Here is a 57,671-nt window from a genome sequence, read left to right on the forward strand (position 1 = left end):
TATGTCTGTCAATGGAATGCCAACAGAACGCCTCCAATCAAATTAGAGCGGGTGTAAATTCTATATTTTTTTTCTACGCGTAGGGTTAAAGCCATTTGTGGTAATCAAATGATCATATCTTTTAGCACCCTCTATGAAATATGTGTAATTTTCGAGTTGAAGTCTTCAGACTTCGATCAAACACTTATAAACTAAATTCAAAAGTTAAATGCGCAGCAAAAAAAACAATGTACTGTATGCACTGTTGCTACTAATTGTGTTTTCGTCCTGTAAAGAGGAAAAGGCAGTAATTACCGAAAAAAAACCGAATATCATCTACATTATGGCAGATGACCATACCACTCAAGGTTTTGGTATCTATGGGAGCCGCTTGGCTAAGTTAAACCCTACGCCAACTCTGGATAAAATTGCCAATGAAGGAATGATTTTTGACAATTGCTTTGTTAGTAATTCTATCTGTACGCCCAGTCGCGCCGCTATTATCACCGGACAAAATTCTCAATTGAACGGGGTTCTGGATTTAGATGGTCGTATAGAGCCGGCACGCCAGTTTTTACCAATAGAAATGAAAAAGTTGGGGTACCAGACCGCTGTAGTGGGTAAATGGCACTTAAAAGAAGAGCCTGCGGCTTTTGATTATTATAAAGTTTTACCGGGGCAAGGAAAATATTTTGATCCTGAATTTAGGGTTCGTGGTGATCAGCCATGGCCTAAGAATACGGTTCAGACCAAAGGTCATTCATCAGATATGGTTACCGATATTTCTTTAGATTGGTTAAAGAACGAAAGAGATCCTAACAAACCTTTCTTCCTAGTGCATCAATTTAAGGCTCCGCATGACGATTTTGAAAACGCACCGCGTTATGAAGAGTATTTGGCCGGTACGTTTATTCCTGAGCCGGAGAGCCTTTACGAAAGAGGAAACAACGGTTCTGTTGCCACAAGAGGAAAGAATGATTCTTTAACCAGAATTATTGGTTCGTCCGTGTCACATAGAAACTTGATTCGTAATCAGGCTATGAATATTTATGTGGATAGCTCAATTCACCGTTCATACCGCGATGCGGATAAAATTAGGCCTGAAGAGTATGTAAAGTGGGAAATGGATGATGAAGAAAGAAAATACACGAGTAAAGTATACCAAGACTACGTAAAGAAATATTTACGGTGTGTAAAAGGAGTAGATGATAATGTAAAACGCTTAATGGACTATTTAGAGGCCGAAGGTCTAATGGATAATACTATTATTGTTTACACTGGTGACCAAGGATTTATGTTGGGAGAACATGATTTTATTGATAAAAGATGGATGTACGAGGAGTCTATGCGTATGCCGTTCTTTGTGCGTTACCCAGAAAAAATTAAAGCGGGAACCCGTACCGATGCAATCATCAATAATACGGATTTTGCTCCAACGCTAATTGAATTGGCCGGAGGAAGCACTCCTGATTATATGCAAGGGAAAAGTTTTAAAACCATCTTAGAAACAGGAGAAGAACCGGAAGATTGGCAAAAATCTACCTATTACAGGTATTGGATGCACATGGCGCACCGTCATCAAAATCCGGCACATTTTGGAGTACGCACTAAAGATTATAAATTAATATTTTTCTATGGAAAATATTATGTAGATACCACAGACCCTAATGCGGAATGGGATAAGGAAAACTGGGGCAATGATTTTGATACCGATACCCCTGCGGGTTGGGAATTTTATGACTTAAAGAAAGATCCCAAAGAAATGAACAACGCCTATGCAGATCCAGCATATGCGGAGACCATTGCAAATTTAAAGAAAGAATTACTCAGACTTCGTGAGGACTTGAACGAAACGGATGAGAAATATCCTCATATTCAAAAAGTTATTGACGCCCACTGGAACGATTAAATAGGGCTTTTTTTAATCCCTAAAATAGAGAAAAAATCAGCTGCTATCCAATTTATAAGGATAGCAGCTTTTTTTATTGAATAATGTTTTTGAGAGGAGCAATTCGGTTAAAAATTTTTGGGACAGTTGAACTAGTTCAACTTTTTTGTAACAGAGGTTTTTGATTTTTGTAAGTATTAATCTTTAACTACTAAATCATGTTTTACAAATCGATTAAAATTTATGCGACACTCTTCTTTTTAATGGTATCCGTAGTTCAACTAAAAGCACAAAACCCGTATGATGTTAGCACAGAACAGGCTTTAAATTCTTTACAAGCTGCTAAGAAAAAAGCGGAAGAAATGAATGTTTTGGTCAATATAGCGGTGGTAGATGCAGGTGCCAATCTAAAGTCTTTCGTAAGAATGGATAATTCCTACTTAGGCAGTATAGATGTCGCCATAAAAAAAGCCAAAACCGCTCGCTATTTTGATATTGATACGGGCAAGTTGGGCGAATTAACCCAGCCGGGAGGCATCATTTATAACATTGAACTTAGTAATAATGGCCTTATTACCTTTCCCGGAGGTGTACCCATTAAAAATAAAGACGGTAAAATAATTGGCGCCATTGGTGTAAGTGGCGGCACCATAGAAGAAGATAGAATTATTGCTAACGCAGGCGCAGATTTCCTTTTAACTGAAAACTAAAATACTGATGAGAACTATTACTAATATTTTTTTACAAGCTATTGCAATCTTAGGCTGTGGCATAATTACGGCCCAAGATTTAAGCGACCCTATGTTGTATCGTAAAGATTTTAAAGATATTTCTGGAAAAAATACGGTTTCTATTACCAGTTATGAGAAGAAAGGAAAGCATTATGTGTATGCTGGAGGCGCTGGTAATGTAGATGTCTATCAAATTGATGCAGATGGCATACTTACGCCTGTGAGCAATCACGAATTGTATAAGCAAAAAGGGCCGGCCAGGGGCATGGTTGCTGACAATATTGGTGGAAACGATTTTCTTTTTGTAGCCAACAAATTTGGTAACGTAGTAGAAACCTTTAAAATTTTAGAAAGCGGTTCTTTGAAACGTGCCGCTATGATAGAAGATACTGAAGATACGCATCTTGCGGTTGGTATAACCCTACAGGTGGTTCACATGAAGAATGCATCTTTTTTGTTCGCAGGTGGTTTAGAAAGAGAAACCCCGGGGTTAAGTTCTTTTAAAATAAATATCGACGGAAGTTTAACCCATGTTCAATCGATGAAAGATACGGATGAGTTACACACCGATGGAATTATTGGTATGTTCGTTCATAAAATAAAAGGGAAAACCTATCTGTATAGCAGCGGATTTCAGGACAATGGTGTAAGTAGTTTTAGAGTTTATGAGGATGGTACATTTAGAAATGTGAACAATATCCATGACAATACAACAGACCGCTACCTGACAGGAGCGTATCCAGTGACTGGTGCAACACTTGGAGGCAATCATTATGTGGTAGTGGGCCATAGACATCATAAATATTATGATTATGCCCCTAAATTCATTAAAAACAAAGATTTTACATACCACGGAGATGGGGTAAGTGTGTTCAAGGTGAATAGAAAAGGCGCTTTGGTTCCGCATTTCGTTTTAAAGGATGATGAGTTAACCAAACTACGAGGACAAACCCGTATTGAAGTAGTTTCTGTGGAGGAAGACCATGCCATTTTTGCAGTAGGTACTCGGGATGATGCAAGTATTCAGCTAGTAAAATTAGATGTAGAAGGTACATTAACGCCCTTAAATTATTTAGAAACGGGTTTTCCTATCTATTACGGTTTAAGAAGTTTAACTATCGAAGGCAACCCCTTATTGGTAGCGGGCTCTATGAGTTTTGATCTTAATAAAGTAGCAAGTTATCAAGTAGCGCCTAAAATTGATAGAGAAGGCAAGCAATTGCGCCATATTGTAAATTTAAAATATAAAGAAGAGGCTACCCCAAAACAGGTAGAAGAGGCCGTACAGACTTTTTTAGATTTAGAGAAAACCATTCCTGAAATTGTTTCTATTGAATGGGGAGAGAATGATAGCACGGAAGGTCATAGTGATGGATTTACCCATACTTTTATTCTTACGTTTAATGATGAGCATGGACGAGAAAAATACCTGTTCCATAAAACCCATTTAGACTTGGTTAAAAAGATAGGTCCTATAATCGGTGGCGTTTTAGTGATGGATTACTGGACAGCGAAACAATAAAAAAGGTTTAAATTTTAGATTGATGGAAAACTTAAATACAAAAACAGCCCTTGTTACAGGAGGTAGCAGGGGATTAGGAAAAGCCACCGCTTTGGCATTAGCGAAGGAAGGGGTAGCCGTTGCCATAACCGGAAGAAATGAAGCAACACTAAAAATAACCGTAAAAGAAATAGAAGCACTAGGGGTAAAAGCTACCTATGCTGTTTTTGATGTAGGGAATTACGAGGCTGTAAAACGAGGCATAAAAACTATCATGGACGTTAAGGAACACATAGATATTCTCATAAACAATGCAGGTATAGCAGGTGTTGGTTCTTTTTTAGACATGCCAGTGAGCGACTGGGAACAAATGATACAAACCAATCTAATGGGTATGTATTATGTTACTAAAGAAGTTTTACCCCAAATGGTAGCACGTTGTGAAGGAGATATTGTCAATATTTCTTCTACCGCCGGTCTTAATGGTAATCCAAATGTTTCGGCATATTCGGCATCAAAATTTGCAGTCATCGGTATGTCTGAATCCTTGATGAAAGAAGTGAGAAAGCACAATGTACGTGTAATCACCATGACACCAAGTACTATTGAATCAGATATGACCATTGATCTCGGATTTGCACAAAAAGGGAGCGAAGAGAATATCTTACAACCTCAAGATTTTGCGGAACTCATTGTATCGGGTTTAAAATTACCACGTAGGGCGATGTTAAAATCTGCCGCATTGTGGTCTACAAATCCTTAAAAAGTAAAAAGCTACTCAAAGAGTAGCTTTTTTTTAATTGACTATAATTGAAAAATCTTTTCTAAGGCTATCCATTTCTCACCGTTTTTGGCCCAAGGAAGCTCTTGCTGGTATTTCCACATAAGTTGTTCCCATTCCTGTACTGCAGGGTTGTTAGCGTCCATCTCAGCTTTCTTTTCAGGGTCAAAAGTTTCATTAACTTCCATAATCATGAACATGCGGTTTCCTGTCAAGAAAATTTGCATATCCACGATACCGGCATCTTTTATACTTTTGGTTATAGCGGGCCTAGCATTACCTTCTGCATGATACTCTTTGTATTCCGCAATAAGCTTTGGGTCATCCTTAAGGTCACATGAATAGCAATATCTGGTAGTTTTCATTATGCTGCAATTTTAGTTTTGGTTACTTTATAGGCGTACATACCGTAGAAAGCTACAAATAGAAGACATATCATTGGTAACAGGAAAGAAAAATGAATTTCGGTAATGTTTCCGGCTATTTTATCACCAAAAACTTCCTGTCCATTTACAGTATCACCAAAGTCCATTATACTGGCTTGTAGCTTTGGTAAAAAGGCACCTCCTACAATAGCCATAATAAGTCCGGATGAGGCCAATTTGGCTTCCTCGCCCATATCTTTAAGGGCAAGTCCATATATTGTTGGGAACATAATAGACATGAATACAGAAACGAAAACCAAGAATACCAAACTAATGATACCGGTAGACATGATAATACCGCCACACATAAGGGCAGCCGCAATACCAAAATAAGCCAACATTTTTGCCGGGTTTATTTTTTTCATCAAAGCAGTTCCTATAAAACGGGTGGTTACAAAAGATACCATTGCGGTTATGTTCCACCAAGTGGCATCAACTCCTAAACTCTGCGATTCGTTAAGATACTCTACCAATTGAAAAATGGCTGTCCAGCACATAATCTGTGCTCCTACGTAAAACATCTGTGCAATGACCCCCAATAGAAAGGTCTTACTTTTAAAAATTCTGTCTAAAGATTCTTTAATGGATAAATGGTCTCCCATGACCATGGCCGGAATTTTAGTTTTCCAAATGACAAGAAAAACCAAGGCTACAAAGATACCAACCGCTATGTACGGGCCGCTAATTACATTAAGATCAAAGGCCTTTATTTCAGCAGCCTTTTCCGTACCTAAAGCCACAATTTCAGAACTGTCTGCATAATCTGCGGAAAGGATTCTATCCAAAACAACAAATTTAGCAATCAGCATACCCGTAAGTGAACCGATTGGGTTAAAAGACTGCGCCAGGTTTAATCGTTGGGTGGCAGTTTCTTTGTCTCCCATGGAAAGAATAAGTGGATTTGAAGTGGTTTCCAAAAAGCCTAATCCGCAAGTGATGACAAACAATGAAATTAGAAAATACGTGTACGAACCATTTTCTGCTGCAGGATAGAAAAGGATAGCTCCAAGCGCATAAAGGGCCAGACCAAGTAATAATCCAGATTTATAACTAAACTTACGGATAAACAATGCGGCAGGAATTGCCATAACACCATACCCAAAGTAAAATGCGAATTGTACGTTGTAAGCTTCTTCGTTTGAAAGAATCATAACCTTTTTAAAGGCCGCTACCATGGGGTTTGTCAAATCGTTGGCAAAGCCCCATAGTGCAAAAATTGAGGTTGCAGCAATAAAGGGAACGAGCAAATTCTTAGGAACTACGGGTGTTTTGGTGTTCTTTGTCATTGGTATATTTTTAAGTTGGTTGCGTTTAATCTTCGGTAAGTAGTGAACGGTCTAAATGCACATAGCCACCATCTACAAAAATAAACTGACCGGTAGTGTGAGATGACCTGTTTGAGATAGTGAACAAGCAAGTATCCGCTATTTCGTTGGTACTCGTCATTCTATTTTCTAAAGGAATTTTCTTTACAATAGACTGAAGTTTTTCTTCTCCATTAGGCAGCGTGCGAATCCAAGTATCATACGACGGAGTCCAACTTTCGGCTATTATAATGGCGTTGGAACGAATATCATGTTTTATTAAATCAACCGCCCATTCACGGGTTAGACCAAGAACTCCACCTTTGGAAGCGGCATAACCAGAAGTCCTACCTTGACCGGTAAGGGCTACTTTAGAGCCAATGTTCAGTATGTTTCCTTTAGACGCTATTAAGGAAGGCAACGCGTGCTTAACGATAAGAAAATAGCTTACCATATTCAGTTTTAACGAATCCATAAACTCTTCGTATGTGGCATCAAGCCCAACACCGTCATTTACACCAACGTTATTAATGACAACATCTATACGGCCATACTTTTTTACAATGGTAGAAACGGCGTTTTCAATCTGGACGGGATCGGTTACATCAGTTTGACAGAAAATGGCATCTATTCCTTTCTCTTGAATTTTCTCAACATATCCAAAACCTCGGGCATTACGGTCAATTACGGCCGGTATGGCTCCTTCTTCGGCTAAACGCTGCAATATGGTTTCGCCAATACTGCCTTCTTTTCCGGCAGCTCCGCTAATTACAACTACCTTATCCTTTAAATTTAAATCCATTGTTTTGTTGTTTTATAAATTGCTCAGAGTATAATTTGAGATGTTTCAGTAGTTGAAAACTATCTCATTTTGCCCTGCATAATTTGTTTATAGATTATAGAATGCCTGAGCATTTCCCCCCATGATCATCTCTTGGTCTTGGCTGCTAAGCGTTGCAATAAAATGGGTTACAATGCTTTTTACTTGACCGTAATTTCCAGCTACGAGGCAAACGGGCCAATCAGACCCGAACATGATGCGTTCACTGCCAAAAGACTCTAGAACAAGGTGCATATACGGTTGTAGTTGTTCTGAAGTCCATAATTTATAATCTGCTTCGGTAATCATCCCGGAGAGTTTACAGTACACGTTTTCCTGTTTTCCTATTTCTTTCATTAAAGTGGCCCATCCGTCGTAAAAACCATCTTTAATGTAGGGTTTGGCTATATGGTCAATAACAAATCTTTGATTAGGAAATTTTTTTACAAACTCTAGAACAGAGCCTAGCTGATGTGGGAAAACCAAAATATCATACGTATGGTCATATTTTTCAAGTTTGGAAATTCCTCTTAAAAAATCTGGTCGTAACAAGAAGTTATGATCGGCTTCACCTTGTACTACGTGTCTCCACCCTTTAAGATTTTTATCAGTACTATATTTTTCCAATACGGAATCAATAGTTTCGGATCTTAAATCTGCCCAACCAACAACACCTTTAATGAAATTATTCTGCTTGGCCAGATCCAATAAAAAATCGGTTTCTTCCAGAGTTTGGTCCGCTTGCACCGCTACACAACCATCAATTGAATTCTCTTCGTATACCTTCTTGAGGTCATTGGGAAGAAAATCTTTCCGAATAGCTGCCATGTTATCATCTATCCAAGAATGTTTAACCGGCTCATAGTGCCAAAAATGTTGGTGACTATCTATTGTCATTTTTCTTTTTTTAGAACTTCAATTATAGTTTATTCAGACAAGCAGCAACTCCTTCTGTTTCAATACACTCAATATTTGTGGAAACGCTATTTTCTAGTCCGTTAATCTGCGTTAGGTCTTCTCCCCAAATGGAGGCGTTCTTAAGTACATTGTTCGTAAATGTGCTCAAGCTAGAGGTACCATCATCTACTTTTTGCCATTCGGAAGCAAAAAATTGAAGCACTTGTTTGTCATCGTTCAGGGCAATAGACTTTCCATTGAATTCCCCTTTATAAAACCGAAGCATAGCCGAAAGACCAAATGCAATACGTTTGGGTAATTTGCCTTGCGCATTGTTGTAGTCTTTTAGGGTAGGTAATAGGCGCGCTACAAACTTAGAAGTACTGTTTAAGGATATACTAATGAGCTGATGCTTTAAAAGTGGGTTTCTAAAACGATCAAGTACGTCCGCTACAAATTTGTTTTTTACGTCATCTGGAAAATCCAGTGTTTTTGCAGCTTCCTCTAAAAGAAGACTTTCTACAAAATGGCTTACCTCTTTATTTTCCATGGCTTCTTTTACAAAACGGATGCCCGCCAAATAGCCTACAGGAACCATAGATGTGTGTGCCCCGTTTAAAATGCGCACTTTCATCTCACGGTAGGGGGCAAGGTCGTTTACAAACTCCACATTAAGATCGGTTTTAGCGAACGGAAGTTCTTTTTGAACGGTTTCGTTAGCTTGAATTACCCAGCTATGGTAATACTCGCCTGCAACTAAAAGTTCATCTTTATAACCTAGTTTTTGTTCAATTTCATTTGCCCTGTCAGATGGATATCCCGAAACAATACGGTCTACTAGTGTGCTACAAAAATGATTGGCCGTCAGGATCCAGTTTTTAAAACCTTCTTCTAGCTCCCAATGGTCTGCGTATTGCAAAACCGTCTGTTGAAGAGCGGCGCCATTTTCCTCTATAAGCTCACAAGGAAGCAGAATACATCCTTTGGAAATATCTGCTTTAAAGTGTTTGTAACGGTGGTAAAGCCATATCGTTAGTTTAGCGGGAAACTCCTTTGGCGGCTCCCCATTAAACTTATCCTCGGCATTAAATTTAATACCTGCTTCCGTAGTGTTGGAGACAATAAAACGTAAGTCTTCGGTTTCGGCCAATTTAAGATAGGTAGCCCATTCATTATAAGAATGAATCACTTGCTGAACCTCTGTAACCAATGTTTTTTCGGCAACGAGTTCTCCGTTTTTTATTCCGTCAAGAACAACGGTAAACAGACCGTCTTGTTTTTTTAGTTCGGCATAATCTCCACCAGCTGTTGGTTTTATTATAGCAATGTCACCGTTAAAATCAGTTTCTTGGTTAAGTACGTGTACCATCCAATCTACAAAGGCACGTAAAAAGTTTCCGCCGCCAAACTGCATTACCTTTAATGGGCGTTGCACTCTGTTTGGTACGGTTGTATGATTTAAAATCTGCATTAAATAGCTGTTTGTTTAGTTAAAATTTAGTTGAGATATTTAAAGTGATATACCTCTTTTCCAAGGGATAAAGTCTTCCTGGCCCAAACGTACGGCCGCAGGAACAACTTCTCCGCTGGCTACTTTAATAATGTATTCCAATAACTCTTCGCCTTTGGTCTCAATAGTATCCTCTCCCGTAATTACCGTTCCGGTATTAAAATCTATGATATCTTTCATGCGGCTACTAAGCGTATTGTTGCTAGATAGTTTAATGACCGGTGCAATAGGGTTTCCGGTAGGAGTTCCTAAACCTGTTGTAAAACAGATTACGTTACATCCCGATCCGGCAAGACCGGTAGTACTCTCTACATCATTTCCGGGAGTACATAAAAGGTTCAGTCCTTTTTTTCTAACCGGCTCCGTATAATCCAGTACATCGGTTACGGGGCTTGTGCCCCCTTTTTTGGCAGCACCGGCAGATTTCATCGCATCGGTAATAAGTCCGTCTTTTATATTTCCAGGTGATGGATTATTCTCAAATCCAGACCCAACAGAAACTGCCTTGTCTGAATAGGCACGCATTAGTTTAGCAAATTTGGTTGCATTTTCTTCGGTTTCACAACGGTTGATGAGTTCTTGCTCAACACCGTTAAGTTCAGGAAATTCCGAAAGCACCGTAGTGGCACCCAGCGCCACTAATAAATCCGATGCATAGCCCAATGATGGATTTGCGGATATTCCCGAGAAACCATCTGAACCACCACATTCCAAACCTAGAACAAGTTTGGTAAGTGGTGCCGGTTTTCTTTCTATTTTATTGGCTTCAATGAGCCCCACAAAGGTCTTTTTAACTGCCTCTTCAATAAACTGACGTTCTCCGGAACTTTTTTGTTGTTCAAGTATGTAAAGTGGCTTGTTAAAATTAGGGTCAAGCTTGGCTATAGCCGCTTCCAATAATTTGAACTGTGCATTTTGGCAACCCAAACTAAGAATAGTAGCACCTGCCGTATTTGGATGGGTAATGTACCCTGCCAAAAGATTACAAAGGGTTTCCGAATCTTGGCGAATACCACCGCAACCGCCGTCATGGTTCAGGAACTTAATACCGTCCACATTCGGGAAAGTGCGGTTTTGTTTGATTTCTTCGGGGGTTTTAATAATATCCGAAGATAAAAGTTCATCATCGGAAGCACCATTTTTATACTGATTGACAAGTACTTCCGTATCTACTACAAAATCCGTTGTGGTATGGTAGCCCAAGGATTTTAAAAGAGCGGATTTCATTACGTCTACGTTTCTGTTCTCACAGAAAACCAAAGGAATTACCAACCAATGATTGGCCGTGCCAACTTTACCATCCGTTCTATGGTATCCATTAAAAGTTACGTCTTTCCATTTAGTTACGTCAGGTGCGGTCCAGCTCAACTTCTCTTGACCAACAGCATACTCGGAAGATGCATGTACTACATTTTCGGTAGTAATGGTCTCTCCCTTGGCAATTAGTTTAGTGGCCTTGCCCACTAATGAACCGTACATAATAATAGGGTCCCCAACATTTAGCTGGGTAGTAGTGAATTTATGTTTTGCCTTTACGTTCAGGATTACCTGAAAGCTGTCATTGTTATGAACAATATCAGAACCTTTAGGAATATCGGTAAGGGCTGCCAGAACGTTATCTTCTGGATGAATTTGCAAAAATTGCTTGGACATAGTGTTCTTTACTTTTGTCTGTGCTTAATGGTTTGGTTGATGAACGTCTATTCAAAATCAACAGTAGCCTTGATAACTCCGTTAGCTGGGTCTAACCAGCCATCAAAGTTGGTAATCATTTCTGTATAAGGAACATTATGGGTAATGAAGGAGTCTATTGGAAACTCGCCTTTTTCCAAAACGGAAATAACATGTTCAAAATCTTCCAAAGTAGCATTTCTACTACACATAATAGTTGTTTCCTTGGCATGGATCTTAGGGTGCGTAAATACCAGTTCTCCTTTAGAAAGGCCAACTAAAACGTATCTTCCACCATGTGACATATAATCCGGGCCTGCTTCAAGAGCTCCTTTATGACCTGTTGCATCAAAAACCGCAGTAGCTAAATCACCATTAGTAATTTCAGAAACTCGGTCTACAGCATCTTTTCCTCCTAGAACAACATAGTCAACACCAATATCGTTTTTAGCATAGTCCAAACGTTGTTGGTTCATGTCTATGGCAATTACCTTTGCCCCGGCAATTTGTGCCAATTTCATGATACCTATACCAATAGGGCCACAACCTACTACCACAATGGTTTCACCAGGTTGAACATTGGCACGACGTATAGCGTGCGCTCCAATAGCCAACGGTTCAACTACGGCCATTTGGTCATCTGTTAATTGTTGCGCGGGAATAAGCAAGTTGGTAGGAACCGTAATTTTTTCTTGCATGCCACCATCTGTATGAACCCCTAGTACCTTAATGTTGGTACAACAATTGGTTTTGCCGTTTCTACAGGCAATACATGTACCACAGCTTACATAAGGCATAACCACAACATTGTCTCCCGCTTTAATACCTTGAGGATTCTCATCTATTTCCACTACTTGCGTGGCTAGTTCATGACCAAGGATTCTTGGATAGGTAAAAAAGGCTTGATTACCAGCATAGGCATGTAAGTCCGTTCCGCAGATACCCACTTTTTTAACTTTTAATATAGCTTCACCGGCTTTTCTTGTTGGTTCATCTTTCTCTTTAAGAATGAACTCTCCCGGCTTCTCGCATACAATATATTTCATGTGTTTAATTTGTTTTTGGTCACATTTATATGAAAACAAGTTATTTCTCTTAATACTATCCAGTTTTTGAAATCTACACCTATTGCAATTGGTGTACTACTGAAAAAGAGCGCACCGTTATGGTGCGCTCCTAAATTAAAAAAAACTAACTCAACTAACTTCTTTATTAAGGTGCTATAACGATATTTCAAGCACGTGTGCAAAATCTCCGGATTTACTTCCAAGATTGGAAATTGAAAGCGCATCGTCTTTCACATCAAAGGAAATTTTAGCATCACTACCCAGTAATTTTACACTTTTGATATTTAGGTCTTTACCATATTCACTGGCTTTACCTAAAGACTTAATATCTACTTTATTTCCTTCTGGCCATTCCATCATGATGGCATACAACTTATCGCCTTTTTTGGTGAAACGAATATCTTGGCCTGTAAAGTCTTTGTTCTGACCTTCGCTATGGTGACCTTTTTTAACTTCGGTAGGACCTTCGCCAAATGTGCTCCAGTACTCCGTATCATAAATAGCTTCGCCATTAACTTTTAACCAATCGCCTATTTGAAACAATATTTCTTTTTGGTCCTCTGGGATGGTACCATCCGCTTTTGGTCCTACATTAAGTAATAGGTTTCCGTTTTTAGAAACAATATCAACTAAATCGTCAACAAGACTATTTGCTGTGCGCGACTCCCAATTGGTTACGTAGCACCAAGAATTCTTTCCAATGGACGTATCTGTCTGCCAAGGTAATTTTCTAATACCAGGAAGCTTACCACGTTCCAAATCATAGATTACGGTACCTTCAGGAAAGGCTTCATGGTCAAAGTTCTTGTCATTGATAACTACTTCTTTACCCCATTCAATACCTTTATTGTAGTAATAAGCGGCAATTTTAGGACGGTATTCTTTGTAATCTGGGATATCCAAATAGAAATCGAACCAAAGAATGTCCGGTTGATAATTATCGATTAGATCCACGGTTCTGTCCCACCACATTTTTTTGAATTCCTCAGATACAGGCTCGGTAAGGTCTTTTCCTTTTGGAGAGTATAAGTCTGCGTATTGTGGGTCTGTCGTGTCAAACTTGTCCTTTTTATTGTAGAAAGACCAGTTAAAGGCATAGTGCGAAGACGCTCCCATAATCATACCTTGCTCGCGACCTTCTTTAAAAAGTTCACCTAACACATCACGTTTTGGGCCCATGTCTACTGAATTCCATCGGGTTGTGTTGGATTTGTACATGGCAAAACCATCATGATGGTCCGCTACAGGAATCACATATTTAGCACCGGATTTTTTAAAAATATCTATCCACTCCTTAGCATCGAATTTTTCGGCTTTGAACATGGGTATAAAATCCTTATAACCAAATTCCTTTTGGTCACCATATGTTTTTTTATGGTGAAGGTATGTTGCGTTAGGTCCTTTTTTACCAAGGTTTAGCTGGGCACTGAATGTGGCCGTGTCCATATACATTTGGCGTGGGTACCATTCCGATCCGTAAGCAGGTACGGCATAAGCCCCCCAGTGAATGAATATTCCAAATTTACTATCATTGAACCATTCCGGGTCTTTATAGTTTTTCTTAATGGATTCCCAGTTGGCTTCGTATACAGCCGCAGTTTCTTGGGTTGCTGGTTCTTCTTTCTTCTTCTCCGTTTTTGAGCCACATGAAGCAAGAACAGCTCCGGTCAATATAAGTGTGAATACTTTATTCATTAAAAATAATTTATAAGGTTGGTTAGTGATGTGCGACACAGGCGCTTTTAATGAGTTGCTAAATTGCAATTTAATAGCGCAAACGAAAGAACGAATTGTTCAAATAAGTATAACAAATGGTTAAATATTTGATTTGTAGTGTTTTTGATGAGTTGTTAAAGTGCAGTAATTTAGGGCTTTGCGTATTTTCTTTGGTAAGACAGTGGTGAAGAACACATGAATTTTTTGAATTGCCGGTGGAAAAAAGGCAGGCTCTCATAACCACATGCAAAGGCTATTTGGGAGACGGAATCATGAGTGTCCAAGAGCATTCTAGCAGAAATATTAATGCGGTATTCGTTTAAGAAAGTAAAGAAGGGGCGTCCCATCATTTTAGTAAAGAATCTGGAAAAAGACTGTTCGGACATGTTCACTAGATCGGCCAGTTCTTTCAAGTAAATTTTGCGGCTGTAGTTTGCACTAACAAAATCGTGAACTTGTGCCATACGATTACCATATTCAGAAGGGAGGTCTTCTGTAAAACTGGCACTGGATAACGTCTTGTAACCACAACTGGATAGCTTTACTAGAATTGTGAGCAGTTCTATATATAGGTCATGCGCTTCTAGTTCCGGGCATTTTTTTAAACGGGATAGGAGTGGGGCTGTATCCTTAGTATTGAACAATAGGCCTTTGGAGGAAGTCCTTAACATTTGGAATAGCGAGGCCAATTCCGGAACTTTAGGAAATACACCTAAATTCCATTGGATGACTATAGATTTGGACAACCCTTTTTGTTCTGTGTTGTTCTTCCAGCAATGGGGAAGATTGGACCGCAATAAAACCAATTCACCGGGCTCATAGGGTCCAACGTAATCGCCCACAAACTTTGTACCTACGCTTTCTTCTATATAGGTAAGCTCGTGTTGAGGGTGAAAATGCCAAGGCGTATCAAAATCTTTTTTAGAATGATAAAAACTGGTAATGGTACGCTTATCATCTAAATGTATGGGCTCTAAAATAGGTTCCATATCGCTAAGGATAAATAGGGTTCTGGGATTTGGTGATGTTGTTTATTTTGTTTCAAATTACGTAAAATTTAATGGATTGATACAGAATAAGGTACTTATTTGCTAAAAAAGGCAATTATTAGTCTTAAAGAAATAATCAAATTTGTAGCTCCACAAAATGTCGATACTTAAATTAATGTCGTTGATATGAAGAAAAGTGAATTTCCCGACCCATTTGAAAACGAAAGAGAATCAAAGGGTTATGGAGAGATGGATGATCAAAATGACCCGGTAACCATGCTTTTACGTCATAAGGATGTTCGTAAAACTGCACATAACTATAAAACATTTCAATCCGGTGCCGTGCCTGGGCGGATCGTTGTGCCTTCGGAAGTCAATATTCGTGAAACCCGCCAAATACCTTTTGAGGTAGATCCACCGGTTCATGGTATTTACAGAGCTTTGGTAGAACCTTGGTTTAAAAGGCCTTTACAACCGGAATATCAAGAGAGGTTAGCGGAACAAATTAAAAGTTTAGTAGATGACGTGCTCCAAGACGATTCAGTTGAAGTGGTAACCGAGTTTGCGTTAAAACTACAGTCACGGGCACTAACCTTACTTTTAAATACACCTTATTCTGAGTCTGAAACTTGGATTTCTTGGGGAACCCATGTCTTTAGGAGTGAAGGCGAGGCATTAGATGGCGATAAAGCAAATATTCTGTATGATTATATAGATGCCGAAATAGAACGTGCCAGTAAGAACCCTACGGGAGATATGTATTCCATACTTCTTGATTCTGAGTTTGAAGGTCGTAAGTTGACTAAAGAAGAAGTAAAGGGCGTAATGGTGTTAACTTTTGCGGGCGGTAGGGACACGGTTATAAATGCCGTTACCAACGCCATTGCTTATTTGGCCGAACATCCGGAGTCTTTAAAGCGTTTACGTAATGAGCCGGAAATTACAGGAAAGACCGTTGAGGAAATGATTCGTTATTTTTCTCCACTTACCCATATGGGGCGTGTAGTTACGGAAGACACTTTTGTGTGCGAACATGCGGCAAAAGCAGACACCAGGGTGTCATTATGTTGGGCCTCTGCCAACAGGGATGCTAATGTGTTCGAGAATCCTAATGAAATTGTAATGGACCGTAAAATCAATCCGCATGTAGGCTTCGGTTTTAGTCACCATAACTGTTTAGGGGCAACACATGCCCGTCAGATAATGAAAACTTTGCTTATGACATTAGCGGAAAAAGTGGCTTCCTTCGAAATATTTGATTGCAAGGAGAATATAGAAGACTTGCATCACTTTAAGCGTAAAGTAGGTTTCCACAGTATTCATGTGAAATTCAACCCATTAACAAAATAACAACCATGGCAAAAATCACATTTATAACCAGTGACGAAGAAACAATAACCTTAGAAGGAACCTCCGGTTCAGTAATGGCCTTGGCCGTTGAGAATGGAGTGCCGGGAATTGATGGCGATTGTGGAGGAGTTTGTTCTTGTGCTACCTGTCATGTGCATGTAGCTCCAGATGATATGGATAAAACAGGGAGCGCGAGCGAAATTGAGACCGATATGCTTGAGCTTGATGATAATGCAGATGAATATAGCCGTCTTTGTTGCCAAATAGATATTACAGATGCTATTGATGGTGTCGTGTTGAAAGTGGCCAAATAAATTGTAATGTCTGAAAATACAACTCATACTCAAAATTGTGTGGTAATTGGTGCGAGTCACGCTGGAGTGAACTTTGCTTTCGTTCTGCGGCGGGAAGGTTGGCAGGGGTCTATAACCTTAATAGATATAGACCCAACGTTGCCCTACCATAGGCCGCCATTATCAAAAGCATATTTAACCAGTGAGGACGGTATTGAGAAAAACCTCCTTAAGTCCAAAGAAAGTTATAAAAAAGAGAATATTGAACTTAGGCTTGGGGTTTGGGTGGATGCCATAGATCGCAAAAACAAAACTGTTAATCTAGCCGATGGCAGTGCATTACCCTATGATAAATTAGTGTTAGCTACGGGAGCGCGGCCCATTATGCCGCCGATACCGGGGTTAAATACTGCTCAGAACCTCTTTCCGCTTAGGTCAGCGGCCGATGTGGCCAATATTAGGAATACAGTAGTTGCGAATAAGGCACTTAAAGTGGTTATTATTGGTGGTGGGTATATAGGACTTGAGACAGCTGCATCGCTCAAAAATTTGGGTGCAGATGTTACGGTTTTGGAACGGGAGTCACGAATTCTCGCCCGAGTTACCGCTCCTCAAATGTCCGCTTTTTTCCAGAAACTTCACTCGGATAATGATGTTGCGGTGCTGACAGAAAAGAATGTAATTTCCATAGAAAACAATCAGAATCAAAACACGGTGGTCTGTTCGGATGGGACTAGTTATGAGGCAGATATGATTGTAGTAGGTGTTGGTATTCACATAAACAAGGAATTGGCCGAAAAGGCTGGTTTGACTATTGAGAACGGTATTCGCGTAAATGAAAGGACTCAGACCAATGATGCATCTATTTATGCTATAGGTGATTGTACGTTTCACCATAATTTACACTACAACAGATATATCCGGTTGGAGTCTGTGCAAAATGCTGTGGACCAAGCTAAAATTGCTGCGGCTGCCATTGCCGGTAAAGAATGTTGTTATAATGCTATACCTTGGTTTTGGTCCGATCAATATGATGTAAAACTACAAATGGTAGGTCTTTCCGAAGGTTATAATCAGGTAGTTGTACGTGAGGAAGTAGATAAGAAAAACTGTTTTTCCGTATGGTATTTTAAAGGGGATACACTTTTGTCCGTAGATGCGGTAAACAATGCAAAAGCCTATGTGTACGGTACAAAGTTCATAAAAGGCGGAGAGAAAATCGATAAAGAAAAATTAAGCGATCCAAAGGCGGAGTTTAAACCGGCCAACCTTATAGCTCAATAACAATATATTAAAGTATACTACATGTCTATTCAATCAAAAAGTGCAGTTGCCAAAGGAGACGGTACCTTTGTTATTGCCAACGTAACCCTTGCCGAACCAAAGGCAGACGAGCTGCTTATAAAAATAAAGGCCGCCGGTCTTTGTCATACGGACTATGATTCCCTTACGTGGGGAAAGCCAATTGTAATGGGCCATGAGGGTGCAGGAATTATAGAAAAAATAGGCTCAGGAATAAAAGGTTTAAAAGTAGGGGACCAAGTTCTTTTGAACTGGGCCACACCTTGTTGGAGCTGCTTTCAATGTCAAGAGGGCAATCAGCATATATGTGAAAACAATTCTCCGGTAGTGGCCGGTGGAAACGGTCATACTCCTGGTCATGCCCATTTAGACGGTAGCCAATGGGAGGGAAAACCTATTGAACGGTCATTTAATTTGGGTACTCTTAGTGAGTATGCTTTGGTCAAGGAATCTGCTGTGGTAAAAATAGAAGAGGAAAATTTGAATTTCTCTGCGGCAAGTATTATCAGTTGTGGCGTAATGACCGGCTACGGTTCGGTAGTAAACTCCGCAAATTTAGCAGCAGGAAGCTCAGCCGTAATATTAGGTTGTGGTGGAGTTGGGCTTAATGTAATCAATGCCTGTGAAATCTCAGGAGCTGGTAGAATTATAGCGGTAGATATCAACCCCAATAAACTAGAGCTTGCCAAACAGTTTGGTGCTACGGATGTTATTTTGGCGGATAAAGAAGATATAGGTTTGGCCAATGTTGCAGAGCAAGTAAAAACCATGCTTGGTGGTCGTGGGGCCGATTATGCTTTTGAGTGTACTGCTATTCCAGCTTTGGGAGCGGCACCCTTGGCAATGGTACGTAATGCCGGAACGGCCGTTCAGGTTAGTGGTATAGAAGAAGATATCACCATTGATATGCGTCTTTTTGAATGGGATAAAATATACATCAATCCGCTTTATGGAAAATGTAGACCTCAAATAGACTTTCCAAAATTAGTTCGACTTTATAAGAAGGGCGACTTGAAATTGGATGAAATGATTACGAAAGAATATAAACTAGATGATTTGCAACAAGCCCTAGACGATATGTTGGCGGGTAAAAATGCAAAAGGAGTAATAGTTTTCGATTAGAAAAACATGTTTAGAACCACCGAAATTTCAGATGCTGCTTACGAGAGTGGAAACCTTAGGTTTATAACCGTTAAGACTAATAAATTAAAGGGAAGAGGGGATATTTGTGTGTTTGTGCCACCAATGGCGGACCTAGAAAATCTACCACTTGTAATTTTGTTACACGGAGTTTATGGCAGTGCTTGGGTATGGTCTCAAAAGGCGGGAGTACATATTTCAGCCCTTGAGATGATGCAAAAAGGAGAGATTCCGCCTATGGTGATAGCTATGCCCTCAGACGGACTTTGGGGAGATGGTTCCGGTTATCTTCCGCATAATCAAAAAGATTTTGAAAGTTGGATTGTAGATGATGTGCCTAACGCTGTTATCGAGAATATTCCATCCGTTAGTAAAAAATCGGAATTGTTCATTTCCGGGCTTTCCATGGGAGGCTTTGGAGCCTTGCGTTTAGGGGTAAAATACGCCAATAGATTTAAGGCCATTTCAGGGCATTCGTCCATTACGGATGCTGAGCAAATGAACCTTTTTGTAGAAGAGCCGTTGGAGAATTACTATCAAGAAAATACCAAGGAAAACTCTGTGTGGGGACAGATAGACCAGAACCGTGATAGGCTGCCAAAATTACGATTTGATTGTGGCACCGAAGACCAACTTATAGGGTTCAATCGCGAGTTGCACCAGCAATTGAAAGAGAACCATATACCCCACGTCTACGAAGAATTTGAAGGAGCCCATGAATGGGTGTATTGGAGTGAACATGTTAGGGATACGTTACGTTTTTTTGCATTACACTGTAAATAGTGAATAAAGAACGATTTAAAGGATTTATATAAATAATTGATTTATAATTTAAAAACCACGGGTAATGCAAATAGTAAAAGATTTGGCTAATCGTCACGAATTGATTTCAGACCTTTTTAAGCAACCAAGAACGCCCGAGGAATGGGAACAGTATAGGCTTAGTGATGAACAAGTAGCACATTTTCACGAGTATGGCTATGTTTCGGGAATAAAATTGTTAGATGATACCCAGATTGAGGTGTTGAGAAAGGAACTGGAGGAAATCCGTGACCCCAAACACCCTGCACACGGACTTTTTTATGAGTTTCACGGAAACCAATCTACGGATCCCAATACGGTGCTTTTTCATTCTTTAGGACACTGGCGAATTACAGAAGGTTTTCATGATTTGTTATGGAACCCAGCTTTTACGATGGCCGCAAGTCAATTACTTGGTAATAGTAATGTCAGGTTTTGGCATGATCAGTTGTTCTGTAAACCATCAAACCATGGTGGCGTAGTAGCGTGGCACCAAGATTATTCTTTTTGGGTCAGAACCGTGCCTATGCAACATTTAACATGTTGGACAGGCCTTGATGATGCCACCACCGAAAACGGCTGTCTTTACTATGTGCCCAAAAGTCATAAATGGGGACTTTTGCAAAAGCCGGAACTTGCAGGAAAAATGGAAGGTCTTATGGAATTTATGACCGATGAGCAAAAAGCAAATTTTAACCCTGTGCCCATTGAGCTCAAAAAAGGATATGCTTCTTTCCATCACCCTTTAATGATTCATGGTTCCTACGAGAACAAGTCCAATTTTAGCAGAAGAGCTTTTGTTTTGAATGTGTTCGCAGATGGCACCGTTAGTGATACCGATGGGGAAATGCTCAGGGGGACACCCATTAAGGTGCCTAAAGGAGAAAAAATGGATGGAAAATTCTTCCCTCTTCTTTTCGATAAAAAATAGAGTTCTGATAAAACTGCCCCTATTAATGGGGCAGTTTTATTTTATGAATTGTTACTTCGGGTCTAAATTACTTTTTCCACTATAGTGAAATTGTAGATGTCAAAAATTGACAATACTATTATTTAGTATCTTTCCTCTTGTAAAAGATTTCACCATAAAATTTTCAGAAAGATATGAAGCATTTTCTCTGCTCTGTTCTCGCAGTAACCGGTATGGTTCTGACAAGTTGCAAGAACAATGAAAGGAAAGTTGAAGAAACAGCCATTAAGCCCAATGTGTTGTTCATTTTAGCAGATGATTACGGGTATCATGACTTGAGTGTTTCAGGTAGTAAATTCTACGAAACTCCCAACATTGATAGAATTGCCAACGAGGGGATGAATTTTACCAATGGCTATGCAACTAGTAGGGTTTGTAGCCCGTCTAGAGCCAGTATTATGCTGGGGACTTTTACCGCCAGACATGGTATTACCGATTGGATTGGAGCTAAAACAGGAACGGATTGGCGCAAGGCCGGTCGCTTTAATAAATTGCTTCCTCCTGAATACGAGCATAATCTGCCGGCGGAGGCTATAACTTTACCCGAAGCTATGAAAGCAGCTGGGTACAAGACTTTCTTTGCTGGAAAATGGCATTTAGGAGAAAAGGGGTCGTGGCCGGAAGACCATGGTTTTGATATCAATAGAGGCGGATGGGATGTAGGTAGTCCCAATGGAGGTTATTTTGCACCTTTTATCAACCCAAATTTGGAGCATCATAAAGATGGCGAGAACTTAACCATGCGTTTAGCGGAGGAAACCGTAAACTTTTTTAAAGAGAACAACCCAACCAAAACAGGTCAGCCAGTTTTTGCCTATCTCTCTTTTTATGCCGTTCATGGGCCCATACAGACCACCAAAGAGAAATGGGCAAAGTATCAGAAAAAAGCAGTGGAAAACGGTATAGCCGATACAGGATACAAAATGGCAAAATTCCTTCCAATACGCCAAGTACAGGATAATCCTATTTATGCAGGCTTGGTAGAGACTATGGACGATGCTGTGGGGAGAGTTCTACAAACGTTGGATTCTTTAGGGTTAGATAAAAATACAATGGTAGTCTTTACTTCTGATAACGGAGGGGTTTCCGCTGGAGATGCGTTTTCAACATCAAACCTACCGCTAAGAGGAGGAAAGGGCTATCAGTTTGAAGGAGGTATTCGTGAGCCGTATTTCATTAAAGCTCCATGGTTATTGAAAAGTGGCGCATCTTCTTCCGAACCTGTTACCGGAGCAGATTTTTACCCCACCATTTTGGATATTGCCGGAGTTGATTTAAAACCGAAACAACATATAGATGGAAAAAGTTTATTACCAATTCTTAAAGGTGAGAACATAGGGGAGCGGCCTTTATTCTGGCATTACCCACATTACGGTAATCAGGGAGGAGAACCGTCTTCGGTGATAAGAAAAGGCGATTGGAAGTTGATTCACTATTATGAAGATGATAGAGAAGAGCTTTACAATTTAAAGGATGATATAGAAGAGTTGACTGATGTTGTTAAAGACCGTCCGGATTTACAAAAACAGTTAAGCGAAGAAATGTTTGCCTATTTAGACGAAGTTGGAGCTCGTTATCCATCAAAAGACCCTGAGTATAGTATGGAAAAGGAAAATGCCAATCTCAAGAAAATAGTAGACAAAAAATTGCCATCACTAGAACAACAAAGACTGGAATTTCTCTCTCCGGATTTTGACCCAAAAAATGATTGGTGGGGCAGCAAAGTTACCAATGACTAAAATGAAACCGGTCTAAGGTTTAAACAATTTAAAATAAGCGATTTAGGAAAAGGAGGCGATTTTCGCCTCCTTTTTTTGTTCTATTGACAAGGATATGGTTCGTTAACATAATATTTGCATATAGTAAATACCAAAATTAGCACAACATATGTTCAAAAGGTAAAATAGTGCTACGATAGGTTAATCATCAGCTATAATCTAGTATTGTCTAGTATTAAGTTTAATTGTAATTAGTTTTCAATTTTTTTGTTGTGATAAATTCTATGTTTTTTTTCGAATGTAGGCAACGATGAATGAATGATTTTTTTAAAGTAAGATGTAGTAATTTGTTTGTAAAATATTGTTTATCAGATTTTTATGTTGGAATCATTTTGAATTGTTGTAGTGGTTCAAAATTAAAAAGAAGGATTTATATTGATTTGATTTTGCTATTGGAAAATCATAAATTATTACATCTGTCTAGTTTTTGTCTAGGATGATAATGACGAATGAATACTCAATATTCATAATTTCACCTATGTGTTGTTGCGGTATTCTTAGTTTTGAAGGCAAAAAAATGCTAACTTTCTTTTAAGGAATATTTAAGAAATTAAACAACGGCAAGCATGCTAAATAACCAAATTCTATTAACTCAAACTATTTAAACAAAAGAACGATTATGAAAAAACACTTAAAATTATTATTACGAAAAAGTTGTCTTTTGGCACTCTTTCTAATAACTGTAAGCATGCAAGGGCTGTATGCGCAGCAGAATGTAACAGGTAATATAACAGATGAGAACGGCACCCCTGTTCCCGGGGCAAATATTTTGGTAAAAGGAACCACAAATGGGACACAATCAGATTTTGACGGAAATTTTGCCATAGAAGCATCTGCTACCGACGTCTTGGTAATATCTTATATAGGTTACGCAACAAAGAGTATTGCCGTTGGTGATCAAACATCTATGAATGTTCAGTTAGCGGAAGATGCCAGTAAACTAGAAGAGGTTATTGTAATAGGTTACGGAACAACAAAGAAAAAGGATGTTACCGGTGCAGTTGCCCGTGTGACATCAGAGTCGTTTGAAAATCAACCTCTGACCAGAGTAGATGAAGCCTTACAGGGTAGGGCGGCAGGTGTAACGGTTGCTAAAGCAAATGGTGCCCCTGGTGCAGGAATTAAAGTGCGTATTAGAGGGGTGAATTCTATTACAGGAAACAACGACCCATTAGTAGTTATTGATGGGGTTTTAGGAGGGGATTTAAGTACACTGAACCCTAATGATATAGCTTCTATGGATGTATTAAAAGATGCTTCTGCAACTGCTATTTATGGTGTGAGAGGTTCTAATGGTGTAATTCTTGTAACTACAAAAAGAGGATCAGGTAGAGGGAAACTAAATGTGGATTTCTTTACAACGGTTTCACAGGTGCCGGATAACTTACCAACTTTAGCTGACGATGTAGCTCAATTTGCCAGAATAGAAAATTTGCGAAAATTGAATATTGGTCAGAACCCTACATTTACCGACGCTGAAATTTCAAATTTATCTAATGGCGGAGGTACAAAATACCAGGACGAAGTTTTGAGAACTGGTTTTAGCCAAAATTTACAAATCTCCGCAAACGGCGCAGATTCAGAAGGTAAGCTTCGTTATTTCTTATCAGGAAATTATAGGAATGAAGAAGGAATTGTAATTAATACCGGATATCAACAATTATCGGTAAGGTCAAATTTAGAGGCTCAAGTCAATGATAGGTTAAAAGTTGGTTTTAATATTTTTGGTATTAGGGGTGAGACAAAAAATAACTTTGAGAGATTCGGCAATGGTCAAGGAAGTATAATTGCAAAAGCATTAACATGGGATCCAACTACACCAATTTATGATGCTAACGGAAATTATAATAGACGTTCCATAAGGGGGATCGGTTCATTAAATTTAAACCCCGTTCTAACATTGAATGAAACTGATGTTGCTGATATAAATGAGCGTTTAAGCGGTACGCTAAATGTAAATTATAAATTTAATGAGAATTTTAGTTATACTATGGTGGCCGGTACACAAGTTAACAACTTAAATGTAGAACGGTATACTGTAGAAAATAGTAATGACACTCCTGCGGCAAACTTTAGTACAAATAAGTTTACATCATTTCAATTGAGTAATATATTTACTTGGCAGAAGGTATTTAGTGATATTCATGATATTAAACTGACAGGGGTTCAAGAATACTCTAATAACAAGACATCTTTTAATAGCTATAATGCGGATAATCTTTTATTGCCAAATGGATTTTACTTTGCGGAAACAGGAGAAGGTTTTTCAATAAACAACAATTTTTCGGAAAGGGAATTATCCTCTTTCATGCTAAGGGCTGAATATGTCTTGAATGATAATTTATCGATTACCGCTACAGGGCGTTACGATGGTACATCGGTTTTTAGAACTGGTAATAAATGGGGTTTCTTTCCTTCTGTAGCTGCAGGATATAGCATTATTAACCCATCGCAAAGTACTGGTTTTATTAGTAATTTAAAATTAAGGGCCGGTTGGGGTCAGGTAGGGAACCAAGGTATTGATACCTATGGGACTTTTGCCAATTTAGCTGGCAACATTTATGCCTTTGATGGCGGAGCTCCAAATCCGGGAACGTTCATTACTAGTTTTGCAAATGAAGAACTTACTTGGGAAACAACAACACAAACCAACGTAGGAATTGACCTTGGGTTTGATAACGGTAGAGGTAATTTGAGTATAGATGGTTTCAAAAAACTTACTTCCGATTTGCTACTTGAGGTTCCTGTTTCCGGAACTAATGGTGGCGGAACAGTCTTTCAAAATGTTGGAGAAGTTGAAAATTATGGTATTGATATTTCCTTGGGCTACGATATTATTCAAACTGATGATTTTGTTTGGAATGCGAATTTGGCAGGTTCATATGTTCAGAACGAAGTAACCCAGTTGTTCAATGATCTAGAACAAATACAAGGTTTAGTACAAGTTCCTGGCGGGCAGGCTAGAGTTGCCAATATTATAGAATTGGGAGAGCCATTAGGGCAGTTTCAAGGGGCTACCTTTCTAGGTACTTGGAAGAGTTCAGAAGCTACTGATGCAGCAGCATTTGGAAAAGTACCAGGCGATGCTAAATACTTAAGGGATGAAGATGGAGAAATTGTCTTTGGAGCCATAGGAAATGGTACACCTAATCTAACTTGGGGTTTCAATAACACTATTACGTACAAAAACTTTGACCTGAACATTTTCCTCAATGGTGTTCACGGCTTTGACGTTTATAATTTAATGCAAGCGCAGATTACCGGTGGAGCTGGAGATTCAAGAAGTTTTTTAGCATCGGAACAAGTAAACCAATGGACAGCTAGTAACGAAACAGATGTTCCTGCCACTGTGCAATTATTCAATTCTTCTAAATATGTTGAGAAAGGAGATTTCATAAGGTTAAGTAACCTTACCATTGGGTATACTTTAAGAAATGTATCTTGGTTGGGAGATACTTCAATTAAGATATATGGTGGTGGACAGAACTTATTTCTTATTACCGACTATAGCGGATATGATCCGGAGTTATCATCTAGAAGAACGGCAGAAGGAAACGCAGATGTGGCTCCTGGTATAAACGTTGGGGCTTATCCTAACCCTAGAACATACACCTTAGGGGTAAAAGTTGGATTCTAATAAATAGCTAATAGAAAAATACATCATAAATATGAAAACAATAAAAATATATAAGTCAATAAAAGAGCTATTGAGCCTCTTAGGTCTGTTGGCCGTAGTACTTGGGCTCAGTAGCTGTGAGCAGTTTGATCTTGAAGAAAACCCTGCAGCTTCGCAGTTACAGGTGGTTACCTATAGTTCTATGCCACAGCTAGAATTGGGGGTTACCGGTATATATGGTAAGTTGAACAAGGCGGCATGGATGTCAACTTTTTATGTGAACGGTTGGTCAGGAGATGATATCACTACCCACGTGGCCAGTAACAAGGCAGATTTTAGAGAGTATGATCAACGTTTTGTAACTCCTGAAAACTCAAGAACCTTAACAAACTGGGAAGGTGTTTATGAAATGATACGTGCTGCAAATACAGTTTTTCAAAGTATAGAAGGGGTTACCTTATCTGACCCGGACCCTAATAAACAAGAGAGGTTAATAGGGGAAACTTATTTTCTGAGGGCCATCATGTTCAATCATTTAATGCGTATTCATGGAAGAATTCCTTTGGTTCTAGAGGTTGATCCGTTCCAACAGCCTCCATTAGCTTCTCAGCTTGAGGTATTTGAACAAATAGAAAGCGACCTTTTGGAAGCGGAGGCAAGATTACCTGAAAGTACAAATGTAGGTTCAACTAGACCTAGCAGTGGAACGGCAAGAGCATTTTTGGCAAGATTATATATGGACTGGGCAGGTTTTCCATTAAAGGATCAAAGTAAATATGCAATGGCCGCTTCAAGTGCAAAAATGGTTATGGATAATGCATCGGCACATAATTTTGGATTAGAACCAGATTTGGCTAAACTATGGTCATTGGCTGGCAGATTTACCAAAGAAGGAGTCTTCACTATTGCATATAGCAATGCTGCTGGAAATTTAACGAACCGTAAAATGGGCAAATTAGGCCTTCCTTCTGATCCAGGTCTTAATGGTTGGCAAGAAACATTTGCTGAAATTCGATTTTTTGAGGATATGCCAGAGGGAGCAAGAAAAGAGGCTACCTATTATGCAGAATTACCTGTTGGTGATGATGGAGCTATTAATTTAGAGGCTCCTACGAAAATGCTGCGTTGGGAAGAATTTAAAGATCAACAAAACCCTATTTTAAGAAAAATTGTTGGAGACTTGGCAGATGGAGATTGGGCTCAATTCCAAACCCTTAGAAGTGATTTGTATATGAGATATGCAGAGGTTCTATTGATATATGCTGAAGCTTCAGGTGAAGCTGGTACAGCTGGAGCTGATGCTTGGGAGGCATTGAATATGGTGCATAGAAGAGCAGAAGGTTTAGATATCAATGCTATGTCTCCAAGTGATTTAACGGCGAGCGATGGTACCATTCAAGATTTGGCCTTCACTGAAAGAAAATGGGAATTTGCCGGAGAATTTATTCGTTGGAATGACTTGGTACGTAAGGAAAAGGTTCAAGAAGCTCTTGGAAATAGAAACCCACAAGTTTCTATTGGTACTGAATTTGATGCCGATGGAAATGGTTCGCCAAAACCATTGACCACTGCGCAAAACCCAATATTAGGGTCATTGGGAACAGATAACTATTATGCGCCAATTCCGCTGCAAGAAATAGAACAAAATCCTAATCTTGCTAATTAAGATAAAGTTTGTTGAGTTAGTTTGAGTAAAACGGTAAGATTTTTTAAATCTTACCGTTTTTTCTTTTTATTGGAAATTCAAGCGTTATTTTAGAGCAACCTTTTGTAACAACAAACAAGAATTTTTAAAAATCAAAGACTTTAAATGAACGTAATAACTAATTGGATTGTTAATATCATTTTTGGAATCTTAACTTTTTGTTTTCTAGTGAGCTGTACCGAGAAGGATAGGCACGAAGAAGGGGAGAAATTGGCTAAGGTGCATTGTGCATCATGTCATATGTACCCGGCTCCTTTAATCTTGCCTCGGCGAATTTGGGGGGAAATGATATTACCTAATATGGGCTTAAAAATGGGTATGTCCCACGGTCCAATTTATAGTTATGAGAATTCGGGAACTCAAATCAATTTGGACCCTATGCTTACTCAAGAAGAATGGGATAAAATAGTTCATTACTATTTAAATAAATCGAGTAATGATTATTCGCAACGTTCGGTTAAAAATCTAGAAATAAGCAGCTTGTTCAAAACGCATCTGTTTTCTTATGATTCTCTATCTGTTATTTCCATGACTTTTTATGACAGTAAAAAACAAAAAGTTTTTTTGGGGAATGCTAGTTCTTCTGAGTTACTTACGGCAGATAACGAAGGCCGAATCCTTAACACTGAGAAATTGGAAAGTCCGCCGGTTAAGATAGCCTTTAAGGATTCTCTGGATTATATTTTAACCATTGGAAGCATGAACCCGTCCGATGTGGCAAACGGCAAATTAAAAATTGGCAGTAAAAGTATAGATAGTTTAAGGAGACCTGTAGATTTTTTAATTCATGATGTTAATTCTGACGGATATGATGATGTATTTATATGTAATTATGGCAACAATATTGGTGATTTTTCTCTATTCGAGAATTTAAAAAATGGAACTTACAGCAAAAAGATAATTCATCCTTTGTCCGGAGCAATAAAGGTGCAAATGGCTAATATGGACGACGATGATGAAGATGAAATTGTGGTTTTGTTTGCTCAAGAACATGAATATATCATGATTTGGGATTACGAGAATAATATCTTTAGTGGTCAAAAAGTGGTTCAATTTCAACCAGCCTTTGGCTCTGTAGATTTTCAATTAAGAGATATGAATGGTGATGGGCTAAAGGATATTATTATAGGTAATGGTGACAATTCAGACCTATCTACGGTTCTTAAAAATTTTCATGGAGTACGGGTTCTATTGAATAAAGGCAATAAAAGGTTTACTGAAGATTATTTCCATCCTATTCACGGAGTAAGTAAAGTAGTGGTAGAAGATTTTGATTTAGATGGATATAACGATATTGTTGCAATTTCAAATTTTGGCAATTTTACAGATTCAAATTTTAAAAGTGTTCAACTTTTATTAAATGAAGGAGAATTAAAATTCACACCAAAATCTATTGATGGTCTACCAGATTTTAGATGGCAAACAATAGATGTAAAAGACTATGATACTGATGGTGATTTAGACCTTTTTTTAGGAGCGTTTAATTTGGATATTGGGCCAAAGGAGTCAAGTATTTCTAGTAATCAAAATATTTCCTGGGTAAGATTAGAAAACACTTTGCATTGAGTTTAATGCAAATCCTCATTAGACCGATCAGGAACATTTATAATACTAGGTTTGCGCATTAATGCGATGATGTCTTTAAGCTCCCTTTCGCTAAGTTTAGAAACTTCTTTCTTGTAATAAAAATTGGCAACCTCATTTATTCCATGGATGTAGAGGTCAAATTTATAATTTTCAAGAACCCAATTCAAGCATTCTTTTTGAGTTGTCTCTTCTTCTAATTTCCAAGCTAGAACGTAAGCCTTTTTGTTTGACAATCTTGTAGTATCTTCTTCCTGTCGGCTGTATTCCGAAATCATAGCGGCCAAAAGGCTTGGGCTTTTGATAAAGTCTTTTGAAAAAAAACCTTTCCCTAATTGTTGATTTAAGCTAGAAGTTAAAATTTGGGGGTGTTCTTGTTCGTACAATTCATAAAATTGGTCCGGTAACTCTTTTGCGAACTTTACTTTGGTAACAAATTCTGTCAATTCTTTTTCACTAATAAAATTATCCCAAGTGCTCCTCAAATAATAATAGTAACCAATAAAAATCACGAGAAAAATGACCAATACAAAAAAAGCAGATTTCAGTATTTTTTTCTTTGAAGTCATGATATTTATTCTTTAGCTCGGATGGTTTTATGCAGAAAACGAATCTAATTAATTATCAATTTATCACCAAATTATAGACCGGTCAAATAGAGGTTGCTTTAATCTATAAAAATGGCTATAGAATAAGGCTTTTAGCATTAAACTTTGTATTTTGTGGGGAACAAACCAGCAAATTTTTTAAATTATTTTTTATGGTTCTCTCCAAAATAAATTACGGGCTAAAAAGTTCAGTTTTTTATATTTTTTCAAGCTTGGTTTCTCTAGCTTTTTTCTCGTGTGGAAACACGAAAGACGATAAAGAAAAGGTAAGTGAAAAAACTCTAAAAGAGTATTTGTTCGCTTCAATATCTTCGGAACAAACAGGCATTGATTTTGTAAACCATTTGGAGGAATCATTAGAGTCCAATTACTATAAATACATGTACACCTATATTGGAGGAGGTGTTGCTGTGGGGGATATTAATAATGATGGTTATGATGATATTTATTTTACCTCAAATTCATCTGATGATAAATTATATCTTAATACGGGAAATCTCAAGTTCAAAGACATTACGGAAGTAGCAGGTATTGAGCAAAAACCTGGTTTTAATACTGGTGTGACCATGGTTGACATTAACGGAGACGGACTTTTAGATATCTACGTATCTAGAGGCGGATGGAAGGATGAAGAGGGTAAATTCAAAAATCTACTTTATATTAATAATGGACTTTCTGGGGAAACAGGTGTTTCTTTCACGGAGCGTGCCGAAGAAATGGGGCTGGCCGATGCCAACAGAACCATTCAGGCTACTTTCTTTGATTTTGATAAGGATAATGATTTGGACGTTTATATTTCGAACACTCCGGATATAACCAGTAGAACGGAAATAATAGATTTAAATAAAGTTCAAAATGATCCTAAAAGTTTAGACTTAAAGGGAAGTGATAGGCTCTATCAGAATGATGGAACGGGACATTTTACGGATATCTCCAAGAAAGCCGGTCTGCTTTATGATATAGGTTTTGGCTTGAATCCTCAAGTGGGCGATTTAAATAATGATGGTTGGGACGATATTTATATCAGCAATGATTTTAATGTGCCTGATTTGGCTTACGTCAATAATGGGGATGGGACTTTTACTGAGTCTAGGGATAAATTGTTTAAGCATATGTCCTTTAATAGCATGGGTAGTGATATGGCAGATATTGATAATGATGGGCTTCTGGATTTAATGACCTTGGATATGAACCCGCAAGATTATGTGCGGTCTAAAACTACCATGGCCATGACATCTGTGGCGGATTTTGAAAACATGGTAGAAAATGGGTATCACCACCAATACATGCATAATATGTTACAGGTCAACAACGGTAATGGTGCTTTTAGTGAGATTGGAAATATGGCCGGTATAGCCAATACAGACTGGAGTTGGGCACTTTTGTCTGCTGATTTTGACTTGGATGGTTTTAATGATGTTTTCATTACTAACGGTGTGTTTAGAGATGTTATTGACCGAGATAAAAACAATGAAATTTTAGAAATTTTACGAACCAACAAAAGAAAACCTACGGATGAGGATTTTCTAAAATTTGCACAGATGCTACCACAACAAAAACTAAGGAATTTTTTCTTTAGGAATAATGGGGATTTAACTTTTGAGGACACAAGTGAATCTTGGGTAGATAGTGCGCCCTCATTTTCTAATGGAGCTGCATATGCAGATTTTGATAATGATGGAGATCTGGATATAGTTGTAAATAACATAAACGATAAAGCTACTTTTTTAGAAAATAGAGCCGTTGATAATCAGCGTAAGCACTATTTGGAGTTAGACCTGATTGCTGCCGGAAATAATACTTTTGGAGTTGGCGCTACCGTAAACTTATACTTTGATGATGGTACAAAGCAAACACGCCAAGTTACGCCAACAAGAGGTTTTTTGTCCTCTGTTCCAAGCTCCCTTTACTTCGGTCTCGGGAAACATTTATCCGTAAAACGGCTGGAGGTTATTTGGCCTGACGGAAAAATTCAGGAATTGAAAAATGTTGATGCCAATCAATCCTTGCAGTTGAATTATCGCTTAGCGGAAACTAAAGTAAATGAGAAAAGTACGGGAGATTTACTTTTTACCAAAGTCACTTTTGATTACCATCATTCAGATCCGTACTTCAATGACTTTGACTTGCAGGTTCTTCTACCCCATAAATTATCACAACTGGGTCCCGCTTTGGCAAAAGGAGATGTTAATGGAGATGAGCAAGAAGATATATTCATTGGCGGGGGAAGAGAGCAAACAGGGCGGCTACTGGTAAATACATCGGGTTCATTTAAGAATATAGCTTCCCAAGCTCTTATAGGTGATAAGGGGTATGAAGATATTGGCGCCGCTTTGTTTGATGCAGACGGAGATGGGGATAATGATCTTTATGTAGCTAGCGGTAGTTATGAGTTTAAAGAAAACCCAAGGATGTTGGTAGATAGGTTGTATTTGAATGATGGTAAGGGAAATTTCAGGAAAGCTGAAAATGCAATTCCTGAAGTTGGTATCTCCGGTTCTGTAGTAGTGCCATCTGATTATGATAATGATGGCGATATTGATTTATTTATAGGCGGAAGACTTATTACGGGCAAATATCCGCATCCTGCAAGCAGCTTACTTTTGATTAATGATGGAGGTAAATTTACGATACAAAATGATAGGTTGGCCCCTGAATTACTAGGGTTAGGTTTAGTGACTGACGCTAAATGGATTGACATAAACAATGATCAACAAGTAGATTTGGTAATAAGCGGAGAGTGGATGGGAATTCAGGTTTTTCTAAATAAGAACAATAAACTTAAGCGTAGTGACGCATACCCAGAATTGGCAAATGCAGTAGGTTGGTGGAACGAGCTCTTAGTTGAAGATATAGATGGGGATGGTGATAAAGATATTGTTGCAGGCAATTTAGGCCTCAATTCAAAATTTCACGCTTCTTATGAGAAACCGTTTGAAATCTACACATCAGATTTTGATATGAATGGATCTGAAGATGTTATTCTTGCCAAGGAATATCATGGCAAACAGGTTCCGGTTAGGGGTAAGGGGTGTATGACTCAGCAGTTACCGCATTTAGCGCAAACCATACCAACTTATACTGATTTTGCTAGTAAGGATTTAAAGGGAATAATGGGCGAAGGCCTGCAGACCGCACTCCACTATAAGGCTACAGAGTTTAGGTCGGGAATATTTAAGAACGATGGTGATAGGTTCAGTTTTGAGCCATTTGAAAATAGATTGCAAATAGCGCCTATTAACAGTATTTTATTTGAAGATTTTGACGGTGATGGTCTTAAGGATTTAGTATTGGCCGGTAATAATTATCAGTCCGAAGTAGAAACTACACGATCCGATGCAGGGGTAGGAAGTTTCTTGAAAGGTAATGGTAAGGGAAAATTCCGCTATACTAATAGCTTACAGTCTGGCTTTTTTGCCGATAAAGATGTTAGGAATATAACGAGTTTGAGTACAAAAAAAGACAGATATCTACTAGTAATCAATAATAATGACCTTCACGATTTGTTTAGGGTAAATACCGTGACCAATTAAAAGTATGCGGCTGTTTACAATAATTATACGGTTTTTCTCATTTTTCTTTTTGGGTTTTTTGGCAACGGAAAACATGGTTGCACAAGATGATTTTCAGAAAGAAAATGATTCTTTGGTAGAAGTATTTTTTAGCGAAACCAAAAAACTAAGACGTGATAACCCGGATAGTGCTTTGGTACTTCTACAAGATAAGCATGAGGAATTTTTAAAAAAAGGAGATACGGTAAATGCCGTAAAAGCCTTGCTCGAAATGCCTTTTATTTATGGGCAGCACGTAGATTACACCAAATCTTATGATACGCTTTGGTTTGCATTATTCTTAGCGGATAAATCTAAAAATGATGAACTAAAGGCTTCTGTTTATAATTGGCTGGGAAGGCTATACAGTTTTTTTAAGCGGAAAGATCAAGCCTTGGAATATTTACAGACATCGCTAAATATTAATCGAAAACTAGTAGAAAAGGGACGGCTACAAGAGGCGGATTTGGTAATGAACTACTATCTGTTGAGTGCAACACATCGTGTATTGGGCCAGACGGAAATGGCAAAGGTTTATTTAGATAGCTGTTTCAGTCACTATGCCCCTGTAAGAGGTCAGTTACCTATGGCTTACCTTAATTTTGAAAAAGCCTTTCAGCTTTCAGAGAGTAACAAAAATGAAGAGGCTCTAGAAATATTAGAAGAAGTAGAGCCTTGGTTTATAGAAAATAGGCCTTCCTATTTGGTTTTGGTATATTCTGATATGGGCGATGTTTATGCGAATCTATCCAACTTCGGACAAGGAAAATTGTATTATAAAAAAGCTTTGGAAGTGTCCAGTAAATATAACAGTCACGTTGATTTTTCTTCTTTGGTACATGAAAAGTTAGCTACTCTGTTTGAAGAAAACGGAGAGTTTGAAAAAGCATTTAAAAATCAAAAAAAGGCTAAAGAAATAGATGCTCAGTTTTTTGATAGCAGAACGGCAATAAATCAAAGTTTGTTGGAAATCAAGGATGAATTTAGGGTTGAAAAAGAAAAGCAGGAACGCTTAGTTCAAAAGGAACGTTTAGAAAAATTAGAGCAAGCAGATGAAATCTACATGTTGCAACGAATAATTTTAATGGGTTCTTTGGTTTTCTTGATTATTATAGGGATTATATTTTTTAAATATCAAAAATCCAGACATCTGGCAGAAAAGCAACTTATTAGGAAAAACAAGCAGCTGGAAATTAAAAAAGGTAAAGAGCTTCTAGCCTTAAAGAACAAAGAATTGGCAGTTACTGCTTTGCAAATGGTTGAGAAAGATGAATTCTTAAAAGAAATCGCAGAGCGTCTAAAAGAAGCGGAAGGGAGCGTAGATAAGCCAGAAATTAAACAAGTTTTAAAATCTATTTCTCACAATAAAAATGATAATTGGGAAGAATTTAGATTGAGATTTACTGCGGTAAACCAAGATTTTTATACTAAAATAACAACACTTTACCCCAAATTAAGTCAGGCAGACCAAAAAATATGTGCTTTGATTAAACTCAATTTTTCCAGTAAGGAAATGGCTAGGCTTTTAGGTATTTCTGTAGAATCGGTGCACACCACTAGGTATAGGTTACGAAAGAAAATGAAACTCGATAGGTCGGTCAATTTAGAGGAATATATATCGTCTATATAGGTAGGTTATAATGAAAATGCTTTTCATGTTAGGGAGATTTTTTATCAAAATACCAAGAAGAGTGTTAAATTGCGGGTATAATATTTTGTAATGAAGAAAGCGAAAGTAGAGATAAAATCAACTTATAATGTCCCCAATTTAGAAAGAGGTTTGTCTATTATAGAATTGTTGGCTACCCGCACCAAGGGGTTGACCCTTGCGGAAATTATAGAAGCACTTTCCATTACAAAGTCCAGTGCTTTTCGTATCGTAAGCACTTTGATTTTTAAAAATTATCTTCAGAAAAACGAAACAACAAAGAAAATTACACTCTCTAGAAAAATGCTCACCCTGGGAATTTCCTCCATGAACGAGCAGAGTATAGTAGAGCAGTCCATAGACGTAATGCGTGCGCTTCGCGATGAGTTAAAAGAATCGGTAATGCTGGGCGTGCTTTTAGGGGCTACGGGTACTATCTTGGAACAAGTACCTTCTTCGCATCCCGTAAAACTTTTTGTAGAACCGGGAACCCAATTTGATTTACATAGCTCCGTAGGAGGTAAATGTATTCTGGCCAATGTTTCTGGAGAAGAGGCAGATGAAGCATTAAGGGGAAAAACGTTAAGAAAATATACCGAAAACACAATTACTTCTAAAAAGGAATATAAAACCGTTCTTAAAGAGGTTAAGGCCAAGGGTTTTGCTGTGGATAACAGTGAAGACATACAGGGAATAAACTGTGTAGGCGCTCCCATTTTTAATGAACACGGTTACCCAGTTGCCGCACTATGGATTACAGCTCCTTATGGACGTCTCCCGGCATCGGAATTTGAGGCCAAGGGCAAAATCGTTAAGCAATACGCATTGGAGATTTCTACAAAACTGGGGTATCTAACCCATTGATTATCATAATTTATTTTCTTAGATAGTCCTAAGGTCATAGACCTTTAGGGTATTATTCTGTAATTTTTTCTTGTTATTTTTTCTAGTGTTTTTCAACGCTAATGGTCTCGTGTGCAAGAATTTGATGTTTTTTAGGGGGTTTGTGAAGGAAATCTTAAAAAAATAGCATCCAAATATATGGATATGTCAAATTTTTATATATTTTTGATTCAAATAAGAAACTAGTTTCATATTTGAATCAAAAACAACACCACATGGAAGCAACTATTTTAAATGAAAAGAATGCTCCTAGTACTATTGAAAATGGTGAGGGAGTGTTCGAAAATGGAGAACTACGCATAAAAGTTGATTTTATAGACGATTGTGGAGCCGATGTACCTGTATATAACGGAGTATTCAATAAGGGTTTGAATATGCCGGCAATAATATTGGGTGCATTGAACTCATTAGGTGTAAAGTTGAAAGTTTTGGAAACGGAGATTGGAGAAGGCTCAACTAAGCGGTTGCGTGTATTTAAGGAGAAGTCTGAAAAAAAGAACACAGTTAAGGAAATTAGCGTTCAGAAAACTTTCTTAGAAAAAAAGGAGGCGGAGGTTTCGTCTTTAAGTGTGCGTGATAGGGAATTCTTGAATAGAATTACGCTTTTTATGGAAGAGAATATGTCCGATGATACCTATTGGGTAGATGACCTTTCTTTTGATATGAATACAAGTAGGTCTACGTTTTTTAGAAAATTAAAAAAACTTACAGGTCATGCGCCTAAAGATTATATGAAGAATATAAGGCTTTTAAGGGCTGGTGAATTGTTAGAAAAAGGGCAATTGCGCATTGCGGAGGTAAGCTATCAAGTAGGGTTTAGTGACCCCAATTATTTTAGTAAGTGTTTCAGAAGATTTTATGGTACTTCACCTTCTGATTATAGCATGTTAAGCAGTGCCAGTTAGTAAAGAAATAGGTATATTTAATTATAGATCAAGTAACCGATAATCATGAACAAATACTCACATTTTTTAATTCTTGCTGCGGTGCTAGTTTCGGCCTGCAACTCTCCCAAAACATCTAATGAAATGAAATCTACCACAGATTGTGATGATAAGGTAACTTTTACCGCAGAACAAATAGACCATCTTGGTATAACGGACACAAACCATTTAAGTGCAGCATCAAAAAGAGCTTTAAAGTGGCCAACGGATTTGGGTAATGAATGGTTTATTCAGTTTGGTCCACTTCAACCTTTAAAAGGGGATTTGGCTTATGAAGAGGGTGTTGTTCGTCGTGATCCAAGTGCTATTATTAAGGAAGACGGCAAGTATTACGTTTGGTATACGAAAAGTACGGGTCCAACCCAAGGTTTTGGTGGTGATATTGAAACGGAAAAAGTGTTTCCTTGGGACCGTTGCGATATTTGGTATGCAACTTCTGAAGATGGGTGGACGTGGAAAGAAGAAGGTCCTGCAGTTACTAGAGGTGAAAAGGGCGCTTATGATGACCGTTCTGTCTTTACGGTAGAGATTATGAAATGGGAAGATAAATATTACCTCTGCTATCAAACGGTAAAATCCCCATATAATGTTCGGGTAAAGAATCAAGTAGGCCTGGCTTGGGCAGATTCACCAAACGGACCATGGACCAAAAGCGAAGAGCCTATTTTGAGCCCTGCGGATAATGGAATTTGGAAAGGTGAGGAGCAAAACCGCCATTTAGTTGAGAAAAAGGGAGATTTTGATAGTCATAAAGTTCATGATCCTTGTATTCTACCGTATAAAGGAAAATTCTATTTGTACTACAAAGGAGAGCAAATGGGTGAGGAAATTACTTTTGGTGGAAGACAAATTCGTCATGGGGTGGCAATAGCGGATAATCCTAAAGGGCCGTATGTAAAATCACCTTATAACCCGATCAGTAATAGTGGTCATGAAATCTGTGTATGGCCTTACAATGGCGGTATAGCATCTTTGATAACTACTGACGGTCCGGAAAAAAACACCCTCCAGTGGGCACCGGACGGTATCAATTTTGAAATTAAATCTGTAATTCCGGGAGTTAATGCACATGCCATTGGTTTGAACAGGACGGCAGATGTTGAAAAAGAACCTACAGAAATTTTACGATGGGGTTTAACACACGTTTATAATAATAGTGATTATCAAAGTATAATGCGGTTTTCTTCAGAGAGAAAAACGTCTCACACAGCAAAAGGCGAATCTAAATAATAGAGAATATAGTTAATGAAAGCAACAGTTTATAAAGGAAACAAAACGTTTTCTGTAGTAGAAAAGGAGATTGAAGAACCTGTAAAAGGTGATGTTAGGATCAAAGTGGCTTACTCAGGGGTTTGTGGTACGGATGTGCACATCTATCATGGTATGATGGATAAAAGGGTTTCCATGCCTCAGACCATTGGTCATGAGATGTCCGGCGTTATTGATGCTGTGGGAGAAGGAGTAGAAGGTTTTGAAGTGGGGGACAAGGTAGTTGTTCGTCCTTTGGATGATCGTAAGGTTAAGGCTTCTGATAAAGGATTCAATCATATTTGTGAAGAATTAAAATTCATTGGTATTGATAGTCCGGGTTCTATGCAACAATATTGGAATGTACCTTCATTTGTACTTCATAAACTAAAAGCGGAAACCGATTTAAAATTGGCCGCATTAATAGAGCCATTATCGGTTGCTACGCATGATGTTCGTAGAAGTGGATTGGTTGCAGGGGAAACTGCAGTTGTTCTGGGTGGCGGACCAATAGGTCTTTTGGTGGCTATGGTGGCCAAAGATGTAGGGGCAAATGTTATTATTTCGGAAGTAAACGAAAAACGTATTGCCAAAGCTGAGTCTATGGGGTTACATGCCGTAAATCCTATGAAAGTGGATTTGGTTGAATATGTTAAGGAGCAAACCGATAATCGCCGTGCAGATGTGGTTTTTGAAGTTGCAGGTGTACAGCCCGCTTTGGATATTATGTGCGAGGTAGCCGGTATTCGTGGTAGAATATTGATGGTAGCTATTCACGGAGAGAAGAAGCCAGTGGACCTTTTCAAATTTTTCTGGAAAGAGCTTAGTTTGATTGGGGCCCGAGTTTACGAGAAAGAAGATTACGAGAAATCCATTCAGCTTATAACGGAGAATAAACTTCCTTTTGAAGATATGATAACGGACGTACAGCCGCTGACCAATATTCAACAAGTTTTTGAGAACATAGATAATAATCCTGACGGTATGAAAGTACTAATGGACTGTCAACAATAATTAAGAGAATCAACGCATAAGAAAATGAGCACATTAAATCAATTTAGCCTAAAAGGTAAAACAGCTTTAGTAACAGGTTGTAAAAGAGGTATTGGTAAGGCTATGGCCGTAGCATTGGCAGAAGCCGGTGCAGATATTATTGGTGTGAGTGCTTCTTTGGAGAAGCATGGAAGCATGGTAGAGCAAGAAGTAGAAGCTACCGGAAGAAAGTTTAAGGCCTATACGTGCGATTTCAGTAATAGGGAATCATTGTACGAGTTTATAAAAGAGGTGAAAAATGATTTCCCTAAAATTGATATTCTTGTCAACAACGCAGGTACTATTCTTCGTGCCCCTGCAGTTGAGCATTCTGATGAATACTGGGATAAGGTTATTGAAATCAACCAAACTGCACAATTCGTTTTAACTCGTGAAATAGGTAAAGAAATGGTAGCTCGCGGTGAAGGTAAGATTATTTTTACAGCTTCATTGTTAACGTTCCAAGGAGGTATTACAGTACCTGGTTATGCCGCTAGTAAAGGGGCAATTGGCCAAATGACCATGGCTTTCGCCAATGAATGGGCAGGTAAAGGTGTTAATGTAAATGCTATAGCGCCAGGTTACATCAGTACGGATAATACTGAGGCACTAAGAAATGATCCGGATAGGTCTGCATCTATCTTGTCTAGAATACCTGCGGGTAGATGGGGCAAGCCAGAAGATTTTGCAGGACCCATAGTCTTTTTAAGTTCAGATGCAGCAGCTTATATGAGCGGTGTTACCATGCTGGTAGACGGCGGTTGGATGGGTAGATAATCAACTCAAGAAGAAGAAAAGATCCAATAATAAATACGGAAAATGAAATTGCCTAGACAGGTTTTCTTGCTCTTTGCGTCCCTTTTTATGCTTCTAAATGGCTGGGCGCAAGACAAACCGAACATAGTTTTTATACTATCGGATGATGCTGGTTACGCAGATTTTGGGTTTCAGGGAAGCAAAGAATTTAAGACCCCTGAACTTGATAAATTCGCTAAAAATTCGGTGCGTTTTACCCAAGCATATGTTTCTGCGGCCGTATGTGGTCCCTCACGAGCGGGACTGCTGACAGGAAAATATCAGCAGAAATTCGGGTTTGAAGAGAACAATGTTCCTGGTCTTATGAGTAAAAGCGGACTCACCGGAGATGATATGGGGCTTCCGCTGGATCAAAAGACTGTGGCAGATTACCTTAAAGAGCAAGGCTACAAAACAGCCTTGTTCGGCAAGTGGCATCAAGGCAATGCAGACCGGTTTCACCCTACTAAAAGAGGTTTTGATGAGTTTTACGGTTTCCGCGGAGGCGCAAGAAGTTATATGCCTTACGGAACGGAAAATCAACTTAAAAGAAATGAGGATAGGTTAGAAAGAGGTTTTGGGGAGTATGAAGAATATGAAGGTTACCTAACGGATGGATTAGCAGATGAGGCTATTTCATTTATGGAAAGGAACCAAAAAAATCCCTTCTTTATCTATTTGTCCTTCAACGCGGTACACACCCCAATGGAGGCAAAGGAAGAAGATTTGGTAAAGGTTCAGGACCTAACGGGTAAGAGAAAAACATTGGCGGCTATGGCTATAGCTATGGATAAAGCCTGTGGCAAAGTTTTAAACCGAATTAAGGAATTGGGGCTGGATAAAAATACCCTTATTGTTTTTACAAATGATAATGGCGGACCGTCTGATGCAAACGAATCCTCTAACCATCCGTTAAGTGGTACCAAAGCAAACCATTTAGAAGGTGGCATTCGCGTTCCTTTTTTAATGTCATGGCGGGGTAAATTAAAGCCAAATACCGTTTATGACAACCCAATCAGTACACTAGATTTACTGCCAACTTTTGTTACTGCAGCTGGTGGTAATGTAAGTGATATTAAAGGTTTGGACGGTGTGGACCTAATTCCGTTTCTAACGGATACCAAAACGGGAAAACCTCATGAGACCCTGTATTGGAAGAAAGAGGCTAGAGGAGCTATTAGGCATAACAACTGGAAATTGGTACGCTTTCCTGATCGTCCTGCAGAACTTTATAATATTAAAGAGGATATCTCCGAGGTTAACGATTTGGCCACGGAGTACCCTGAGAAAGTACGGGAACTTTACAAAATGCTTTTTGATTGGGAACTTACTTTAGAACGACCGCTTTGGCAACTCGAAAGAAGGTTTGAGGGCAAAGCAGCAACAAGAATGGACACATATAGAAAACATAAATCATAACATCATGTCAGCAATTAAAGAATACCAACTATTTATAGACGGAAAATGGGTGACATCTACGTCTGGAGAAACCATTGACATTGTAAACCCCTCTACAGAGGAAATTGTAGCACGGGTTCAAAACGGAACCGTAGAAGAGGCGCAACAAGCACTTCTTGCAGCGGATAAAGCTCAAAAGGAGTGGAAAAAACTACCGGCGCGTTCACGTGCGGAGTTATTGTACAAATTGGCAGATGAGATAAAGGCTAATTCAGATTTCTTGGCGGAGCTTTTGGTAAAGGAGCAAGGAAAGTTGTTGAAAGTAGCAAAGGGCGAAGTTGCCGTTACGGCCTCGTTTATTGAGTATGCCTGCGAAGGAGCAAGAAGAATTGAAGGGGATATTGTTCCTTCGGATAATCCAAATGAGCAAATCTGGATTCAAAAAATACCTCGTGGGGTAGTGGTTGCCATAACGGCTTGGAACTTTCCGTTAGCATTGGCAGGACGTAAGTTAGGACCAGCTTTGGTTGCAGGAAATACTATCGTTATCAAGCCAACTTCAGAAACACCGCTAGCAACACTTGAGTTGGGTAATTTGGCTAAAAAAGTGGGTATTCCAGATGGCGTTATCAATATTTTGACCGGTCCGGGTAGGGCTATGGGTAATGCACTTGTTGAAAGTCCTATTACCAAGATGGTAACAATGACCGGGTCTACTCCTGTGGGGCAGGCTATTGCAAGAAATGCTGCGGAAAACCTGACCCACGTTCAATTGGAACTGGGAGGTAAAGCACCATTTATTGTTTTTGAAGATGCGGATATTGATGCTGCTGTAGATTCAGCATTACATTCCCGTTTTGACAACTGTGGACAAGTTTGCACCTGTAACGAAAGAATGTATGTGCATGAAGATATTTATGATACGTTCATGGAAAAATTCCTAGCTAAAACAAAGGCCATAAAAGTGGGAGATCCAATGTTGGAGGATACGGACATGGGACCTAAAGTAAACGCCTCGGAATTAAAGCATATGGAGCATTTGGTAGCGGTAAGCCTTGAAGAAGGAGCTACTTTGGCTACCGGAGGTAAAAAACCGGAAGGAAGTGCTTTTGAAAAAGGATATTGGTTTGAACCAACCGTTTTGACCAACGTAACGCAAGATATGACCATTGTTCATGAAGAGTCTTTTGGACCTATCCTACCCGTATTGAAATTCAAAACTTTTGAAGAAGTGGTTGGATATGCCAATGACTGCGAATACGGTCTTGCGGCTATGGTGTTTACCAATGATATGAATACGATCATGAAATGTAACGATGAACTTGAGTACGGCGAAATATACGTAAACAGAGGTCATGGAGAGCAACACCAAGGGTTCCATAACGGCTACAAATTAAGTGGTTCTGGTGGTGAAGATGGTAAGTATGGCTTTGAGCAATACATGGAGAAAAAGACATTTTACATTAGACACAAGGCATAGATGAGCACAAGTATCAAATCGGTTGATTGTAAGTTGTTCAGGGTTCCGCTACCGGAAGTCATGAACGATGCCAAACACGGAGACCACACGCATTTTGAACTGGTTACCTCCACCATTACTTTAGAGGATGGAAGTACAGGTACGGGCTACACGTATACAGGTGGAAAAGGCGGAAACGCTATTAAAGCCATGGTAGACCATGATATAGCTCCGGCATTGATAGGTAAGGACGGTACGGATGTAGAAGGAATTTATGATTTCCTAGAATGGCACATGCATTATGTAGGCCGCGGTGGAATAGTTTCTTTTGCTGTTTCTACAATTGATATTGCTTTGTGGGACATTCGCTGTAAAAAAGCAGAAAAACCACTTTGGCAAATGGCCGGTGGTGCTGGAAATACGTGCAAAGCCTATTGTGGTGGAATAGATTTACAGTTCCCTATTCCTAAGCTTTTGAAGAATATGGAAGGATATTTGGCCGCAGGTTTTAACGCGGTCAAGATTAAAATAGGTCGTGAAAACCTAGATGAGGATATTGAGCGCATCAAAGCAGTGCGTGAATTTATTGGTCCAGATGTAACGTTTATGGTAGATGCCAATTATTCCATGACCGTAGACAAAGCCATTGAAGCTATCAATCGCTTTAAAGAATACGATATTACATGGTTTGAAGAGCCTATTATACCTGATAATTACATGGGGTTCTCTCAAATTGCAGATGCCACGGGCTTTCCGTTGGCTATGGGCGAGAACTTACACACTATTCATGAATTTGAATATGCCATGGACCAAGCAAAACTATCTTTTGTACAACCGGATGCTTCCAATTGTGGTGGAATCACAGGTTGGTTGGCCGCAGCAAGATTAGCCGATAAGCACAATATTCCGGCATGTTCTCACGGTATGCAGGAGCTACACGTAAGTTTGGTATCCGCACAGCCTAATTCGGGCTGGTTAGAGGTGCACAGTTTTCCTATTGACCAATATACCAAGAGGCCTTTAGTTGTTGAGAACCATCTTGCCGTAGCACCGGATTCACCGGGAACGGGAGTGGAGTTTGATTGGGAGAAACTAGCTCCATATCAATCTAAATAATAGCTATTAATACATCAAAACGCTTACGATAATGAAAACAACACAAACGGATTTTGGTGTATTGGACGGAGAAACGATTCACCAATACACATTGGAAAACGATAATGGGTTAACTGTAAAAATTTCTAATTACGGTGCTACCATTACTTCAATTCTTTTACCTCAAAAAGAGGGTAGTACAGAAGAAATTGTTTGTGGTTTTGATTCGTTCAACGGTTATTTTTCTGATGCGTATAAAGCAAACGCTCCTTACTTTGGAGGTACGGTAGGTCGTTATTGTTCTCAAATAAAAGATGCCAAGTTTTCTCTGAACGGAAAGGAATATGAGTTGGCAAAAATTGTTGGGAACAATAACCTTCACGGTGGTAAAGTTGGTTTTGATAAAAAAGTGTGGCAAGTAAATTCTTTCTCCAATGATGCGGCACGAATTGAAATGGAACTGAAAAGTGAGCATCTAGAGGAAGGTTTTCCAGGTAATGTTACGGTAAAGGTAACTTTTTCATTAACCGATGATAATGAGCTTAAAATAGAGTACGGGGCCATAAGTGACCAAGACACGCCTTTTACGATAACCAATCACACGTACTTCAATCTTTCGGGATTTTCTGAAAATATTGAAGGTCATTCGGTTATGGTAAACTCAGATCGCAAACAAGTGTGGGATGAGACGGGCGCTGCCACGGGAGAAAACGTTTCGGTAGATGGTAAAGCCGATGATTTACGGTCCGAAAAAACTATAAAAGAGGTTCATGATGCCATGGGTGATGGTTTTGAACATTTTTATCTGTTTGAGGACAAAGGATTTAAGCTTGATAAAGTGGCGGAAATTAAGGAGCCTAAAAGTGGGCGTTCCATGGAAGTTTTTACATCGGAACCGGGAATGTTATTGTATACGGGCAAATATACTTCTGATGAACTAAAACGTGAATCTGGGCTTCAGTATGGAAAATACCGTGGTTTCTGTTGTGAAACGCACCGCTATCCCAATGGTATGAATATTCCGGATGCTCCCAAAAGTATATTAAGGGCGGGGGAATCTTATGACAGCACCACTATTTTCAAATTCAACTGGTAAATAAAAAATGGTCCCGTTTACAGTAAGCGTAAGTCGGGTCTTAATTAAATATTCAAATTATGACTGAAGGAGTATTATTGGCGATTTTCGCTGGATTGATGTTGGGCCTTTATGCCCTTCCTGAAAAGTTCACAAAGGGCTTTAAGTATGAAAATACATGGAGTCTCTTTTTTCTCTTAACGATGTTCGTTGTTCCTATTATTGCCTCTGTCACCTTAATTCAGGGGTTTGGGGAGATTTTTGGAAACATGCCAACGGATATTTGGGTAAAAATGGGACTTACCAGTTTTCTTTGGGGTATAGGGGTTATGATGTGGAGTAAGGCTATTAACCATATTGGGCTTTCCCTTGGTTTTTCCATTTTTATCGGGACTATTATTTTGGTAGGTTCCCTACTACCTTTCATAGAGGATGGACTACCACCTTCCAACGTGTTGACCTATATTTTGGCAGGTATCTTAGTGGTATTATTGGGAGTTATCTTAAATGGTAAAGCTGGTCTTACCCGTGAAAAAGATGAAGCAAAAATGGCATCTGAGGGCACTCCGGCCAAAGGATCTATGGTTACGGGAATTATGATTGCTATTGTGGGCGGATTATTGGCTACAGGCTTCAGTTATGCCAATGCTGCCGGTAGACCTTATTTGCACGAAGCAAGTGTAGCGCAAGGCAATGCCGATTGGATTACTGCCGTAGCGGTTATGTTCCCTATTTTTATTAGTGGGGGTATTGTTATGACGGCCTATTTTCTATGGCAACTTAATGCCAAAAAGGCTTGGGGAGATTTTAAGACACCTGCGTTTGGCAAAAACCTGTTCCTTATTTTAATTATGGCCGTATTCCATTATGCCGCATCTGCATTATTTGCATACGCTGCTTTTAAACTTGGAGCTTCTGGTAATACCGTAGGCTACGCTATATTTAATACGGCATCTGTGGCCACGGCAATTGTTAGTGGTTTGGTCACTAAAGAGTGGGTGAGTGCCTCGCCTAAAGCAAGGAACTTATTGTACGGAGGCCTTGGTTGTATGATTGCAGGAATTGTAATTGTTGCTTATGCCAATGGCTTGGGATAGAAAATAGTTTGGTTTAGGCAGTTGAAAATATTGTTTTTAGTAGTAAGTCCGGTTGTTTCTATTCCTGTTCAATCGGACTTTTTTTTAGTACTGTTTTTTATCATAAGAATTACATATGAAAAAATACTTTTTCTATTTAGTAGGTATGGTTTTCCCGTTGCTGGCATGTAATGAGCAAGTATCAACTGAAGCTTCACCTCACACCATAACCGATTTTAATTTTGATTGGGAATTTCGCTTGGTTGATATAAACGGGCAAACGGCCGATTGGAAGGATGTGAGGCTTCCTCACGATTGGAGCGTAGAGGCCTCTTTTGATTCTATAAACGGAGAAGGTGCTACGGGTTATCTCCCCGGTGGTACGGGAACCTACCGTAAAAAATTCCCTCTTCGGCTTAAGCCCGATGAAAAGGCCTATGTTTTGTTTGACGGGGTTTATAATAATTCTGAGGTTTCATTAAATGGAAAAAAGGTAGGGGAACACCCCTACGGATATTCTCCGTTTTACTATGATATTTCCCCATATTTGAATTCAGAAAAAGATTCGAATATTATAGAGGTAAATGTAGATAGAACTCGCTATGCGGATAGTCGCTGGTATACCGGCTCGGGAATTTACAGAGATGTAAAACTTTTGGTGAAGAACAAGTTGCATATACCGGTTTGGGGCGTGTTTGTGACTACTCCAAAAATAGAAGCAGGGAAAGCCCAAGTATCTGTTTCGGTCTCAATTAAGAATGATTTTTCCGAAGGTAAAAAAGCGGAACTACGAACGGAAATTTACAATCAAACAGGTCAAAAGGTCAGTACTGAAATCGGCCTAATAACTGTTGATGGAAATGAACAATTTGTTCAAGGGCAATCCGCTGTCATTGAAAATCCTGTTTTGTGGGATATTGATGCTCCTTTTCTCTACAAAGCTGTAACCTCTATTATTTATGACGGAGAAGTTGTGGATCAACAAGAAACTAATTTTGGCGTACGGTCCATACGTTTTGACCCTAATGAGGGCTTTTTTCTTAACGGTAAGAATAGAAAAATTAAAGGGGTTTGCCTGCACCATGATGGAGGTTTAGTAGGTGCAGCTGTTCCCGATGATGTATGGAGAAGACGTTTGGGCAAATTAAAAGAAGCAGGGTGTAACGCTATCCGTATTTCACACAATCCCGGTTCGGAGGCGTTTTTGAATTTATGTGATGAAATGGGCTTTTTGGTACAGGATGAGTTCTTTGACGAATGGGATAATCCAAAGGACAAAAGAAAAAACATGAATGAGCAGAGTGTAGATGCTATAACTAGGGGGTATACAGAGCATTTTCAAGAGTGGGCCAAAAAGGACTTGACCAATACCGTTTTAGCACATAGAAATCATCCTAGTATCATACAATGGAGCATTGGGAATGAGATAGAGTGGACCTATCCTAGAAATGCGGACGCCACCGGTTTTTTTAACAATATGGGATGGCAGGGCAATTACTTCTTTTCGGAACCACCGTTCTCCGTAGAGCAGATAAAGGAAAAATTGAATACTTTGCCCAAGGGGAAATACGATATAGGAGAAACCGCGAAAAAATTAGCAAAATGGACAAAAGAGCTGGATACTACACGTTATGTAACGGCCAATTGTATCTTACCTTCAGCGAGTCATTTATCCGGTTATGCCGATGCTCTGGATGTAGTAGGCTATAGTTACCGAAGGGTAATCTATGATTATGGTCACAGAAATTATCCAAACAAAGTTATTATGGGAACGGAGAACCTTCCCCAATGGCATGAATGGAAGGCAGTAATGGAACGTCCGTTTATTTCTGGACTATTTTTATGGACGGGAATAGATTATATGGGAGAATCCAATGGAGGTTGGCCTAAAAAGGGAACTCAGAGTGGGTTGCTAGATCAGGCTGGTTTTGAAAAAACATCATACCACATGATGAAAACTTTATGGAACAATGCTCCACATTTACACATGACATCGCAGTCTTTGGAGAAATCTATTTATAAATTGAACAAAGCCGGAGAACCCATAGAAAAGAAAGAAAACGGGTGGGAAAAGGCGCTGTGGTTTTGGCACGAAAGTAATGAATATTGGAATTATGATTCTAACGAACTTACGGTTGTAGAAATATATTCCAACTGTGATGAAGTAGAATTGTTTTTAAACGATACTTCACTGGGAAGAAAAAAACTAGCCGACTTTGACGACCATATTTACAAGTGGGCCGTTCCTTTTAGTGCTGGAGAACTTAGGGCGGAGGGATATATTGATGGAAAAAAAGTAGAGTCCCAAGCACGGATGCAAACTGCTGAAGCTCCATACGCCATAGAACTTTCTGTAGATAAAAGTGAATTATCTGCCAATGGGTACGATGTAGCTCACGTAGTAGCGCAAATTGTGGATAGTAAGGGAAATCCCGTGAGGCATCTTAACGCCAAAATTTCTTTTTCCGTTACTGGAGACGCAAAAGTATTGGGTGGGGATAATGGTTCTGCCAGGAATGTTCAGGATTACCAATCTACCCAAATTACAACGGATAAAGGTCGTTGTTTGCTTCTCCTTCAATCCAATCTCAATTCGGGTAATATTACGGTTAATGCAGAATCGGAAGGTTTAAAAACAGGCCAATTCATATTGAAAATAAAAGCTGATAAATAATAGAGAAAGACGATAAAAACAAAAGCCCAATTTCCTAGGAAATTGGGCTTTTCAATTTAAGGAGTCACTCTAATTAGTCTGTTTAATTCGGTTTAATTGCTCTTCTGAAAGACCAAATTGAAAGTAGATTTCAGGGTGATTAAAAATATCGGTTTCTTTCATCTGTGGGTCATCTACATCTAAGCTTAGGTCACAATCAAACCTTGCAAAAAAGCTATGGCTTTTACCTTCAGCTTTCCCTACATTCCTAAAATGGCAGAGGCCCCAGGAAATCCCTCGACCATCTTTGGTGTCGGTAAAGGCATCTGGAACATAGGGGCCAGGGGCAATGGGCATTAATCCGGTAATGGCAGCCACCTCAAAATTAACACCGTCCTCTGCGTACTGTATGGTATTGTGCTCTAGACCATGGCGGCTCACCAATGCCGCCAATCCTTCTTTAAAAGGGAAAAGAGCCGTTTCGTGACCGGAGTTTATTACCGGGTTTAACGGGTGTTTTTCAAACGGACCAAAAGGGTCTTCTGAAATGGCTAAACCTTGTGCACGTACTTTGGGGTCACCCCCCATCTCACCTTTGTAGTAAATATAAATTTTTCCATCCCGTACTAGAGGGTAGGGGTCATGTATTACGTACTGGTCCCATGAGCCTTCGGGTCCGTTGTCCAGAACCACTTTATTGGAAGGTGTCCATGGACCATTTGGCGAATCGGAGACAGAGGCCGCTACGGGGCAATCATCTCCTTTAGTGCCTGGGCCTCCTGGCATATTTAAGTATGCCTGATAATACAAATAGTATTTACCTTTATAGATTAAAATATCAGGTGTTGAGACGGAACGCCAACCTGGGTTTGGTTTTTCGGTTCTGGGAACGGCTACACCTTGTTCTTCCCAAGTAAAACCATCTTTACTTGTGGCATACCATATTTCGGATAGATCCCAGTCCCGTGAAGGAATGGTATCGTTTCCGCCATTTTCATTGGGAGGGACACTGGTCTCACGGTGGGTATACCAGAAATAATAGGTGTCATCAACCTTTACTATTTTGCTGGCATCTCTTCTGGACACCGTGCCATCATGACCGTGGTAATCAAAGCCTTTTAAAGGCGTGTATTTAAAGTTTGAAAAAAGTTCGTTAGAGCTTACTTCCAGCCCGCCATAGGTACCATCATAAATTCGTTCAAAAGCAGAACTTAGATTTCTGTCCGGCTTCTCACGGGGCACATTACCGTAAGGAAAATCTTTTTGAACTATATCTTGTTCTACGGGCTTACTTTTGGACTCTTGCTCTTTTTGATTACATGATATTAATACGGTTAGTGACACTATACTTAACAGTGTTTTTTTCATTTTTTGGAGTGGGTTTGGTTATTAATTGTTGCGTTTATTTTTTGGGGTAACTGTTGAGTTTTTGGTCTAAACCTGACTTGTCACTATTAGTTGTACTCCACAAGCTGAAGGTAATGGTCGTTATTACCAATTAGAATATTGGATTTGCCCTTTTTCTTAATAATTTTCATGTTTTTGACATCAAATGGGGCATAAAATCCACTTTGGGCAGTTGTCATAGGAAAAAAATCTCCTTTGCCGTTGCCTTTTAGGAAGAGACCTATACCGGCATCATTCCTTGTGGTTTCAATTTCGGAAGTAAATAGATTTCCGGCAATTAGAAGGTCTTTATGACCATCTTTATCAAAATCTTCAGCTAAGATGCTATTAATACTAGAAACCTGTGCCAATTTGGGAAGTTCGTGCAGTGTAAAGGATTTTCCGTCTATATTTTCAATATAATAGGAAGCAAAGGTATATGCGGATAAATGAAGGGCATCATTGAGTTGGTCTCCATAAATGTCCTTTAAATCTGAATCTCCAAAAGATTCAAATGTTGGGAATTTGGCATCCAATTCGGGAATTTGCTCTACGGAGCAAGACCTTCCGCGAATAGGGTAAACCTCGCCTTCTTCAAAATAACTAAGAACAATATCCTGTTTTCCGTTTTTATCAAAATCGGCGCTATGGACTTGAAAAGGATGTTCCGGTGTAGCTTTGTATTTGTAGTTCAGCCCTAAATTGCCGACAATAAAATCATCATCACCATCATTATCCATATCAGCTTTGGTAACACTGTAATACCATCCATTGGTCTTTTCTAAACCTTTTATAGCAGAGGGTTCAAAAGTTCCATTTTTGGTTTGTAGGAAGGTTGTAATGGGCATCCATTCACCTACAACAATTAAATCCAATCTGTCATCATCGTTAATGTGTGCCCATTGAGCGGAGGTTACCATTCCCAAATTCATAAAACCAGGAGCTTTTGCCTCGGTAACGTTTTTTAAGTAACCATTGTCGTTCTCCAATAGTATGCTGTTGGCCGGTGAAGGGTACTTGCCCGGTATTTGTCTGCCGGCCACAAAAAGGTCAAGATCTCCATCATTATCATAATCTGCCGAAATAACTTGCGAGCCGCTTTCTAAGTATTTTGGCAATCTGCTTTTATCTTTGCTAAAATATCCGGTACCGTCATTAAGATATAGGCGGTCTTGAAGCTGTTTACTGTTTTCCTGAAATTCATAACCCCCGCTGACCACAAATAGATCTTGATCTCCATCATTATCTATATCAAAAAAGAGGCTCCCTAAATCTTCGGATGTTTTATCGATAAGAAAATCTTTTTGTGGAATGGAATCAAACTGACCTCGGGTATTCTGGACGAACAACATTCCACTTTTTCCCGAAGCACCACCAACATAAAAATCTTCTAATCCGTCTGAATTAACATCAGCTACAGCTATTGTTGGTCCAAATTGAGACATTTTGTGCGGTAAGAGTACTTGTTTTTGGTAATCATCAAACGTATTTTCCTGATGTTCGTATTTTAAGTTGGTCTGTACGGTGTTTTCTTTAAAAATAGGTTTAATGGAAATGTTTGAGGTATTTACAAACTCTTCGTTTTTCTGATGAATATCCAAACTTTGGTTGGCCCGAATATTTTTTAGTTCACTCACCTGACCGTTGGGCCATTGGACGCGTATTTTTTCAACATTCATTAGTTCACCTAATCCAAAATGAACTGTATTTTCACTTTTGGACATATACCCCCTTACATTGGTTACTTCTATGGTTTGCCAAGAGTCAGTATCTTTATAAACAACTACTCTACTGCCTAAAGCTTCGGTTTGGGTAGAAGGAAAAAGGTTTATTCTAAGATAGTTTGCCATGTTCTTGTCTACCGTGTGGTTTTCATAGATAAATGCTTTTTCATCAATGTTATTTACGACCAAATCTAAATCGCCATCTTGGTCAAGGTCTGCATAAGCGGCTCCATTTGATAAAGTCTCCAATTCAAAACCCCATTTCTTGTTTTGTTTTTCAAAAGTCAGATCTCCGTTATTTTTATAGATATAATTTTGAAGTTTGTCTTCCGGAGCAAGTTTGGCCAATGACAGTACATCTACCACTTCTTCAAATTTTTTATTCTCTTTTTTGGCTAGATTATCAATGCTGTCCAATAGGCGTTCATACTTTTTGTTTACATCGCTATTGCGCATATTGCGTTTAATACCATTGGTAACGAACAGGTCTTTTAGTCCGTCATTATCAAAATCGGCGATTAGTGGCCCCCAACTCCAATCAGTATTGGAGACTCCCGCCATCTGAGCAACATCACTAAAACTCCCGTTGCCATTGTTTTTCTGTAGCGTATTGAACATATATTGGTAGTGACCACCTTCTGCAACAATATTCCAAAAATTTTTAGGGTTCATGCCCCCCATATTGGTCTTAATACGCTTATGGTCTTCAGCAACCATATCCAATACCATAATATCTAGATTACCGTCATTGTCAAAATCGGCAATATCAGTACCCATGCTAAAATTTGAAATATGCTTAAAATGAGTTTTTAGACTTTCTTTGAAAGCTCCTTTTGTATTGTTTACATAGTAGAAATCTGGTTCATTGTAATCGTTGGCAACATACATATCTTGCCACCCATCATTATTAAGATCGCCAACGGCTACCGAAAGGCCAAAAGCCAAATTTTCAGTTTTAGACATGGGGGAGACCTCAATAAAACCAATATCAGGCCCTAGGTTTCTGTATAGCTTATCACTGTACATTGGATTTGTACCCGTTTTTCTTTTCTTACCACCTTGTCTGTTGCCATAGCCTGGTGGCTGGTTTATAACGTAAAGATCAATGAGTCCGTTTTTATCGTAATCCAGAAAACTAGCTTGTATAGAAAATCCTTTATCATCTACACCATAGTGCTCCGCCATTTCCTTAAATGTACCGTTACCGGAATTTATATAAAGTAAATTGGTGCTTTTATCCCTGTTTTTTTGTTCGTTCTTACAGACATAGATGTCCTGGAACCCATCACTATTTACATCTGCAAAGGTTACTCCTGTGGACCAGCTATTTGTTTTTAAAATACCCGCTTTTTCGGTAATATCCTCAAACTCCATATTTCCTTTATTGAGGTAAAGTCTATCGTGAACTTGATTGCCGGTAAAATAAATGTCAGGAAGACCATCATTATTAATATCCCCAATAGCCACTCCAGCTCCGGTAACAAAGTTTTCATTCAACAAGTGGTTTTCCTCTGCCGTTTCCGAAAGCGTATTTGCAAAGTCAATCCCTGATTTTTCAGAAGTTACCAAGGTGAATAAAGTAGTAGCATTATCAATAGGTTTCTCTACTGATTTGTTACAAGAAGCGGAAAGGATAAATAGAACGCATACCAACATTAAAGACCATTTTCTAATCAATAGAAATAAGATTGTATTTGAACAACCTTTTATGTACGAATGAAGCATTACCAATTTTATATATAAGGGTCAAAATACGGAAACAAGTTTAATGAATCGGGTAAAATAGGACCATGCTTAGGTAATTATAGGTCATAAAAATCCATATGACCTATAATTACCCGATTTTGATCAATTAGTACCGACTGCTAACTAATACAATATACTTTCTTTGATCAAATAATTATTGATTCCTCATTAGAAGATAGTTTTGAAAGTGAAAATCCTAAATTTTCAGAGCATCTTCTGTTGTTTAATCAAAATACTAACTAACAAAAACAGACATTATTATGAAAGAATGTTTATTTAAACAACTAACAAAACGCAAGCATTGGTTGCTGTTTGGGCTTATGTTGACTTGTGTCTCTATGGGATACGCACAAGATTCCAACGTAAGTGGAACCATAACCGATGAACTTAATCAACCCATGTTCGGTGCCAATGTTTTAGTAAAAGGCACCACCAATGGTGTTGTAACGGATTTTGACGGTAATTTTACGTTGGCCGCAAAGTCTGGGGATGTCCTGGTCATTTCTTACACAGGATATACCACAAAAGAAGTAACTGCCGAAACCGGCGTTAGCATCAACGTGCAATTACAACCTGACTCACAATTGTTGGACGAGGTTGTTGTTATTGGTTATGGGTCAAGAAAAAAGGCCGATGTAACTGGTGCTGTAAGTACCGTAAAAACGGCTTACATAGAGCAACAAGCTTCTGCCGATGCAACAAGGGCACTTCAAGGTAGTGCAGCTGGTGTAACGGTAAATGCTTCGGCTAGACCAGGGCAGAATGCTCAGGTAAGGATTCGTGGTTTAGGTACTATTAATGGTAACGGTCCTCTCTATGTTGTTGACGGGGTTTTTGGTGCAACGCCACCACCAACTAGCCAGATTCAATCTATGCAAGTTCTTAAAGATGCTTCCTCAACTGCTATTTACGGTTCAAGAGGTGCAAACGGTGTAATTCTTATAACCACGGTCTCTGGTAGAAAAGCGCAACCGGCAAAAGTAGATGTAAGCTTAAGAAGCGGTATGGGTACATCAACAGCAGGTTATGAATTTGTTACCGATCCTAACTTAATAGGTCAGCAGATTTGGTTAGAACAGACTAATGACGGTATTACTCCTAATCACGCTCATTTTAGTTTTGATCCTAATAATATTAGAGCTACACAGGTAAATGATTACTTATTTCCAAACGGAGCTTCAATAGGAGACCCTTCTACGAACCCGGCTTTGTACCAAGAAAGAACATATCCCATTACTTTAACTAATAAAGCTGGTACAAACTGGATGGAGGAACTGTACCAACCCGCATTAATACAGGATTTTGTAGTTTCCGTTTCGGGTGGCTCAGAAAAAACAACATATGCCTTTAGTGCAAACTACTTTAAGGAAGATGGTGTTTTACGTGATAACTCTTTTAACCGTTACGCAATTCGTTCCAACGTAGATTCTGAAATAAAGGATTGGTTGAAAATAGGTGAACGTTTGGGGGTTACCCTTAGTGAGTCTAAAGGTAATACCGTTGGTTTTAACAGTATAATTGAAACAAGCCCATTAATTCCTGTGAGAGATGTTGCTGGAAATTTTGCAGGAGGTGTTGTTGGCGGTGGATTAAATGATGGTCCTAACCCAGTTGGAAATAATTTTAGACAACGAAAAGATAAACGTACAACGTTGAACGTTACAGGTAATGTTTTTGTTGAAGTAAAACCAGTTAAGAACCTAACGTTTAAAACGCTTTTAGGATATAATATGAATTGGTTCGCTAATCATGACCCACGTTTTGCTGATCCAGAAAACACCAATGGTACCACAGGTCATACACTTACAGAAACAAGGAGTAATGATTTAACTTGGAACTTTACCAACACGCTTAGCTATTCAAAAACATTTAACGATAAGCACAACTTAGATGTGTTGTTAGGAACGGAATCTACCCGTTTTAATTATGATCAAATTAGTGCCGGGAGAGAAAGTTTTATTTCTACGGATGATGATTTCTTTTTGTTGAGTTCCGGTTCGGAAAATCAAACAAACGGTTCTCAAGCCGCTGCATGGGCACTGAATTCATATTTCGCAAGACTGTACTATTCTTATGATGATAAATACATGGTTGAAGCTACGGTAAGACGTGATGGATCATCTAGATTTGGTGCCAATAATAGATGGGGTAATTTCCCCGCAATATCCGGTGGTTGGGTTGTGTCAAGAGAAAACTTCTTGGCAGATAGCAGCTGGTTAAATTACTTAAAACTTAGAGCAGGTTGGGGACAATCAGGTAACGATCAAATAGGAAATTACAATGGTTTTAGCACCTTCGGTTCTGATTTGGGAAGCTCTTTTTACGGCCTTGGTGGTTCGGATAATACTATTAAACAAGGTTTCCAGTCTACCGCAATCGGTAATCCTGATGCAAAATGGGAAACTACAACCTCAACAAACTTCGCTGTTGATGCAACTTTGTTCACTCATGTAAACCTTACCGTAGACTTATGGAGAAAGGATACGCAAGACATGTTGTTCCCAATAGCTATTCCTGCAGTAGAAGGTTTTGCTACGGCGCCAAGTGTAAATATTGGAGACATGGAAAACAAAGGTGTTGATATTGAACTAAGTTATAATGGAGGTGGCTCTGAAGAAGGAGACTTTAAATATAATGTGGGTGTAATTTTCTCTACCTACAAGAACACTGTTAAAAAACTTAGTGGTAATGAAGATGAATTTATTACAGGTAGAAGTCAAAGAGCTCAGACCTATTCAAGAGTAGAGCAAGGAAGAGCATTTCCGGAATTTTATGGCTATATTGTAGATGGTATTTTCCAGACTCAAGCAGAAGCAGATGCCCATCCAGAAAATGGTACTTACAATCAACCGGGTAATCTTAAGATTAGGGATTTCGATGGTAGTGGTGACATTACTCCTGATGATAGAACCTTTATAGGAAATCCAAATCCGGATTTCACCGCGGGTCTTAACTTGGGAATGGAGTACAAAGGTTTTGATTTTAGAGCAAGCTTATATACGAGCCAAGGTAATGACGCTATTAACTACTATAACCGTTTTACCAGATACGGATTGTTTCAAGGACCGAAAAGTGCAGACCGTTTATATAGATCTTGGGGTAGCCCATATTTAGATAACAATGCAGATGCAGTATTGCCAAAAGCTTCTTCTCAGACCAGTTTTGAGCAGAATACACATTCAGATTTAGTTGAAGATGCATCTTATATACGCTTGCAGAATGCACAGATAGGGTTTAATGTGCCGCAACGCATATTGGACAAGACAAGCCTTACTAAAATGAGAATCTATGTTATGGGAACAAATTTGTTCACTATAACGGATTACTCTGGTCTTGATCCGGAAATAGCTTTGTATAATGATCCTGATTCTAACTTCTCTAGTGATATAGATAGAGGTTTGGATTTGGGTACTTGGCCTTCCCCAAGACAGATCATTTTTGGTCTTAACATCTCATTATAAAACATAAAATTGCAAAAAAAATGAAAAATAATATAGTTATAAAAACGGGAT

The 57,671-nt window shown here is 38.9% G+C and carries 42 protein-coding genes (2 of these 42 only partly in view); 30 read left to right on the forward strand and 12 right to left on the reverse strand.

All coding sequences use genetic code 11. The features are described 5' to 3' along the window. From H9565_RS10065 to H9565_RS10085, 5 genes are all read left to right on the forward strand, one after another. Window positions 1-57: the 3' end of an NHL repeat-containing protein gene (locus tag H9565_RS10065; protein ID WP_215439198.1), read on the forward strand. It extends 1,047 nt beyond the left edge of the window; the window shows 57 of its 1,104 coding nt (coding positions 1,048-1,104); the start codon falls outside the window, past its left edge; the stop codon is at window positions 55-57. A gap of 151 nt (window positions 58-208) precedes the next feature. Then, window positions 209-1,888: a sulfatase family protein gene (locus tag H9565_RS10070; protein WP_215439199.1), complete on the forward strand. Its 1,680-nt coding sequence runs from the start codon at window positions 209-211 to the stop codon at window positions 1,886-1,888. A 197-nt stretch (window positions 1,889-2,085) separates the two neighbouring features. Then, a complete protein-coding gene (locus H9565_RS10075; protein ID WP_215439201.1) occupies window positions 2,086-2,577 on the forward strand; it encodes a GlcG/HbpS family heme-binding protein in 492 nt (163 codons plus the stop codon). 7 nt (window positions 2,578-2,584) lie between these two features. Further along, on the forward strand, window positions 2,585-4,120 hold the full coding sequence (locus tag H9565_RS10080) for a Dabb family protein (RefSeq protein WP_215439203.1): 1,536 nt from the start codon (window positions 2,585-2,587) through the stop codon (window positions 4,118-4,120). Window positions 4,121-4,142: 22 nt separating this feature from the next. Further along, complete coding sequence (locus tag H9565_RS10085; RefSeq protein ID WP_215439205.1) at window positions 4,143-4,862, forward strand: 3-ketoacyl-ACP reductase; 720 nt, start codon at window positions 4,143-4,145, stop codon at window positions 4,860-4,862. Between the two features lie 41 nt (window positions 4,863-4,903). On the opposite strand, the gene H9565_RS10090 is transcribed toward H9565_RS10085, so the two are convergent. From H9565_RS10090 to H9565_RS10130, 9 genes are all read right to left on the reverse strand, one after another. After that, window positions 4,904-5,245, reverse strand: a complete 342-nt coding sequence (locus tag H9565_RS10090; RefSeq protein WP_215439207.1) for an L-rhamnose mutarotase — start codon at window positions 5,243-5,245, stop codon at window positions 4,904-4,906. After that, window positions 5,245-6,591, reverse strand: a complete 1,347-nt coding sequence (gene fucP / locus H9565_RS10095; protein WP_215439209.1) for an L-fucose:H+ symporter permease — start codon at window positions 6,589-6,591, stop codon at window positions 5,245-5,247. The genes H9565_RS10090 and fucP overlap by 1 nt, the downstream gene beginning before the upstream one ends. Window positions 6,592-6,616: 25 nt before the next feature. Then, window positions 6,617-7,411 carry an SDR family oxidoreductase gene (locus H9565_RS10100; RefSeq protein WP_215439211.1) on the reverse strand — a complete coding sequence of 265 codons (795 nt, stop codon included), beginning with the start codon at window positions 7,409-7,411 and terminating at the stop codon, window positions 6,617-6,619. Between the two features lie 87 nt (window positions 7,412-7,498). Beyond that, window positions 7,499-8,326 (reverse strand): amidohydrolase family protein, encoded by an 828-nt coding sequence (locus H9565_RS10105; protein WP_215439213.1) that lies wholly within the window; start codon window positions 8,324-8,326, stop codon window positions 7,499-7,501. 22 nt (window positions 8,327-8,348) lie between these two features. Then, window positions 8,349-9,797, reverse strand: a complete 1,449-nt coding sequence (locus H9565_RS10110) for a tagaturonate reductase (RefSeq protein ID WP_215439215.1) — start codon at window positions 9,795-9,797, stop codon at window positions 8,349-8,351. 39 nt (window positions 9,798-9,836) lie between these two features. Further along, window positions 9,837-11,489 (reverse strand): UxaA family hydrolase, encoded by a 1,653-nt coding sequence (locus H9565_RS10115; RefSeq protein ID WP_215439217.1) that lies wholly within the window; start codon window positions 11,487-11,489, stop codon window positions 9,837-9,839. A gap of 47 nt (window positions 11,490-11,536) precedes the next feature. Continuing rightward, window positions 11,537-12,553 (reverse strand): zinc-binding alcohol dehydrogenase family protein, encoded by a 1,017-nt coding sequence (locus tag H9565_RS10120; RefSeq protein ID WP_215439219.1) that lies wholly within the window; start codon window positions 12,551-12,553, stop codon window positions 11,537-11,539. Window positions 12,554-12,727: 174 nt separating this feature from the next. Next, a complete protein-coding gene (locus H9565_RS10125; protein WP_215439221.1) occupies window positions 12,728-14,269 on the reverse strand; it encodes an alpha-L-fucosidase in 1,542 nt (513 codons plus the stop codon). A 170-nt stretch (window positions 14,270-14,439) separates the two neighbouring features. After that, window positions 14,440-15,279 (reverse strand): AraC family transcriptional regulator, encoded by an 840-nt coding sequence (locus H9565_RS10130; protein ID WP_215439223.1) that lies wholly within the window; start codon window positions 15,277-15,279, stop codon window positions 14,440-14,442. A gap of 186 nt (window positions 15,280-15,465) precedes the next feature. Here H9565_RS10130 and H9565_RS10135 point away from each other — a divergent pair, with 186 nt between their 5' ends. The 10 genes from H9565_RS10135 to H9565_RS10180 all read left to right on the forward strand — a co-directional run bounded on the left by H9565_RS10135 (window position 15,466) and on the right by H9565_RS10180 (window position 29,800). Continuing rightward, entirely contained in the window at window positions 15,466-16,629 is a 1,164-nt protein-coding gene (locus H9565_RS10135) for a cytochrome P450 (RefSeq protein WP_215439225.1), read from the forward strand. Window positions 16,630-16,634: 5 nt separating this feature from the next. Then, entirely contained in the window at window positions 16,635-16,943 is a 309-nt protein-coding gene (locus H9565_RS10140; protein ID WP_215439227.1) for a 2Fe-2S iron-sulfur cluster-binding protein, read from the forward strand. 6 nt (window positions 16,944-16,949) lie between these two features. Continuing rightward, complete coding sequence (locus tag H9565_RS10145; RefSeq protein WP_215439229.1) at window positions 16,950-18,206, forward strand: NAD(P)/FAD-dependent oxidoreductase; 1,257 nt, start codon at window positions 16,950-16,952, stop codon at window positions 18,204-18,206. 21 nt (window positions 18,207-18,227) lie between these two features. Next, on the forward strand, window positions 18,228-19,346 hold the full coding sequence (locus tag H9565_RS10150; RefSeq protein WP_215439231.1) for a Zn-dependent alcohol dehydrogenase: 1,119 nt from the start codon (window positions 18,228-18,230) through the stop codon (window positions 19,344-19,346). Window positions 19,347-19,352: 6 nt separating this feature from the next. Then, window positions 19,353-20,147, forward strand: coding sequence for an alpha/beta hydrolase (locus H9565_RS10155; protein WP_215439233.1), 795 nt, complete (start codon window positions 19,353-19,355; stop codon window positions 20,145-20,147). A 64-nt stretch (window positions 20,148-20,211) separates the two neighbouring features. Further along, entirely contained in the window at window positions 20,212-21,096 is an 885-nt protein-coding gene (locus tag H9565_RS10160) for a phytanoyl-CoA dioxygenase family protein (RefSeq protein ID WP_215439235.1), read from the forward strand. A 173-nt stretch (window positions 21,097-21,269) separates the two neighbouring features. Beyond that, complete coding sequence (locus tag H9565_RS10165; protein WP_246560480.1) at window positions 21,270-22,874, forward strand: sulfatase; 1,605 nt, start codon at window positions 21,270-21,272, stop codon at window positions 22,872-22,874. Window positions 22,875-23,532: 658 nt separating this feature from the next. Further along, on the forward strand, window positions 23,533-26,550 hold the full coding sequence (locus H9565_RS10170) for a SusC/RagA family TonB-linked outer membrane protein (RefSeq protein WP_215439237.1): 3,018 nt from the start codon (window positions 23,533-23,535) through the stop codon (window positions 26,548-26,550). A 31-nt stretch (window positions 26,551-26,581) separates the two neighbouring features. After that, a complete protein-coding gene (locus H9565_RS10175; RefSeq protein WP_215439239.1) occupies window positions 26,582-28,195 on the forward strand; it encodes a RagB/SusD family nutrient uptake outer membrane protein in 1,614 nt (537 codons plus the stop codon). A gap of 324 nt (window positions 28,196-28,519) precedes the next feature. Then, a complete protein-coding gene (locus H9565_RS10180; protein ID WP_215439241.1) occupies window positions 28,520-29,800 on the forward strand; it encodes an FG-GAP repeat domain-containing protein in 1,281 nt (426 codons plus the stop codon). A gap of 2 nt (window positions 29,801-29,802) precedes the next feature. On the opposite strand, the gene H9565_RS10185 is transcribed toward H9565_RS10180, so the two are convergent. After that, a complete protein-coding gene (locus H9565_RS10185) occupies window positions 29,803-30,387 on the reverse strand; it encodes a transglycosylase domain-containing protein (protein WP_215439243.1) in 585 nt (194 codons plus the stop codon). A gap of 191 nt (window positions 30,388-30,578) precedes the next feature. Between H9565_RS10185 and H9565_RS10190 the strand changes: the two genes are divergently transcribed. From H9565_RS10190 to H9565_RS10250, 13 genes are all read left to right on the forward strand, one after another. Continuing rightward, the gene (locus tag H9565_RS10190; RefSeq protein WP_215439245.1) at window positions 30,579-33,959 is read left to right on the forward strand and encodes a VCBS repeat-containing protein; all 3,381 of its coding nucleotides are present in this window, start codon (window positions 30,579-30,581) and stop codon (window positions 33,957-33,959) included. Between the two features lie 4 nt (window positions 33,960-33,963). Then, a complete protein-coding gene (locus H9565_RS10195; protein WP_215439247.1) occupies window positions 33,964-35,607 on the forward strand; it encodes a tetratricopeptide repeat protein in 1,644 nt (547 codons plus the stop codon). 90 nt (window positions 35,608-35,697) lie between these two features. Beyond that, window positions 35,698-36,489, forward strand: coding sequence for an IclR family transcriptional regulator (locus H9565_RS10200; protein WP_215439248.1), 792 nt, complete (start codon window positions 35,698-35,700; stop codon window positions 36,487-36,489). A 254-nt stretch (window positions 36,490-36,743) separates the two neighbouring features. Then, entirely contained in the window at window positions 36,744-37,433 is a 690-nt protein-coding gene (locus tag H9565_RS10205; protein WP_215439250.1) for a helix-turn-helix domain-containing protein, read from the forward strand. Between the two features lie 45 nt (window positions 37,434-37,478). Next, window positions 37,479-38,702, forward strand: coding sequence for a glycoside hydrolase family 117 protein (locus tag H9565_RS10210; RefSeq protein WP_215439252.1), 1,224 nt, complete (start codon window positions 37,479-37,481; stop codon window positions 38,700-38,702). Window positions 38,703-38,717: 15 nt separating this feature from the next. After that, window positions 38,718-39,734, forward strand: coding sequence for a zinc-dependent alcohol dehydrogenase (locus tag H9565_RS10215; RefSeq protein WP_215439254.1), 1,017 nt, complete (start codon window positions 38,718-38,720; stop codon window positions 39,732-39,734). A 24-nt stretch (window positions 39,735-39,758) separates the two neighbouring features. Continuing rightward, window positions 39,759-40,529: an SDR family NAD(P)-dependent oxidoreductase gene (locus H9565_RS10220; RefSeq protein WP_215439256.1), complete on the forward strand. Its 771-nt coding sequence runs from the start codon at window positions 39,759-39,761 to the stop codon at window positions 40,527-40,529. 42 nt (window positions 40,530-40,571) lie between these two features. Next, window positions 40,572-41,966 (forward strand): sulfatase, encoded by a 1,395-nt coding sequence (locus H9565_RS10225; RefSeq protein ID WP_215439258.1) that lies wholly within the window; start codon window positions 40,572-40,574, stop codon window positions 41,964-41,966. A 4-nt stretch (window positions 41,967-41,970) separates the two neighbouring features. Further along, on the forward strand, window positions 41,971-43,425 hold the full coding sequence (gene aldA / locus H9565_RS10230; RefSeq protein WP_246560483.1) for an aldehyde dehydrogenase: 1,455 nt from the start codon (window positions 41,971-41,973) through the stop codon (window positions 43,423-43,425). After that, the gene (locus H9565_RS10235) at window positions 43,426-44,520 is read left to right on the forward strand and encodes a mandelate racemase/muconate lactonizing enzyme family protein (protein ID WP_215439260.1); all 1,095 of its coding nucleotides are present in this window, start codon (window positions 43,426-43,428) and stop codon (window positions 44,518-44,520) included. It begins immediately after the preceding gene. Between the two features lie 31 nt (window positions 44,521-44,551). Continuing rightward, the gene (locus tag H9565_RS10240) at window positions 44,552-45,595 is read left to right on the forward strand and encodes an aldose epimerase family protein (RefSeq protein ID WP_215439261.1); all 1,044 of its coding nucleotides are present in this window, start codon (window positions 44,552-44,554) and stop codon (window positions 45,593-45,595) included. Window positions 45,596-45,654: 59 nt separating this feature from the next. Beyond that, complete coding sequence (locus H9565_RS10245) at window positions 45,655-46,671, forward strand: L-rhamnose/proton symporter RhaT (protein WP_215439263.1); 1,017 nt, start codon at window positions 45,655-45,657, stop codon at window positions 46,669-46,671. Window positions 46,672-46,786: 115 nt separating this feature from the next. Next, a complete protein-coding gene (locus tag H9565_RS10250; RefSeq protein ID WP_215439264.1) occupies window positions 46,787-49,324 on the forward strand; it encodes a glycoside hydrolase family 2 TIM barrel-domain containing protein in 2,538 nt (845 codons plus the stop codon). A gap of 69 nt (window positions 49,325-49,393) precedes the next feature. Here the strand turns inward: H9565_RS10250 and H9565_RS10255 are convergent, their stop codons facing one another. Next, complete coding sequence (locus H9565_RS10255; RefSeq protein ID WP_215439266.1) at window positions 49,394-50,671, reverse strand: glycoside hydrolase family 117 protein; 1,278 nt, start codon at window positions 50,669-50,671, stop codon at window positions 49,394-49,396. An 86-nt stretch (window positions 50,672-50,757) separates the two neighbouring features. Further along, window positions 50,758-54,069 (reverse strand): VCBS repeat-containing protein, encoded by a 3,312-nt coding sequence (locus H9565_RS10260; protein ID WP_215439268.1) that lies wholly within the window; start codon window positions 54,067-54,069, stop codon window positions 50,758-50,760. A 350-nt stretch (window positions 54,070-54,419) separates the two neighbouring features. Between H9565_RS10260 and H9565_RS10265 the strand changes: the two genes are divergently transcribed. After that, window positions 54,420-57,620 carry a SusC/RagA family TonB-linked outer membrane protein gene (locus H9565_RS10265; RefSeq protein ID WP_246560485.1) on the forward strand — a complete coding sequence of 1,067 codons (3,201 nt, stop codon included), beginning with the start codon at window positions 54,420-54,422 and terminating at the stop codon, window positions 57,618-57,620. Window positions 57,621-57,640: 20 nt separating this feature from the next. Further along, window positions 57,641-57,671, forward strand: the 5' end (the start) of a protein-coding gene (locus tag H9565_RS10270) for a RagB/SusD family nutrient uptake outer membrane protein (protein ID WP_215439270.1). It continues 1,721 nt past the right edge of the window; 31 of the gene's 1,752 nt are visible here — the first part of the coding sequence; the start codon lies at window positions 57,641-57,643; the stop codon falls past the right edge of the window.

Source organism: Zobellia russellii (assembly GCF_018728565.1).
Lineage (GTDB): Bacteria > Bacteroidota > Bacteroidia > Flavobacteriales > Flavobacteriaceae > Zobellia > Zobellia russellii.

Bases quoted from the DNA above. Each gene is read 5' to 3' on its own strand.
- H9565_RS10070 (WP_215439199.1), top strand. From the start codon at position 209: ATGCGCAGCAAAAAAAACAATGTACTGTATGCACTGTTGCTACTAATT.
- H9565_RS10075 (WP_215439201.1), top strand. From the start codon at position 2,086: ATGTTTTACAAATCGATTAAAATTTATGCGACACTCTTCTTTTTAATG.
- H9565_RS10080 (WP_215439203.1), top strand. From the start codon at position 2,585: ATGAGAACTATTACTAATATTTTTTTACAAGCTATTGCAATCTTAGGC.
- H9565_RS10085 (WP_215439205.1), top strand. From the start codon at position 4,143: ATGGAAAACTTAAATACAAAAACAGCCCTTGTTACAGGAGGTAGCAGG.
- H9565_RS10090 (WP_215439207.1), bottom strand. From the start codon at position 5,245: ATGAAAACTACCAGATATTGCTATTCATGTGACCTTAAGGATGACCCA.
- fucP (WP_215439209.1), bottom strand. From the start codon at position 6,591: ATGACAAAGAACACCAAAACACCCGTAGTTCCTAAGAATTTGCTCGTT.
- H9565_RS10100 (WP_215439211.1), bottom strand. From the start codon at position 7,411: ATGGATTTAAATTTAAAGGATAAGGTAGTTGTAATTAGCGGAGCTGCC.
- H9565_RS10105 (WP_215439213.1), bottom strand. From the start codon at position 8,326: ATGACAATAGATAGTCACCAACATTTTTGGCACTATGAGCCGGTTAAA.
- H9565_RS10110 (WP_215439215.1), bottom strand. From the start codon at position 9,797: ATGCAGATTTTAAATCATACAACCGTACCAAACAGAGTGCAACGCCCA.
- H9565_RS10115 (WP_215439217.1), bottom strand. From the start codon at position 11,489: ATGTCCAAGCAATTTTTGCAAATTCATCCAGAAGATAACGTTCTGGCA.
- H9565_RS10120 (WP_215439219.1), bottom strand. From the start codon at position 12,553: ATGAAATATATTGTATGCGAGAAGCCGGGAGAGTTCATTCTTAAAGAG.
- H9565_RS10125 (WP_215439221.1), bottom strand. From the start codon at position 14,269: ATGAATAAAGTATTCACACTTATATTGACCGGAGCTGTTCTTGCTTCA.
- H9565_RS10130 (WP_215439223.1), bottom strand. From the start codon at position 15,279: ATGGAACCTATTTTAGAGCCCATACATTTAGATGATAAGCGTACCATT.
- H9565_RS10135 (WP_215439225.1), top strand. From the start codon at position 15,466: ATGAAGAAAAGTGAATTTCCCGACCCATTTGAAAACGAAAGAGAATCA.
- H9565_RS10140 (WP_215439227.1), top strand. From the start codon at position 16,635: ATGGCAAAAATCACATTTATAACCAGTGACGAAGAAACAATAACCTTA.
- H9565_RS10145 (WP_215439229.1), top strand. From the start codon at position 16,950: ATGTCTGAAAATACAACTCATACTCAAAATTGTGTGGTAATTGGTGCG.
- H9565_RS10150 (WP_215439231.1), top strand. From the start codon at position 18,228: ATGTCTATTCAATCAAAAAGTGCAGTTGCCAAAGGAGACGGTACCTTT.
- H9565_RS10155 (WP_215439233.1), top strand. From the start codon at position 19,353: ATGTTTAGAACCACCGAAATTTCAGATGCTGCTTACGAGAGTGGAAAC.
- H9565_RS10160 (WP_215439235.1), top strand. From the start codon at position 20,212: ATGCAAATAGTAAAAGATTTGGCTAATCGTCACGAATTGATTTCAGAC.
- H9565_RS10165 (WP_246560480.1), top strand. From the start codon at position 21,270: ATGAAGCATTTTCTCTGCTCTGTTCTCGCAGTAACCGGTATGGTTCTG.
- H9565_RS10170 (WP_215439237.1), top strand. From the start codon at position 23,533: ATGAAAAAACACTTAAAATTATTATTACGAAAAAGTTGTCTTTTGGCA.
- H9565_RS10175 (WP_215439239.1), top strand. From the start codon at position 26,582: ATGAAAACAATAAAAATATATAAGTCAATAAAAGAGCTATTGAGCCTC.
- H9565_RS10180 (WP_215439241.1), top strand. From the start codon at position 28,520: ATGATATTACCTAATATGGGCTTAAAAATGGGTATGTCCCACGGTCCA.
- H9565_RS10185 (WP_215439243.1), bottom strand. From the start codon at position 30,387: ATGACTTCAAAGAAAAAAATACTGAAATCTGCTTTTTTTGTATTGGTC.
- H9565_RS10190 (WP_215439245.1), top strand. From the start codon at position 30,579: ATGGTTCTCTCCAAAATAAATTACGGGCTAAAAAGTTCAGTTTTTTAT.
- H9565_RS10195 (WP_215439247.1), top strand. From the start codon at position 33,964: ATGCGGCTGTTTACAATAATTATACGGTTTTTCTCATTTTTCTTTTTG.
- H9565_RS10200 (WP_215439248.1), top strand. From the start codon at position 35,698: ATGAAGAAAGCGAAAGTAGAGATAAAATCAACTTATAATGTCCCCAAT.
- H9565_RS10205 (WP_215439250.1), top strand. From the start codon at position 36,744: ATGGAAGCAACTATTTTAAATGAAAAGAATGCTCCTAGTACTATTGAA.
- H9565_RS10210 (WP_215439252.1), top strand. From the start codon at position 37,479: ATGAACAAATACTCACATTTTTTAATTCTTGCTGCGGTGCTAGTTTCG.
- H9565_RS10215 (WP_215439254.1), top strand. From the start codon at position 38,718: ATGAAAGCAACAGTTTATAAAGGAAACAAAACGTTTTCTGTAGTAGAA.
- H9565_RS10220 (WP_215439256.1), top strand. From the start codon at position 39,759: ATGAGCACATTAAATCAATTTAGCCTAAAAGGTAAAACAGCTTTAGTA.
- H9565_RS10225 (WP_215439258.1), top strand. From the start codon at position 40,572: ATGAAATTGCCTAGACAGGTTTTCTTGCTCTTTGCGTCCCTTTTTATG.
- aldA (WP_246560483.1), top strand. From the start codon at position 41,971: ATGTCAGCAATTAAAGAATACCAACTATTTATAGACGGAAAATGGGTG.
- H9565_RS10235 (WP_215439260.1), top strand. From the start codon at position 43,426: ATGAGCACAAGTATCAAATCGGTTGATTGTAAGTTGTTCAGGGTTCCG.
- H9565_RS10240 (WP_215439261.1), top strand. From the start codon at position 44,552: ATGAAAACAACACAAACGGATTTTGGTGTATTGGACGGAGAAACGATT.
- H9565_RS10245 (WP_215439263.1), top strand. From the start codon at position 45,655: ATGACTGAAGGAGTATTATTGGCGATTTTCGCTGGATTGATGTTGGGC.
- H9565_RS10250 (WP_215439264.1), top strand. From the start codon at position 46,787: ATGAAAAAATACTTTTTCTATTTAGTAGGTATGGTTTTCCCGTTGCTG.
- H9565_RS10255 (WP_215439266.1), bottom strand. From the start codon at position 50,671: ATGAAAAAAACACTGTTAAGTATAGTGTCACTAACCGTATTAATATCA.
- H9565_RS10260 (WP_215439268.1), bottom strand. From the start codon at position 54,069: ATGTTGGTATGCGTTCTATTTATCCTTTCCGCTTCTTGTAACAAATCA.
- H9565_RS10265 (WP_246560485.1), top strand. From the start codon at position 54,420: ATGAAAGAATGTTTATTTAAACAACTAACAAAACGCAAGCATTGGTTG.